General features: G+C 56.2%; 57 protein-coding genes, 3 tRNA genes and 2 pseudogenes (2 of these 62 running past the window's edge). 39 read left to right on the top strand and 23 right to left on the bottom strand.

Annotation, left to right across the window (positions count from 1 at the left end; all coding sequences use genetic code 11):
• On the bottom strand, positions 1–471 hold the 5' end (the start) of the coding sequence (gene sltY / locus L384_RS12140; protein ID WP_023324129.1) for a murein transglycosylase. Its footprint begins 1,467 nt before the window's first position; 471 of the gene's 1,938 nt are visible here — the first part of the coding sequence; its start codon is at positions 469–471; its stop codon lies beyond the left edge, outside the window.
• Between the two features lie 225 nt (positions 472–696).
• Here sltY and ettA point away from each other — a divergent pair, with 225 nt between their 5' ends.
• Entirely contained in the window at positions 697–2,364 is a 1,668-nt protein-coding gene (gene ettA / locus L384_RS12145) for an energy-dependent translational throttle protein EttA (protein ID WP_003856515.1), read from the top strand.
• A gap of 91 nt (positions 2,365–2,455) precedes the next feature.
• On the opposite strand, the gene L384_RS12150 is transcribed toward ettA, so the two are convergent.
• Entirely contained in the window at positions 2,456–3,355 is a 900-nt protein-coding gene (locus tag L384_RS12150) for a LysR family transcriptional regulator (protein WP_022650376.1), read from the bottom strand.
• Positions 3,356–3,463: 108 nt separating this feature from the next.
• Here L384_RS12150 and L384_RS12155 point away from each other — a divergent pair, with 108 nt between their 5' ends.
• Complete coding sequence (locus tag L384_RS12155; protein WP_022650375.1) at positions 3,464–4,465, top strand: zinc-binding alcohol dehydrogenase family protein; 1,002 nt, start codon at positions 3,464–3,466, stop codon at positions 4,463–4,465.
• Positions 4,466–4,562: 97 nt separating this feature from the next.
• Here L384_RS12155 and nadR read toward each other — a convergent pair whose 3' ends face one another.
• The 3 genes from nadR to serB are packed head-to-tail and all read right to left on the bottom strand — an operon-like array spanning position 4,563 to position 8,196.
• Positions 4,563–5,795 (bottom strand): multifunctional transcriptional regulator/nicotinamide-nucleotide adenylyltransferase/ribosylnicotinamide kinase NadR, encoded by a 1,233-nt coding sequence (gene nadR, locus L384_RS12160; protein WP_003856522.1) that lies wholly within the window; start codon positions 5,793–5,795, stop codon positions 4,563–4,565.
• Positions 5,796–5,830: 35 nt separating this feature from the next.
• The gene (gene radA, locus L384_RS12165) at positions 5,831–7,216 is read right to left on the bottom strand and encodes a DNA repair protein RadA (protein WP_003856523.1); all 1,386 of its coding nucleotides are present in this window, start codon (positions 7,214–7,216) and stop codon (positions 5,831–5,833) included.
• Between the two features lie 11 nt (positions 7,217–7,227).
• Positions 7,228–8,196, bottom strand: a complete 969-nt coding sequence (gene serB / locus L384_RS12170) for a phosphoserine phosphatase (protein WP_003856524.1) — start codon at positions 8,194–8,196, stop codon at positions 7,228–7,230.
• 117 nt (positions 8,197–8,313) lie between these two features.
• Here serB and L384_RS12175 point away from each other — a divergent pair, with 117 nt between their 5' ends.
• The 7 genes and pseudogenes from L384_RS12175 to L384_RS22755 all read left to right on the top strand — a co-directional run.
• On the top strand, positions 8,314–8,958 hold the full coding sequence (locus L384_RS12175) for a YtjB family periplasmic protein (protein ID WP_022650374.1): 645 nt from the start codon (positions 8,314–8,316) through the stop codon (positions 8,956–8,958).
• A 39-nt stretch (positions 8,959–8,997) separates the two neighbouring features.
• The gene (gene lplA / locus L384_RS12180; RefSeq protein WP_023324128.1) at positions 8,998–10,014 is read left to right on the top strand and encodes a lipoate--protein ligase LplA; all 1,017 of its coding nucleotides are present in this window, start codon (positions 8,998–9,000) and stop codon (positions 10,012–10,014) included.
• A 238-nt stretch (positions 10,015–10,252) separates the two neighbouring features.
• Positions 10,253–10,939: a DUF1120 domain-containing protein gene (locus L384_RS12185; RefSeq protein WP_022650372.1), complete on the top strand. Its 687-nt coding sequence runs from the start codon at positions 10,253–10,255 to the stop codon at positions 10,937–10,939.
• A gap of 57 nt (positions 10,940–10,996) precedes the next feature.
• Positions 10,997–11,686, top strand: coding sequence for a DUF1120 domain-containing protein (locus tag L384_RS12190; protein WP_003856531.1), 690 nt, complete (start codon positions 10,997–10,999; stop codon positions 11,684–11,686).
• Between the two features lie 77 nt (positions 11,687–11,763).
• A complete protein-coding gene (locus tag L384_RS21535; protein WP_022650371.1) occupies positions 11,764–11,997 on the top strand; it encodes a hypothetical protein in 234 nt (77 codons plus the stop codon).
• Positions 11,998–12,056: 59 nt separating this feature from the next.
• Positions 12,057–12,395, top strand: a pseudogene (locus L384_RS22615) (FimD/PapC C-terminal domain-containing protein); the annotation flags it as partial.
• Positions 12,396–12,481: 86 nt separating this feature from the next.
• Positions 12,482–12,580, top strand: a pseudogene (locus L384_RS22755) (hypothetical protein); the annotation flags it as partial.
• A 41-nt stretch (positions 12,581–12,621) separates the two neighbouring features.
• Here L384_RS22755 and deoD read toward each other — a convergent pair.
• From deoD to deoC, 4 genes are all read right to left on the bottom strand, one after another.
• On the bottom strand, positions 12,622–13,341 hold the full coding sequence (deoD, locus tag L384_RS12195; RefSeq protein ID WP_022650368.1) for a purine-nucleoside phosphorylase: 720 nt from the start codon (positions 13,339–13,341) through the stop codon (positions 12,622–12,624).
• A gap of 125 nt (positions 13,342–13,466) precedes the next feature.
• Entirely contained in the window at positions 13,467–14,690 is a 1,224-nt protein-coding gene (deoB, locus tag L384_RS12200; RefSeq protein ID WP_003856540.1) for a phosphopentomutase, read from the bottom strand.
• 53 nt (positions 14,691–14,743) lie between these two features.
• Positions 14,744–16,066, bottom strand: coding sequence for a thymidine phosphorylase (gene deoA, locus L384_RS12205; RefSeq protein ID WP_023324126.1), 1,323 nt, complete (start codon positions 16,064–16,066; stop codon positions 14,744–14,746).
• Between the two features lie 99 nt (positions 16,067–16,165).
• Positions 16,166–16,945: a deoxyribose-phosphate aldolase gene (gene deoC / locus L384_RS12210; protein WP_003856543.1), complete on the bottom strand. Its 780-nt coding sequence runs from the start codon at positions 16,943–16,945 to the stop codon at positions 16,166–16,168.
• 262 nt (positions 16,946–17,207) lie between these two features.
• Between deoC and L384_RS12215 the strand changes: the two genes are divergently transcribed.
• Complete coding sequence (locus L384_RS12215; protein WP_023324125.1) at positions 17,208–18,743, top strand: YjjI family glycine radical enzyme; 1,536 nt, start codon at positions 17,208–17,210, stop codon at positions 18,741–18,743.
• Positions 18,718–19,578: a YjjW family glycine radical enzyme activase gene (locus L384_RS12220; RefSeq protein WP_023324124.1), complete on the top strand. Its 861-nt coding sequence runs from the start codon at positions 18,718–18,720 to the stop codon at positions 19,576–19,578. Before L384_RS12215 ends, L384_RS12220 begins: the two co-directional genes overlap by 26 nt.
• On the opposite strand, the gene L384_RS12225 is transcribed toward L384_RS12220, so the two are convergent.
• The 8 genes from L384_RS12225 to L384_RS12260 all read right to left on the bottom strand — a co-directional run bounded on the left by L384_RS12225 (position 19,573) and on the right by L384_RS12260 (position 25,940).
• Positions 19,573–20,355, bottom strand: a complete 783-nt coding sequence (locus L384_RS12225; protein WP_023324123.1) for a TatD family hydrolase — start codon at positions 20,353–20,355, stop codon at positions 19,573–19,575. The two genes, L384_RS12220 and L384_RS12225, sit on opposite strands and share 6 nt — an antisense overlap.
• Entirely contained in the window at positions 20,352–21,404 is a 1,053-nt protein-coding gene (locus L384_RS12230; RefSeq protein ID WP_003856550.1) for a patatin-like phospholipase family protein, read from the bottom strand. Before L384_RS12230 ends, L384_RS12225 begins: the two co-directional genes overlap by 4 nt.
• Positions 21,405–21,526: 122 nt before the next feature.
• Positions 21,527–21,688: a DUF1328 domain-containing protein gene (locus tag L384_RS12235; RefSeq protein ID WP_003856556.1), complete on the bottom strand. Its 162-nt coding sequence runs from the start codon at positions 21,686–21,688 to the stop codon at positions 21,527–21,529.
• Between the two features lie 125 nt (positions 21,689–21,813).
• A complete protein-coding gene (osmY, locus tag L384_RS12240) occupies positions 21,814–22,431 on the bottom strand; it encodes a molecular chaperone OsmY (protein WP_003856559.1) in 618 nt (205 codons plus the stop codon).
• Between the two features lie 304 nt (positions 22,432–22,735).
• Positions 22,736–24,325, bottom strand: a complete 1,590-nt coding sequence (gene prfC, locus L384_RS12245) for a peptide chain release factor 3 (RefSeq protein ID WP_003856562.1) — start codon at positions 24,323–24,325, stop codon at positions 22,736–22,738.
• Positions 24,326–24,417: 92 nt separating this feature from the next.
• Entirely contained in the window at positions 24,418–25,095 is a 678-nt protein-coding gene (gene yjjG / locus L384_RS12250) for a pyrimidine 5'-nucleotidase (protein WP_003856564.1), read from the bottom strand.
• A 19-nt stretch (positions 25,096–25,114) separates the two neighbouring features.
• A complete protein-coding gene (gene rimI / locus L384_RS12255) occupies positions 25,115–25,558 on the bottom strand; it encodes a ribosomal protein S18-alanine N-acetyltransferase (protein ID WP_023324122.1) in 444 nt (147 codons plus the stop codon).
• Positions 25,527–25,940, bottom strand: a complete 414-nt coding sequence (locus L384_RS12260) for a DNA polymerase III subunit psi (protein ID WP_003856566.1) — start codon at positions 25,938–25,940, stop codon at positions 25,527–25,529. The genes rimI and L384_RS12260 overlap by 32 nt, the downstream gene beginning before the upstream one ends.
• Before the next feature lie 102 nt (positions 25,941–26,042).
• On the opposite strand from L384_RS12260, the gene rsmC reads away from it, so the two are divergent.
• From rsmC to L384_RS12280, 4 genes are all read left to right on the top strand, one after another.
• Positions 26,043–27,071 (top strand): 16S rRNA (guanine(1207)-N(2))-methyltransferase RsmC, encoded by a 1,029-nt coding sequence (rsmC, locus tag L384_RS12265; protein WP_023324121.1) that lies wholly within the window; start codon positions 26,043–26,045, stop codon positions 27,069–27,071.
• A 145-nt stretch (positions 27,072–27,216) separates the two neighbouring features.
• Positions 27,217–27,303 (top strand) — tRNA-Leu (locus tag L384_RS12270).
• A gap of 28 nt (positions 27,304–27,331) precedes the next feature.
• Positions 27,332–27,417 (top strand) — tRNA-Leu (locus tag L384_RS12275).
• A 32-nt stretch (positions 27,418–27,449) separates the two neighbouring features.
• Positions 27,450–27,536 (top strand) — tRNA-Leu (locus tag L384_RS12280).
• Positions 27,537–27,578: 42 nt separating this feature from the next.
• Here L384_RS12280 and L384_RS12285 read toward each other — a convergent pair.
• Complete coding sequence (locus L384_RS12285; RefSeq protein ID WP_032628028.1) at positions 27,579–27,848, bottom strand: DUF1435 domain-containing protein; 270 nt, start codon at positions 27,846–27,848, stop codon at positions 27,579–27,581.
• A gap of 216 nt (positions 27,849–28,064) precedes the next feature.
• Here L384_RS12285 and L384_RS12290 point away from each other — a divergent pair, with 216 nt between their 5' ends.
• Positions 28,065–29,129 carry a GGDEF domain-containing protein gene (locus tag L384_RS12290; RefSeq protein ID WP_023324120.1) on the top strand — a complete coding sequence of 355 codons (1,065 nt, stop codon included), beginning with the start codon at positions 28,065–28,067 and terminating at the stop codon, positions 29,127–29,129.
• A 95-nt stretch (positions 29,130–29,224) separates the two neighbouring features.
• A complete protein-coding gene (gene fhuF, locus L384_RS12295) occupies positions 29,225–30,013 on the top strand; it encodes a siderophore-iron reductase FhuF (protein ID WP_003856570.1) in 789 nt (262 codons plus the stop codon).
• 77 nt (positions 30,014–30,090) lie between these two features.
• Here the strand turns inward: fhuF and L384_RS12300 are convergent, their stop codons facing one another.
• Entirely contained in the window at positions 30,091–31,437 is a 1,347-nt protein-coding gene (locus L384_RS12300) for a PTS sugar transporter subunit IIC (protein ID WP_023324119.1), read from the bottom strand.
• 328 nt (positions 31,438–31,765) lie between these two features.
• Between L384_RS12300 and L384_RS12305 the strand changes: the two genes are divergently transcribed.
• Positions 31,766–32,224 (top strand): YbaK/EbsC family protein, encoded by a 459-nt coding sequence (locus L384_RS12305; protein WP_003856572.1) that lies wholly within the window; start codon positions 31,766–31,768, stop codon positions 32,222–32,224.
• A gap of 37 nt (positions 32,225–32,261) precedes the next feature.
• Here L384_RS12305 and bglJ read toward each other — a convergent pair whose 3' ends face one another.
• Together bglJ and L384_RS12315 are read right to left on the bottom strand one after the other, a co-directional pair.
• Positions 32,262–32,894 carry a DNA-binding transcriptional activator BglJ gene (gene bglJ, locus L384_RS12310; protein ID WP_003856573.1) on the bottom strand — a complete coding sequence of 211 codons (633 nt, stop codon included), beginning with the start codon at positions 32,892–32,894 and terminating at the stop codon, positions 32,262–32,264.
• The gene (locus L384_RS12315) at positions 32,891–33,628 is read right to left on the bottom strand and encodes a helix-turn-helix transcriptional regulator (protein WP_003856574.1); all 738 of its coding nucleotides are present in this window, start codon (positions 33,626–33,628) and stop codon (positions 32,891–32,893) included. Before L384_RS12315 ends, bglJ begins: the two co-directional genes overlap by 4 nt.
• A 389-nt stretch (positions 33,629–34,017) precedes the next feature.
• Between L384_RS12315 and L384_RS12320 the strand changes: the two genes are divergently transcribed.
• From L384_RS12320 to L384_RS12360, 9 genes are all read left to right on the top strand, one after another.
• Complete coding sequence (locus L384_RS12320) at positions 34,018–34,794, top strand: threonine/serine exporter family protein (RefSeq protein ID WP_003856575.1); 777 nt, start codon at positions 34,018–34,020, stop codon at positions 34,792–34,794.
• Positions 34,785–35,258 carry a threonine/serine exporter gene (locus tag L384_RS12325; protein ID WP_003856576.1) on the top strand — a complete coding sequence of 158 codons (474 nt, stop codon included), beginning with the start codon at positions 34,785–34,787 and terminating at the stop codon, positions 35,256–35,258. The genes L384_RS12320 and L384_RS12325 overlap by 10 nt, the downstream gene beginning before the upstream one ends.
• A gap of 44 nt (positions 35,259–35,302) precedes the next feature.
• Positions 35,303–35,755 (top strand): MarR family winged helix-turn-helix transcriptional regulator, encoded by a 453-nt coding sequence (locus L384_RS12330; RefSeq protein WP_032608457.1) that lies wholly within the window; start codon positions 35,303–35,305, stop codon positions 35,753–35,755.
• 84 nt (positions 35,756–35,839) lie between these two features.
• Positions 35,840–36,268 (top strand): organic hydroperoxide resistance protein, encoded by a 429-nt coding sequence (locus L384_RS12335; RefSeq protein ID WP_003856578.1) that lies wholly within the window; start codon positions 35,840–35,842, stop codon positions 36,266–36,268.
• A gap of 124 nt (positions 36,269–36,392) precedes the next feature.
• The gene (gene dnaT / locus L384_RS12340) at positions 36,393–36,938 is read left to right on the top strand and encodes a primosomal protein DnaT (protein WP_003856579.1); all 546 of its coding nucleotides are present in this window, start codon (positions 36,393–36,395) and stop codon (positions 36,936–36,938) included.
• On the top strand, positions 36,935–37,672 hold the full coding sequence (gene dnaC, locus L384_RS12345; RefSeq protein WP_003856580.1) for a DNA replication protein DnaC: 738 nt from the start codon (positions 36,935–36,937) through the stop codon (positions 37,670–37,672). The genes dnaT and dnaC overlap by 4 nt, the downstream gene beginning before the upstream one ends.
• An 84-nt stretch (positions 37,673–37,756) precedes the next feature.
• A complete protein-coding gene (locus tag L384_RS12350) occupies positions 37,757–38,239 on the top strand; it encodes a YjjA family protein (protein ID WP_003856582.1) in 483 nt (160 codons plus the stop codon).
• 271 nt (positions 38,240–38,510) lie between these two features.
• Positions 38,511–40,802: a phosphatidylglycerol--membrane-oligosaccharide glycerophosphotransferase gene (gene opgB / locus L384_RS12355; RefSeq protein WP_022650356.1), complete on the top strand. Its 2,292-nt coding sequence runs from the start codon at positions 38,511–38,513 to the stop codon at positions 40,800–40,802.
• Positions 40,802–41,311: a GNAT family N-acetyltransferase gene (locus tag L384_RS12360; protein WP_023324118.1), complete on the top strand. Its 510-nt coding sequence runs from the start codon at positions 40,802–40,804 to the stop codon at positions 41,309–41,311. The genes opgB and L384_RS12360 overlap by 1 nt, the downstream gene beginning before the upstream one ends.
• Positions 41,312–41,403: 92 nt before the next feature.
• Here L384_RS12360 and tsr read toward each other — a convergent pair whose 3' ends face one another.
• Together tsr and hpaR are read right to left on the bottom strand one after the other, a co-directional pair.
• Positions 41,404–43,068, bottom strand: coding sequence for a methyl-accepting chemotaxis protein (gene tsr, locus L384_RS12365; RefSeq protein WP_023324117.1), 1,665 nt, complete (start codon positions 43,066–43,068; stop codon positions 41,404–41,406).
• A gap of 83 nt (positions 43,069–43,151) precedes the next feature.
• Positions 43,152–43,592, bottom strand: a complete 441-nt coding sequence (hpaR, locus tag L384_RS12370; RefSeq protein ID WP_003856591.1) for a homoprotocatechuate degradation operon regulator HpaR — start codon at positions 43,590–43,592, stop codon at positions 43,152–43,154.
• Between the two features lie 268 nt (positions 43,593–43,860).
• On the opposite strand from hpaR, the gene hpaG reads away from it, so the two are divergent.
• The 12 genes from hpaG to L384_RS12430 form a co-directional block, all read left to right on the top strand.
• Positions 43,861–45,138, top strand: a complete 1,278-nt coding sequence (gene hpaG, locus L384_RS12375) for a 4-hydroxyphenylacetate degradation bifunctional isomerase/decarboxylase (protein ID WP_023324116.1) — start codon at positions 43,861–43,863, stop codon at positions 45,136–45,138.
• On the top strand, positions 45,135–46,601 hold the full coding sequence (hpaE, locus tag L384_RS12380; RefSeq protein ID WP_003856594.1) for a 5-carboxymethyl-2-hydroxymuconate semialdehyde dehydrogenase: 1,467 nt from the start codon (positions 45,135–45,137) through the stop codon (positions 46,599–46,601). Before hpaG ends, hpaE begins: the two co-directional genes overlap by 4 nt.
• 2 nt (positions 46,602–46,603) lie before the next feature.
• On the top strand, positions 46,604–47,455 hold the full coding sequence (hpaD, locus tag L384_RS12385; RefSeq protein WP_003856598.1) for a 3,4-dihydroxyphenylacetate 2,3-dioxygenase: 852 nt from the start codon (positions 46,604–46,606) through the stop codon (positions 47,453–47,455).
• Positions 47,456–47,464: 9 nt separating this feature from the next.
• Positions 47,465–47,845 carry a 5-carboxymethyl-2-hydroxymuconate Delta-isomerase gene (locus L384_RS12390; protein ID WP_003856599.1) on the top strand — a complete coding sequence of 127 codons (381 nt, stop codon included), beginning with the start codon at positions 47,465–47,467 and terminating at the stop codon, positions 47,843–47,845.
• 65 nt (positions 47,846–47,910) lie between these two features.
• Complete coding sequence (gene hpaH, locus L384_RS12395) at positions 47,911–48,714, top strand: 2-oxo-hept-4-ene-1,7-dioate hydratase (protein WP_023324115.1); 804 nt, start codon at positions 47,911–47,913, stop codon at positions 48,712–48,714.
• 9 nt (positions 48,715–48,723) lie between these two features.
• Positions 48,724–49,518 carry a 4-hydroxy-2-oxoheptanedioate aldolase gene (gene hpaI, locus L384_RS12400; protein ID WP_023324114.1) on the top strand — a complete coding sequence of 265 codons (795 nt, stop codon included), beginning with the start codon at positions 48,724–48,726 and terminating at the stop codon, positions 49,516–49,518.
• 21 nt (positions 49,519–49,539) lie between these two features.
• Positions 49,540–50,883: a 4-hydroxyphenylacetate permease gene (gene hpaX, locus L384_RS12405; protein ID WP_023324113.1), complete on the top strand. Its 1,344-nt coding sequence runs from the start codon at positions 49,540–49,542 to the stop codon at positions 50,881–50,883.
• A 9-nt stretch (positions 50,884–50,892) separates the two neighbouring features.
• Entirely contained in the window at positions 50,893–51,819 is a 927-nt protein-coding gene (gene hpaA / locus L384_RS12410) for a 4-hydroxyphenylacetate catabolism regulatory protein HpaA (protein ID WP_023315338.1), read from the top strand.
• 171 nt (positions 51,820–51,990) lie between these two features.
• Positions 51,991–53,553, top strand: a complete 1,563-nt coding sequence (gene hpaB, locus L384_RS12415; RefSeq protein WP_023324112.1) for a 4-hydroxyphenylacetate 3-monooxygenase, oxygenase component — start codon at positions 51,991–51,993, stop codon at positions 53,551–53,553.
• Between the two features lie 17 nt (positions 53,554–53,570).
• Positions 53,571–54,080 carry a 4-hydroxyphenylacetate 3-monooxygenase reductase subunit gene (locus tag L384_RS12420; protein WP_017383854.1) on the top strand — a complete coding sequence of 170 codons (510 nt, stop codon included), beginning with the start codon at positions 53,571–53,573 and terminating at the stop codon, positions 54,078–54,080.
• A 119-nt stretch (positions 54,081–54,199) separates the two neighbouring features.
• Complete coding sequence (locus L384_RS12425) at positions 54,200–54,457, top strand: HTH domain-containing protein (RefSeq protein ID WP_003856607.1); 258 nt, start codon at positions 54,200–54,202, stop codon at positions 54,455–54,457.
• Between the two features lie 219 nt (positions 54,458–54,676).
• On the top strand, positions 54,677–56,394 hold the 5' portion of the coding sequence (locus L384_RS12430) for a carbon starvation CstA family protein (RefSeq protein ID WP_023324111.1). It continues 436 nt past the right edge of the window; 1,718 of the gene's 2,154 nt are visible here — the first part of the coding sequence; it begins with the start codon at positions 54,677–54,679; its stop codon lies off the right edge, out of view.

Raw genomic sequence — 56,394 nt, 5'->3', positions numbered from 1 at the left:
CAACCACAGCTCTTTCGCACCGACCCAGGCTTCCTCCTGCTGACCGGTCGCCCATTTCGCATAATAGTAATTACACTGCGCTTCCGTCGCGCCCGGTTTATCCGGGCTGAAAGCCAGCAGGCCGCGCCAGTCTTCGCGACGGGCCAGCTCGTTCACAAACCGGGACTTCAGGGTGCGCGCAGGCGGCAGGGTCGGGTTCGCCTGAATGAAGTTATTCACGGTGACGGTCGGTTGATTCATGAGATCGTCCGTGATCTGGCGATACTCCAGATACGGATACAGCGGATAATCCTTGAGCGTCGGCATCAGCGCCTGCACGGTATCCATCTGCTTGTTGTCCCATGCCTGTTTAATCTGGGCATAGCGGTTACGTTGTTCATCCAGTGAATCGGCATGCACCGCCTGGCTTACCGCCATTACGCATACGCTGGCAGCCAGCAGACGCCAGACCACCCGTTTGGCTTTTTCCACAAGCTCTTCCTCATTGTTTTCGTCAGTTGCAGCGTCTTGCCACGTCAAAGTTACATCAACTTATGCTAACCAGGCATCCCACAACGCGCCACGTCATGGACACTTTTTTACCTTTCTTGCGCGTTTTAACACTCCCGACGTTCCTGGCTGGGATTAGGGCGTGAAAAAGGCTACACTTCGAGGCTGAAATTCATTCTCATCACGATAAAAGAGGCGAAGTCCAACGTGGCTCAATTCGTTTATACCATGCATCGTGTCGGCAAAGTTGTCCCGCCGAAACGTCATATTCTTAAAAATATCTCGCTGAGCTTCTTCCCGGGCGCAAAAATCGGTGTTCTGGGTCTCAACGGTGCCGGTAAGTCCACCCTGCTGCGCATCATGGCCGGCATCGATACAGACATCGAAGGTGAAGCCCGTCCGCAGCCTGGCATTAAGATCGGCTACCTGCCGCAGGAACCTCAGCTGAACCCGGAGCACACCGTGCGTGAATCCGTTGAAGAAGCGGTATCCGAGGTGGTTAACGCCCTGAAAGGTCTGGATGAAGTGTATGCCAAATACGCCGAGCCGGATGCGGACTTCGACAAACTGGCCGCTCAGCAGGGCAAATATGAGGAAATTATCCAGGCGCACGATGGTCACAACCTGAACGTGCAGCTGGAGCGCGCGGCTGATGCCCTGCGTCTGCCAGACTGGGATGCGAAAATCGCAAACCTGTCCGGTGGTGAACGCCGCCGCGTGGCGCTGTGCCGCCTGCTGCTGGAAAAACCAGACATGCTGCTGCTCGACGAACCGACCAACCACCTGGATGCCGAATCCGTGGCGTGGCTGGAGCGCTTCCTGCATGACTTCGAAGGCACCGTGGTAGCGATTACCCACGACCGTTACTTCCTCGACAACGTTGCGGGCTGGATCCTGGAGCTGGACCGCGGCGAAGGTATTCCGTGGGAAGGCAACTACTCCTCCTGGCTGGAGCAGAAAGACCAGCGTCTGGCGCAGGAAGCGTCTCAGGAAGCCGCCCGCCGTAAGTCTATTGAGAAAGAGCTGGAGTGGGTGCGTCAGGGCGCGAAAGGCCGTCAGTCTAAGGGCAAAGCCCGTCTGGCACGCTTCGAAGAGCTGAACAACACCGAATACCAGAAACGTAACGAAACCAACGAACTGTTTATTCCACCTGGAGCTCGTCTGGGGGATAAAGTGGTTGAAGTGACTAACCTGCGTAAGTCCTACGGCGACCGCGTGCTGATCGACGATCTGACCTTCTCCGTTCCGAAAGGCGCTATCGTCGGCATCATCGGTCCGAACGGCGCGGGTAAATCCACCCTGTTCCGCATGATGTCTGGTCAGGAACAGCCTGACAGCGGCTCTATCACCCTGGGTGAGACCGTGAAGCTGGCCTCCGTTGACCAGTTCCGCGACGCGATGGACAACAGCAAAACCGTGTGGGAAGAAGTCTCCGGCGGTCTGGATATCATGCGTATCGGCAACACCGAGATGCCAAGCCGCGCCTATGTTGGCCGCTTTAACTTCAAGGGCACCGACCAGGGCAAACGCGTGGGCGAGCTGTCCGGCGGTGAGCGCGGTCGTCTGCACCTGGCAAAACTGCTCCAGGTTGGCGGCAACGTTCTGCTGCTCGATGAACCCACCAACGACCTGGACATCGAAACCCTGCGCGCACTGGAAAACGCCCTGCTGGAGTTCCCGGGCTGCGCGATGGTTATCTCGCACGACCGCTGGTTCCTGGACCGTATCGCGACCCACATCCTGGACTACCAGGACGAAGGTAAGGTGGAGTTCTTCGAAGGTAACTTCACCGAATACGAAGAGTACAAGAAACGCACGCTGGGCGCAGACGCGCTGGAGCCGAAGCGTATTAAGTACAAGCGTATTGCGAAATAAAAGCAAAACGGCAACTTCGGTTGCCGTTTTTTATGTTTGTTCCCTCTCCCCATGGGAGAGGGCCAGGGTGAGGGCATCAGGCCGCACAAAATCACCCGCCCACGTAATACCGCTTCACCTCATCAAACTGCATCGCAAAGTCGATATAGCTCATCAGCGCAGGCGAATTGAGCTTACGGCTCGGGTAGGCCAGCCAGAGATCGTTTCCCTCAACGCTCCACGCCGACAGCACCTTCACCAGCGCGCCCTTTTCGATCTTATCTTCCAGCAGGAATGCGGGTAACAGCGTGATCCCCGCCCCGGCAATGGCGCATTCCCTGGCGTACACCAGATTATCCGTCATATGAGCGTTATCCGGCAGGTAGCGGTAATCCTCATTCTCGCTTCGCAGAAGCCACTCCGACCATGCCCGGTGCGTAATGCAGCGATGCTCCACCAGCTGTCGGGGATGAATTAACGGCTCCCGGCGTGCCAGGTAGTCGGGCGAGGCCAGCATGTAGCGCGGACAGTGCCCAATCATGCGGCCAATCAGGGAAGAATCCTGCGGTTTGCCGGTGCGCAGCGCCACGTCAAAGCCAGACTCGACCAGATCCACCACGTCGTCTGAGATCGACACATCCAGTGACACGTCCGGATAGCGTAGCTGGAACTCGGCATTCATATGCGCCAGCAGCGTCGCGCCAATTCCTGCCGGACAGGTGATCCGCAGCCGCCCGCTGGGGTTTTCTCGCAGCCGCTGAATGGCATACTCCGCGCGCTCGCTGGCCGCCAGCATCTCGCGACAGTGCACCAGATAGTGCTCGCCCGCAAACGTCAGGCTTATTCTGCGCGTCGTGCGATTCAACAGACGGATCCCCACCTGCTGCTCCAGCTGGCTAATACGCTGGCTGACGCTGGATTTTGGCAGTTCCGCCTTCTGCGCCGCCGCGGTAAAGCTGCCCATCTCGGCCACCAGCGCAAACAGTGCCATATCCTGAAGCTGTTTAAACATGATTGTTCACTCTGTACGAACGCTGAGTTCTGGATTGTCCATCTTATCATGCGGCTGACCACTTAATAGACTAGCCTCAACAAAACGAATGCCATTGAGGAGCACACCATGTCAGTGAAAGCCATTGCCGTTAACCCAGAAAATCCCTCCACCTTCGTTGAAATCACCCCGCCGATGCCGCAGCCCGGCGAACACGATCTGCTGGTGGAGGTGAAAGCCGTCTCCGTAAACCCGGTGGACACCAAGGTACATGCAGGCATTGCTAAAAGCGGGCTGAAGGAGCCGCGCATTCTCGGGTGGGATGCCAGCGGGATCGTAAAAGCCGTTGGGGCTGGCGTCACCGGATTCAAACCGGGTGACGAAGTGTGGTACGCGGGGGATATCACCCGACCGGGCAGCAATACCACACATCAGCTGATCGATGCGCGCATTGTCGGGCACAAGCCTGCAAGCCTTGACTGGGCCGCCGCGGCTGCACTGCCGCTGACGGCGCTCACCGCGTGGGAAGGCCTGTTTGAACGGCTGAAGATTCAGGATGCCGACGCAGATAAAACGCTGCTGATTATTGGCGGCGCGGGCGGGGTGGGATCGCTGGCGATCCCGTTTGCGAAGCACAACAGCAAGGTAAAGGTGATCGCAACGGCGTCCCGTGAAGATTCCGCCCGGTGGTGCCGCGATCGCGGTGCAGATGTGGTGGTGAACTACCGCGATCTGAAAGGCGAACTGGCGAAGCACGGGCTGACCTTTGTGGATTACATTTTCATCCTCAACGACACCGACGGGCACTGGGATGCGGTCAGCGACCTGATTGCACCGCAGGGGCATATCTGTTCCATCGTTGAGAATGAACATCCGCTGAACCAGGACAAGCTGAAGTCCAAATCCGCCGCGCTGCACTGGGAATTTATGTACACCCGCAGCATGTATCAGACGGCGGATATGGCGCGTCAGGGAGAGATCCTGGACGAAGTCGCGAAGCTGGTGGATAACGGCGTAGTGGAAAGTTCGCTCAGCGAAACGCTGCACGGGCTAAGCGTGGAAAGCATTACCGAAGCGCACCGCAAGGTGCTGGAGGGGCATATGCGTGGGAAGGTGGTGGTTGAGTATTGATTGGACTGATTCCCTTACCCTGGCCCTCTCCTAAAGGGAGAGGGTGATTAAAGTCCCCTCTCCCTTTGGGAGAGGGTTAGGGTGAGGGGTAAATCTTTTACCCCTGCTCCCCCATCATCTCCTTCACCAGCTCGACGCAGCGCAGGAAACGGGTGTCGTAGTCCGACTCTTCCACATGGACAAACTCAACGTTGTTCTCGTTAAGCATCTCTACCAGCATGGTCTGGAACTCACGCCTGTCCACGGAGCTGCCCAGGCTGCGCATGCCGTCGGCCACCCATGGGGTGTTGTTTTCCAGCAGGATCACCAGGTCAAAGCGGTATTCGTCAATCAGCGCCTGCACAAACGGGTGCTCGCGCCCCTCGTACTTTTTGCAGAACGCCTGCGTGGTGACGAAATCGGTATCAATAAAGGCGACTTTATTGGCGTATTTCACCGCGAAATCAATGTACTGGGCATGACCGAGCGCGATTTTATCGTAGTCGGAATACTGCAACGCCATCTCGTCGCCGCCAAGGTGTGAAAAGACATAATCGCGGCCATACTCCCACGCGCTGGTGGTGTTGAAGATGTTCGCCAGCTTATTGACCAGCGTCGATTTCCCGCTCGACTCGCCGCCGAGGATCGCCACCGTACGCACGAAGAACGGCTTCACCTCGGTCGGGATGTAGTCCCAGTAACGGAACGGGTTCTCGCGAATCTGCGCCCCGCTGATGTTCATGAAGGTGCGTTTAGGATCGATCAGCACCGTCTCGATACCCAGATGCTCGCGGAACTGCGGCGCGTCGGACTCTTCAGAGGTGTAGATCCAGTTAGGCGCAATGCCCTTCTCTTCCATAAACGCTTTGATGCCGTTGCTCCACACGTCCCAGCCGTGCGGATACGGCTCCATGCCCTCTTCGTTAAAGGCATGAATACGAATATTTTTCTGATATTTAAAGGTCTGAAGCAGCCAGCGCAGGCGGTCCGGCACGGTGGGCTGCTGCGACATGGCGCTGTCTTCAAACAGCTGGCGATCGCGGGTTTCATCATAACCCATGATGATATGCAGCTCGTCGACCTGGCTACAGGCGCGCTGGATCAGATAGATATGCCCGGTATGCAGCGGGTAGAACTTACCGAACACCACGCCAATGTTCTTTTGCATCCGCGGAAATTCAAGCCCCAGAAAACGGTGCAGCGCTTCCAGCTTCTGCGCGCTGGGGCTTTTGATTTTGGCGTTCAGCAGTTGGCTCAGGTAGCCCTTGGTCATGCCGCTGGCGTCCGCCACCTGCTGCAACGTGCAGCCCTTCTGGCGGATAGCGGTCTTGATGTAGTCAAATGATGACATAAATTACGGTGCCTCCTGCAAAATCGAATACGTAATTATAAGTCGTCAAAGACATTTAACGCATCTGCGAGTTTTTTAACGCCGAAAACCTGCATCCCTTCCGGAATTTTTTTCGGCACGTTGGCGGCCGGAACAATCGCGCGGCGGAAGCCATGTTTTGCCGCTTCGGAGATACGCTCCTGACCGCTCGGCACCGGGCGGATCTCGCCGGCCAGCCCTACCTCACCAAATACCACCAGATCCTGCGGCAACGGTCTGTCGCGCAGGCTGGAGACCATTGCCAGCAGCAGCGCCAGGTCCGCGCTGGTTTCCGTAACCTTCACCCCACCAACCACGTTGACGAACACATCCTGATCCGCCATTTGCAGACCGCCGTGACGGTGCAGCACCGCCAGCAGGATCGCCAGGCGGTTCTGTTCCAGACCGACCGCCACGCGCCGCGGGTTGCCCATCATTGAGTGATCCACCAGCGCCTGAATTTCAACCAGCAGCGGACGCGTTCCTTCCCACAGCACCATCACCGAACTCCCGGACGTGATCTCGTCGCCACGGCTCAGGAAGATGGCCGACGGGTTGCTGACTTCGCGAAGCCCCTGCTCGGTCATGGCAAACACGCCAAGTTCATTCACCGCGCCGAAGCGGTTTTTATGGCTGCGCAGGGTACGAAAACGGGAATCCGCATCGCCATCGAGCATTACCGAGCAGTCGATACAGTGTTCAAGCACTTTCGGTCCCGCCAGCGAGCCGTCTTTGGTCACATGACCAACCATCACAATCGCCACGCCGCGCGTTTTGGCAAAGCGCGTCAGGTAGGCCGCGGTTTCACGCACCTGCGCCACGCTTCCCGGTGACGACTGAATGTCAGCCATATGCATCACCTGAATGGAGTCGATCACCATCAGCTTCGGCTGCTCTTCTTCGGCGATCATGCAGATCTGCTCGATGCTGGTTTCCGACAGCATATTCAGATTGCCGGTCGGCAGGCCGAGGCGGTGCGCGCGCATCGCCACCTGCTGGAGTGATTCTTCCCCCGTGACGTACAGGGTTTTCATCTGTTCGGCGAGCTTGCAGAGCGTTTGCAGCAGCAGGGTCGATTTACCCGCGCCCGGGTTACCGCCGATGAGTATAGCGCTGCCCGGCACTACGCCACCGCCGAGCACGCGGTCAAATTCTTTGAATCCGGTTGAGAAGCGCGGCAGCGCCTCAAGGCTGATATCCGAAAGTTTTTGTACCTTCGACACGCCTGCATTACCCGCATAGCCGCTCAGCCGTTCATTGCGGGCCACGCTCGGCGAAGCCGCCACACCACGCACTTCGGTGATGGTGTTCCAGGCATGACAGGCGCTGCATTGCCCCTGCCAGCGCGGATAATCCGCACCACATTCATTACAGACAAATGCGCGTTTTGGAGCTTTCGCCACGGTTTACCTCGTTATTTTTGATTAATGCTGCCGGAGAGAATACAGAACACCCCCATCAGATCAGCATGACGGATAGTGACTTCCGTCTTTTCATTCACTTTCGGTTTGGCATGGTAGGCAATACCCAGCCCGGCAACTTTGATCATCGGCAGATCGTTCGCGCCATCGCCGATGGCGACGGTCTGCTCGACCGGGATGGCATATTTCTCTGCCAGACGCGTCAGCGTATTGGCTTTGTACTGCGCATCCACGATGTCGCCGATGACCTGTCCGGTGAGTTTGCCGTCCATGATCTCCAGCTCGTTTGCCACCACGGTGGTCAGACGCAGCTTGTCACGCAGGTAGTCGGCAAAGAAGGTGAACCCGCCGGAGGCAATCGCCACTTTCCAGCCGAGCGTCTCCAGCTTGAGTACCAGCTGCGTAAGCCCAGGCATCAGGGGCAGTTCATCGCGCACCTGACGCAAAATGTTAGCATCGGCCCCCTTCAGGGTCGCCACGCGCTGTCTCAGGCTGGCGGTGAAATCCAGCTCGCCGCGCATCGCGCGCTCGGTGACTTCCGCCACCAGCTCTCCGCTGCCCGCCAGTTTAGCAATCTCGTCAATACACTCGATCTGAATGGCGGTGGAGTCCATGTCCATTACCAGCAGGCCGGGCGTTTTCAGGTGCGGAATTTTGCCGAGGGGAGCAACGTCCAGCCCGGCGTCGTGCGCCAGACGCGTGGCGCGCTGCGTCAGGGAACCCGCCAGGCGAATGACCTGATAATCTTCCACACACCAGGCCGCAACGATGACCATCGCTGCGCCCAGTTTGGTTTGATACTGGGTGAGGCGTTGCTTATCCAGGCCGCGTCCGTACAGCAGCCAGCCGCTACGGCCAGCGTGGTAATCGAGAGGCATCACCTCATCGCCACTTAAAGAGAGCGGCAATCCTGGCCATAAAGAGACATCCGTTGGCAGGTCGCACCAGGTAATGTTCGGCATTGAAGCTCCTGTAATTTCGTTCGCGCCGGAAGGTTCCAGAGGGAAAATAACGCATGAGGCTACCCTGTAACCATCACTTCTGGCAACATTAAGCCGTAAATTTTAAGCAGGTGGAATATGGCTCGCGCAAAACTGAAATTCCGGCTTCATCGCGCCGTGATTGTCCTGATCTGTCTCGCACTATTAGTGGCGCTGATGCAGGGGGCATCCTGGTTTAGCCAGAATCACCAACGACAGCGTAACCCGCAGTTTGAGGAGCTGGCCCGGACGCTGGCGCACCAGGTGACGCTCAACGTTGCGCCGTCTATGCGCACCGAAACGCCGGATGATAAGCGAATAGCCCAGGTATTGCGCCAGCTTACGGAAAACAGCCGCATTCTGGATGCGGGCGTGTACGATGAACAGGGCGACCTGATTGCCCGCGCGGGTGAGCATGTCGACGTGCGCGACAGGCTGGCGCTGGACGGCAAAAAAGCCGGTGGTTATTTCAACCAACAAATCGTCGAACCCATTCAGGGCAAGAATGGTCCGCTCGGCTATTTACGTCTGACACTCGACACCCACACCCTGCCAACCGAAGCCAAACAGGTGGATAACACCACCAATATTTTGCGCCTGATGCTGCTGCTCTCACTGGCGATTGGCGTGGTACTGGCACGTACGTTGCTCCAGGGCAAGCGCACCCGCTGGCAGCAGTCACCGTTCCTGTTAACCGCCAGCAAGTCGGTTCCCGAAGAGGAAGAGAGCGAGAAGAAAGAATAGTGATAAAGTAGGCGGATGATTCGGAAAAGGAACTCTGCCATGTCGACGTTACGCCTGCTAATCTCTGACTCTTACGATCCCTGGTTTAACCTGGCGGTAGAAGAGTGCATCTTCCGCCAGATGCCTGCCACCCAGCGCGTCCTGTTTCTCTGGCGCAACGCTGATACGGTCGTTATTGGCCGCGCGCAAAATCCGTGGAAAGAGTGTAACACCCGCCGTATGGAAGAGGACAACGTCCGCCTGGCGCGCCGCAGCAGCGGCGGCGGTGCGGTATTCCACGATCTGGGCAATACCTGCTTTACCTTTATGGCGGGCAAGCCGGAATACGACAAAACCATCTCGACCTCCATTGTGCTTAATGCGCTCAATTCGCTTGGCGTGACGGCTGAAGCCTCGGGACGTAACGATCTGGTGGTCAAAACGCCCGATGGCGACCGCAAGGTATCCGGCTCTGCCTATCGCGAAACGATGGATCGGGGATTCCACCACGGCACATTATTGCTGAATGCCGATCTGAGCCGTCTGGCTAACTACCTTAATCCAGATAAGAAAAAGCTACAGGCTAAGGGTATTACCTCCGTGCGCGGGCGCGTGGCGAATCTGGTGGAACTGCTGCCCGGGATTACTCATGAGCAGATTTGCGATGCGATCCGTGAAGCCTTCTTCGAACATTACGGTGAGCGGGTAGAAGCTGAAGTGATCTCCCCTGACAAAACACCGGACCTGCCCAACTTCGCGGAAACCTTTGCGCGCCAGAGCAGCTGGGAGTGGAACTTCGGCCAGGCACCGGCCTTTTCACACCTGCTGGACGAACGGTTTACCTGGGGCGGCGTGGAACTGCACTTTGACGTGGAGAAGGGCCATATTACCCGCACGCAGGTCTTTACGGATAGTCTCAATCCTGCACCGCTGGAGGCGCTGGCCGCACGTTTACAGGGCTGTCTGTACCATGCAGACAGTCTGCAACAGGCGTGCGAAGCGCTTTGGGTGGATTTCCCGGACCACGAGCGGGAGCTACGGGATCTCTCCCAATGGATCGCTGGCGCGGTGCGTTAATAAAAACACATAAGGGAAGTGAATACGCTTCCCTTATTCCTGAAAATTAACACACGTATATAAATAAACAGGGAACATACACAAAATATATATTTATAGCTTATATATTAAGGGGAATTACATTCAAAAATTAACACTCCTTAATGTAAAGTTAGCTTTTCCTCTAGAATAATAGACAGCAAGAAATAGTTTTTCTATTTCTTCTCCACACGTCTGTTTCGAACGTTAAGGATTAACGATGAAAAAAATCATTATTGCAACCGCTGTTGCAATGACCCTCTCTGCGACTGCACATGCCGACTCTACTGCGGTATTAAAATTAAAAGGCGTATTAACCAACAACGCCTGTACCCCAACGCTGAGCGATGGCGCTGTCGTTGATTTCGGCACTAAATATATCAGCTCGCTCTCCGCAACGGCAGATAACCAGCTGGGTTATAAAGATATTTCTCTGACTATCAACTGCTCTGCCGCAACGAAAGTAGCGTGGTCCATTACCGATGATCACGCAGATTCAATGAAGAAAATGACCATCGATAACGCCACTTTCGCGGGCGATCAGGCATGGAGTTCAACTAACCAGTACGGCGTAGGTAAAACGGCTGGCGGCGTCAATATCGGCGCTTACTCCGTGGGTATGAATTCGAATGTAACCGTAGATGGAAACGTCAAAGCATTAGGTTATTCTGCGATAGCAGATGATCCAATGTGGTTACTTGCGAATACGGGTTCGCAGCTCGTCACTCATAGTGACGGTTCTATCCAGTATAGCGCACTAAATAGCAGTGATCGGACGTTGGTTCCCTTTATGAATGCCGTATTCCCGCTGCGCGTTGCGCTGGCGGTGCAGAAAACTGACACCCTGGCAATTACCGACGATACCCCGATCGACGGCCAGGCCACCATCACTTTGCATTATCTGTAACTGGCTCATTTCGCTTGTGAACTGAGCGTGATGGCCTGCATTTGTTAAGGAACAACAATGAAAAAGATTTTAGTTGCCACTGCCGTTGCGCTGGCCCTCTCCGCGACTGCCGCTAACGCCGCCTCTACCGCCGTACTGAAAGTGACCGGTTTACTCTCCGTTGCCGCCTGCACCCCGCAGTTAAGCGGCGGCGGCGAGGTGGATTATGGTCTTATCCACCTGGCGGATCTCTCCGCGACCAGCGTTAACCAGTTGGGTCAGAAAGATATCTCCCTGACCATCACCTGCCCGGTAGCCACTAAAGCTGGCTGGACCATCAGCGATGACCGCGCAGACACCCATCCGGGTGCTTCTGTGATCACCATTAACACCGCAGACGCGGCGGGCGGCAACGTTTCCGACACCACCCAGTCCTACGGCGTGGGCAAAACCGCGGGCGGCGTGAAAATTGGCGCTTACTCCATCTTTGCTGATGTGGCGAACGTCACCGCCGACGGCGTGAAATCAGACGTTATCTCCGGTACCGTGGACAGCCCGTCCTGGCAGAAAACCGCTACCGGTATCATCAAAAACGCCAACATGGAAATGATGACCGTGGCCGCTTCCGGCACCACTGCGCCGCTGCCTTTCACGACCGCAGTATTTCCGCTGAAAACCTCCCTGGCGATTCAGAATACCGCGGCCCTCGCGATTACCGATGATACCAACCTGGATGGTCAGGCCACGATTACCGTTAAATATCTCTGATTATCAACCCGATAAAGTGTGAACTATGCCTCCTCTTAACAGAGGAGGTATTTTGTCAGGTTAAAGGATTAATCTTGATGTCAGTTGAATCCACGATCGCTCAGTGCGCCATTGCCGCACCGTTATTATTCTCTGCTCTCTTTGCTCAGGCGTATGCCGCCGGAATGGTGCCAGAAACCACGCTGCTGGTTATTGAAGAGTCGACTCACAGCGGCACCATGAACGTAAAAAATACCGACACCTTCCCGGCCCTGATCTATACCATCATTGTCGATCTTCCTGACGATACAGGCGTGACGTTAAACGCGTGACCCTTGAGGCTATCCCGCCGAAAAACACCGATAAACATATGTGGATCGGCTTTAACCTGAGTCAGGATCTGCCCAACGGCATCAAGAACATTTCTGTCGCCCATACAGCCTTCAGGGAGCTGGATTTCAAAGTACTGAATACCCGTCGCGTAATGCTCGAAGTGAAACGTGCAGACGGCTCGTGACTGTCAAAAGGGACCAGTATCGTGGATGAGAAAAACAACTACCTGGTCAGCGCGGTGGACAGCGGGCGTGTTTTTGTCACTGATATGTCCAATAGCCCGGCACTTTATGCCGTTGACGATAATATGCAGCGCATCTGCCGCATCGATTAATCCCTGAGTGAGACTCAGGACAAAGAATCGTTTTATGAAACTGCTAAAGGAGTCTGTAAATGAAACACCTGGGTAAACATTTACTGATGACTTTTTCGCTAATGGCTACGCTTTTTACGCCCGCCTCGTGGTCCGCCGATGAGTGCCAGCTCACCCTCACCCCGGTGCTGAATGACCGCCAGTTTAATCACGTAGGTGATACGGTGACGCTGGAAAGCAATTTGATGTGGGAAGTGTTGACGAAGTAAGCACCATAGGGGGCAAACCTGCCCCCCTGAAGAAAACGAAATTACTCTTGATCGCCCAGCAGAACGGATTCCAGCGCGATTTTGATCATGTCGTTGAAGGTGGTCTGACGCTCGGCAGCGGTGGTCTGCTCGTGAGTACGGATATGGTCAGACACGGTGCAAATGGTCAGCGCTTTCGCACCGAATTCAGCCGCCACGCCGTAGATACCGGCCGCTTCCATTTCCACACCCAGAATGCCGTATTTTTCCATCACGTCGAACATGTCGCCTTCTGGCGAGTAGAACAGATCGGCAGAGAACAGGTTGCCCACGCGCGCGTCAACGCCCAGCGCTTTTGCCGCGTCAACCGCGTTACGCACCATGTCAAAGTCAGCAATGGCCGCAAAGTCATGATCTTTAAAGCGAATGCGGTTGACTTTAGAGTCGGTGCACGCGCCCATGCCGATCACCACGTCACGCAGCTTAACGTCCATGCGAACCGCGCCGCAGGAGCCGACACGGATGATTTTCTTCACGCCGAAATCGGTGATCAGCTCTTTGGTGTAGATGGAGCAGGATGGGATACCCATGCCGTGACCCATCACGGAGATTTTGCGGCCTTTATAGGTACCGGTGAAGCCCAGCATGCCGCGCACGTTGTTCACTTCACGCACGTCTTCGAGGAAGGTTTCTGCAATGTGCTTCGCGCGCAGCGGGTCGCCCGGCATCAATACGACGTCAGCGAAATCACCCATTTCTGCATTAATGTGAGGAGTTGCCATCTTCAGTTCCTTTTACATTGTTGTTTTTTCCGGGTGGCGGCTGCGCCTTACCCGGCCTACATTCTGTTTTCCCTCTCCCACAGGGAGAGGGTCGGGGTGAGGGCATCAGGCCTCACCCAATCCGTTTAGAACATAGCCTTGCCATATTCCATGTCAGACGTACCAAAGTATTTCGCAATCGTCTGGCCGATGTCCGCGAAGGTTTCACGGTGACCCAGCGAGCCCGGTTTGACTTTCGGGCCGTACACCAGCACCGGAATGTGCTCACGGGTGTGGTCGGTACCGGTCCAGGTCGGGTCACAGCCATGGTCAGCGGTCAGGATCAGAATGTCATCTTCTCCCACCAGCTCCATCAGCTCTGGCAGACGGCGGTCAAACAGCTCCAGACCCGCAGCATAACCGGCGACGTCGCGACGGTGGCCCCAGGAGGAGTCGAAGTCCACGAAGTTGGTGAAGACAATGGTCTTATCGCCCGCTTCTTTCATCTCTTTGATGGTGGCGTCGAACAGCGCATCCAGACCGGTCGCTTTGACCTTTTTGGTAATGCCGCAGTTGGCGTAAATGTCCGCGATTTTACCCACGGAAACCACGTGACCGTCTTTCTCGTCGACGAGTTTTTGCAGCACGGTCGGCGCCGGTGGCTCCACAGCCAGATCGTGACGGTTGCCGGTACGCTGGAAGTTACCCGCTTTGTCGCCGATAAACGGACGCGCGATAACGCGGCCAATGTTGTAGCCGCCTTCGGTCAGCTCTTCACGGGCGATTTCGCACAACTCGTACAGTTTATCCAGGCCAAACGTCTCTTCATGGCAGGCGATCTGGAACACGGAGTCAGCAGAGGTATAGAAAATCGGCTTGCCGGTTTTCATGTGCTCTTCGCCGAGCTGGTCCAGAATCACGGTACCGGAAGAGTGGCAGTTACCGAGGTAGCCCGGCAGGTTGGCGCGCTTCACCAGCTTATCAAGCAGCTCTTGCGGGAAGCTGTTCTCGTGATCGGAGAAGTACCCCCAGTCGAACAGCACCGGCACGCCGGCGATTTCCCAGTGGCCGGACGGAGTATCTTTACCGGAAGAGAGCTCGTGCGCCCACGCGTAGGCGCCCACCACTTCCGCGTTACCGTCCATACCGGCTGCGATCTTACCGGTAGAGCCTTCATGCGCTTTTACCAGCCCCAGACGGGTCAGGTTTGGCAGGTTCAGAGGGCCTTTACGACCGTTGTCCGCTTCGCCTTTTGCACAGGCTTCCGCGATGTGACCCAGGGTATCGGAACCCACGTCACCAAATCGTTCTGCATCTTCGGTTGCGCCGATGCCGAATGAGTCCAGCACCATAATAAATGCACGTTTCATAATTGTTCTCCGTACTTAGTGCTTCATAAAAATGCGATCAGATCAGTATACCGCTATTCAGTGATACGACGATAGACCGTCGGTGTGGTTTCCGGTGCTTTATCGTCAAGAGATATTGCCGCCTTCACCGCTTTCGCCGCGTCCTGCCAGCTGACTTCATCTTTCGCGTGGATCACCGCCAGCGGACGTTGGCCGTCAACGCAGTCACCCAGACGGGCCATATCGGTAAAGCCGACGCTGTAATCAATGGTGTCCGATGCCTGACGACGACCGCCGCCCATAGACACGACAGCCATGCCGAGCGCGCGGGTATCCATAGCCGAGACAAAGCCTTCGCTGTCCGCATAGACCGCTTTGCTGAGCATCGCGGTGGGCAGGTATTTCGCGTAGTTTTCCACGAAGTCGGTCGGGCCTTTCTGCGCCGCCACCATCCGACCAAAGATCTCCGCCGCTTTGCCGTTGTCCAGCACCGCCTGAAGCTTCGCGCGCGCGTCAGCGTCGTCTTTGGCCAGCTTGCCGGAGATTAACATCTCAACGCACAGCGCCATGGTGACATCGAACAGGCGCGGGTTACGGTATTCGCCTGTGAGGAACTGCACAGCCTCGCGGACTTCAACCGCGTTACCGGCGCTGGAGGCCAGCACCTGGTTCATGTCCGTCAGCAGTGCGGTGGTGCGCACGCCCGCGCCGTTGGAAACGCCAACGATCGCTTCGGCCAGCGCCTCAGAGAGTTCATAGGTTGGCATAAACGCGCCGCTGCCCACTTTCACATCCATCACCAGCGCATCCAGACCTTCCGCCAGTTTTTTGGCAAGGATAGAGGCGGTGATCAGCGGGATGGAGTCTACAGTCGCGGTAATGTCACGCGTCGCGTAGAAACGCTTGTCAGCCGGAGCAAGAGAGCTGGTCTGGCCGATAATCGCCACGCCAACGTCTTTAATAATGTCGCGGAAGCGGTTGTCATCCGGGAAGATATCGAAGCCCGGAATGGCTTCCAGTTTGTCGAGCGTACCGCCGGTGTGGCCCAGGCCGCGCCCGGAAATCATCGGGATGTAACCCCCGCAGGCTGCCACCATCGGGCCAAGCATCAGGGAGGTCACGTCGCCCACGCCGCCGGTGGAGTGTTTGTCCACAATCGGGCCGTTGAGGTTGAGGCTTTTCCAGTCCAGAACGGTTCCTGAATCTCGCATCGCCATGGTCAGCGACACGCGCTCAGGCATCGACATATCGTGGAAGAAAATGGTCATCGCCAGAGCCGCAATCTGCCCTTCAGAGATGGTGTTATCACGAATGCCATTGATAAAGAAGCGGATTTCTTCGTCGCTTAATGCATGACCATCACGTTTTTTACGAATAATTTCTTGTGCGAGAAACACGGTAACCTCCATGCGGAATCGGGTGAATGGCGGCGGGTATGTTGACCCGCCCCACGATCCTTTAGGCCGGGTTAGCGTAGCGCCACCCGGCAATTCAACTTAGTAGCTGCTTGCGCTCTTACCGTCGCCGTGACCCAGCGCTTTCAGCAGGCTGGCCAGCAGGCTGGACGCGCCGAAGCGGTAGTGGCGGGAGTCCGCCCAGTCGGCGCCGAACAGCTCGTCGGCAATCGCCAGGAACTGCTGCGCGTCTTCTGCGGTACGCACGCCGCCTGCCGGTTTGAAGCCAACGGTTTTGGACACGCCCATATCACGGATGACTTCCATCATGATGCGTGCGCTTTCCGGGGTAGCGTTGACCGGCACTTTACCGGTAGAGGTTTTAATGAAATCCGCGCCCGCTTTGATGGAGATTTCAGACGCCTTACGAATCAGCGCCTCTTCTTTCAGCTCGCCGGTTTCAATGATCACTTTAAGCAGCACGTTTGCCGCCGCACACGCGTCTTTACAGGCTTTCACCAGGTCAAAACCGACCTGCTCGTTGCCGGCGATCAGCGCGCGGTACGGGAATACCACGTCAACTTCGTCTGCGCCGTACGCAATCGCTGCGCGGGTTTCTGCCAGCGCGATCTCGATATCGTCATTGCCGTGCGGGAAGTTAGTTACGGTGGCAATGCGCACGTCCGGCGTGCCCTGCTCTTTCAGAGTTTTGCGGGCAATCGGGATGAAGCGCGGATAGATACAGACGGCGGCGGTGTTACCCACTGGCGTTTTCGCCTGATGGCACAGGGCGATGACTTTTTCATTGGTGTCGTCATCGTTCAGGGTGGTCAGGTCCATCAGTTTCAACGCGCGCAGGCTGCTTGCAGTTAAATCGGTCATAACATTCTCCAACGGCAGTGCCGTATAAATTTTACCTTGCGGGTCTGTGAGTATTCTAACATTCACCCGCATCCACACTTCGACATTCATCACAGTTAATGAAAACTGTGTGCAAATTTGCATTACTGTAATGAGATCTGCTTCAAATTTTAGTGCGTTAATTGCTGACTAAATCGGCGATATCCCCTTTCTGATCAAAAGCGCCACCAGGCTGGCTTCCTACAATTCGTTCACTATCCGCAGAACAACCAAGGAAGTGAACATGCCCGACGCCCTGCAACAACGTTGCCAGCACATTGTGACCAGCCCGGTGTTAACCCCAGAACAAAAACGTCATTTTCTGGCGCTGGAAGCGGAGAACAATCTGCCCTATCCCGCTCTGCCAGAGGCGGCCCGCGCCGCGCTGGACGAGGGATTCATCTGCGACATGTTCGAAGGCCATGCGCCTTACAAACCGCGCTACGTGCTGCCGGACTACGCTAAATTTCTGGCTAACGGCTCAGAATGGCTGGAGCTGGAAGGGGCGAAAGATCTGGATGATGCCCTCTCGCTGCTCACTATCCTTTATCACCATGTTCCGTCCGTCACATCGATGCCGGTCTATCTGGGCCAGCTCGATGAAATACTCAGCCCCTATGTTAAAATTCTAACACAGGATGAAATCGATAGCCGAATAAAACGTTTCTGGCGTTACCTGGACAGAACCCTGCCCGATGCGTTTATGCATGCCAATATCGGCCCGGCGGATACGCCTGTCACCCGAGCCATCCTTCGCGCGGATGCAGAACTAAAGCAGGTTGCGCCGAACCTGACCTTTATCTACGACCCGGATGTAACCCCCAGCGATCTGCTGCTGAGCGTGGCGAAAAACATTTGTGAATGTAGTAAGCCGCATATTTCTAATGGCCCGGTGAATGATAAAATTTTCACAAAAGGTCGCTATGGCGTGGTGAGCTGTTACAACTCCCTGCCGCTGGCGGGCGGCGGCAGCACGCTGGTGCGCCTAAACCTGAAAGCGATTGCGGAACACAGCCGCTCACCGGAAGACTTTTTCACCCGTACCCTTCCTCACTACTGCCAGCAACAAATCGCGATCATTAATGCGCGCTGCGATTTTTTATATGAACAATCCGGCTTCTTTGAGAATAGCTTCCTGGTGAAAGAGGGGCTGATTGATGCCGATCGCTTTGTGCCGATGTTTGGCATGTACGGTCTGGCCGAAGCGGTGAACGTGCTGTGCGAGAAAGCAGGCATTACGGGACGTTACGGTAAGAACGAACAGGCCAATGCGCTGGGCTACCGCATCAGTGAACAGCTTGCGGCGTTTGTCGAAAACACGCCGGTGAAATACGGCTGGAAGCAGCGCGCGATGCTTCATGCGCAGTCGGGGATCAGCTCTGACTCGGGCACCACGCCGGGCGCGCGCCTGCCCTACGGCGACGAGCCGGATCCCATCAGCCACCTGCTGGCCGTTGCGCCGCACCACAAGCACTACGCTTCCGGGATCAGCGACATTCTGACGCTGGATGAAACGGTAAAACGTAACCCGCAGGCAGTGGTCCAGCTCTGTCTCGGCGCGTTCAGGGCGGGGATGCGCGAGTTTACCGCCAACGTTGCGGGTAACGATCTCGTGCGCGTTACCGGCTATATGGTGCGGTTATCGGATCTGGAGAAGTACCGGGAAGCCGGATCGCGCACCAACACCACCTGGCTCGGCGAGGAGGCCGCGCGCAATACCCGTATTCTGGAACGTCAGCCGCGCGTGATAAGTCATGAACAGCAGATGCGCTTTAGTTAGTCAGGTCATACCCTTCTCCTGCGTGGACGGGCCGGGCAGCCGCCTGGCGTTGTTCCTCCAGGGCTGTAACCTGCGCTGCAAAACCTGCCACAACCCGTGGACGATAGGGCGCTGCAACGACTGCGGCGACTGTGTACCCCACTGTCCGCATGATGCGCTGACGATTCAGGCCGGGCGCGTCTGGTGGCAGGAGAGTCACTGTCAGCAGTGCGACACCTGTCTGCACCTGTGTCAGCAGCAGGCGACGCCGATGGCGCAGCGCTATAGCGTCGAGGAGATCCTCTCCCGGGTGCTCACGTCCGCGCCGTTTATTGAGGGCGTGACCGTCAGCGGGGGTGAGGCCACCACGCAGCTGCCGTTTTTGGTTGCGCTTTTCACCGCGATCAAAGCCGATCCGTCCCTGCGCCATCTGACGTGCCTGGTGGACAGCAACGGCCTGTTAAGCGAAACCGGCTGGCAAAAGCTGTTTCCGGTGTTTGACGGCGCGATGGTGGATCTGAAAGCCTGGGGCAATGAACATCACCGTTTTCTGACCGGGCGCGAAAACACGCTGATCAAGCAGAGCATCCGCTGGCTGGCCGATCGTCATCGCCTGACGGAGCTGCGCCTGCTGGTGATCCCCGATCGGTGTGATTATCTGCAACATCTGCCATCGCTGACCGCTTTTATCCACACGTTGGGGAACGTTCCGGTGCGGATCAACGCGTTTCATGCCCATGGGGTTTACGGGGAGGCGGCGAGATGGCGGAGCGCCACGCCGGAGGACATCGAGCCGCTGGCGCAGGCCCTGGAACGGCAGCAGATCACGGTGATCCGCCCGGCCCTTTATCTATAGCGTGATGCCGAAGACCGCTCGGGTATTTTCCAGCAGCGCGCTGGCAATCACATCTTCAGGCTCCTGACGCAACTCACACAGCACATCAAAAACGCGCGCCGCCTGCTCCGGACGGTTAGGCTGGCCCTGAAAACCATTCAGCGGCATGTCAGGCGCATCCGTTTCCAGCAGGAGCGAGGTCAGCGGGAGCTGTGCCATCACATCACGGGTTTTGCTGGCACGCGGATAGGTAATGGTGCCACCGACGCCAATTTTATAGCCCAGCTCGATAAAACGCTGCGCCTGCTGAAGGCTTCCAGCGAAACCATGGACCACGCCCCTGCGCGGCACGTCGATGCGCTTCAGGTGCATCGCCAGTTTGTCATGGGTACGTCTGGAGTGGAGGATCACCGGCAGATCGTGGCGCTTTGCCAACCGGAGCTGCGCGTCCAGAATCGTCTGCTGGCGTTCAAACTGCGGATCTTCACGATAGAGATCGAGGCCGATCTCACCGATGGCAACCAGCTTCATATCCGCGTTTTGCAGCGTGGCATTCAGCCTGTCGAGATGGTCATCAAGATGGTGCTCAATAACGATCGGATGCAAACCCAACGCGGCATACAGCGCATCGTGCCCCCGGGCAAGCGCCAGAACTTTGTCGAATCTCGCCGCTTCAATAGCGGGCACAATAATGGCTCTCACACCGGCCTCAGCCGCACGCGCAAGACTGGATGTTTCCTCCCCGCTAAACGGCGGGAAATCAAAGTGGCAATGGGTATCGATAAAGCAGTGCGTCATGCCAGATCCTCGTTATCGAGTAAGCCATCGTTGGCCTGCGGCGCGTCCACCAGCGGCATCGCCACCGCGTCATTGGCCACAACGGCAGGCGGCAAAATGATGCTTTTATGCCGATGAAGAGGCGGTTGCTCGGCCAGCATTTTCCCGACGGTCGCCAGGAAGTAACGCCCGCACAGCCGCCCCGTTTTGTAATCCATACGCAACGCAGGCAGCCGACTGCCCAGCGCCATGCTCAACAGCGGCTTCGGCGGATAAATTTCAAAGATGCGCAGCTTGCCCGGTGGTTTTTCAATAAAACGCTGCATCGCGCCGTAGGTGGTTTCATGCTGCTTCGCGATATTCACCAGCGGTTGCAGGCTGCTGTCGCCCAGCCAGCGTTCCATCCGCTTAAACCACTGTGGGGTGTAATACATCTGCGAAGGCACCGTGCGGATCACCACAATGGTTTTTGCCCCGCGCCGCGCCGCCTCCTGTACCGGCACTGCGTCGCTGATACCACCGTCAAGATAGCTTATCCCCTCCAGCAACGCGCCGGTGCGGTAGAATCCCGGGATCGCGCTGGATGCGCGGATGATATCCAGCCAGTTCTCTTTCTGCGGCGAAAAGTAACCCGGCGAATAGTCATCGCCACGGCTGGCGCACATCCAGAACTCTTTGCCGGTATCGAACAGTCGTGACGCGGTATCCATGGCCAGCGGCATCTGGCTGGAGGTGGCATCCAGTAACCAGTCGAGATCGATCAGGTTCCCGCCGCGCACGAAGCGTACCGGATTGAAGAATTCTTTCGAGGTGGTATAGCGCATAATCACTTTGCGCGCATAGCCGGGCTGGTTGCAGACATAGGCGGAGAGGTTCTGCGCCCCGGCAGAGGTACCGAAATAGAGATCGAACGGGTTGAATTGCGCGCGCATAAATTCGTCGAGCACGCCGGCGGTAAAAATACCGCGCTGCCCGCCCCCTTCACAGACCAGCGCAAGCTGGCCTGCATGAAACGGTTTTAACGTCAGCGGCGCAATATTGCCGAGCGTAACGGGAATTCGTTGCCCCACCTCTGCCTTCCTGTTTTCATTATTGTGATGAGACACAGTAACGCACTTCCCCGGTGGTTCTCAAACGAGAAAAAGCCAGTCACGAGGACTGGCTTGAGTTTGTTTAGTAAATATTGCGTTTGCTACGGGCGACGTCGACCAGTAAACAGGCTGACCAGGAACAGAATAATACCGACGACGAAGACAATTTTCGCTGCCCATGCCGCGGTACCCGCCAGTCCACCAAAGCCCAATGCGGCGGCAATTAACGCGATAACCAGAAATATAATGCCCCAACGAAACATAAGCCTCTCCTTTACCATAGTTAATGTCGGCCGCTAAACGTGAGCGCTCAGGTCACTCACCGGCTTTTCCAGAATCGTTTTTATTTCGCCCGCGGTTTTCAGCCTGACGGGCGAATGGTACTGCTTTACTTCGTTTTCAGATCGTTTTTGACGCTTTTCACACCATCAATCGCTTTCGCAATTGACTCGGCACGATCGCTTTGTGCCTGATTCTCAACCGTACCGGACAGCTGGACCACACCATCGGTGGTTTCAACTTTCACCATACGGGATGGCACGATGTCGTCAGCTAACAGTTTAGCTTTGATTTCGCTGGTAGTTGCTGCATCTCCGGCATAGCCCTTCACGGACGATTCTTTGCTGTCACGTACGTGCAGTTTGTCGCTGACGGAGCTTACGCCCTCAACGCCTTTCGCCACTTTAACGGCTTCTTCGGCCTGGGTCTGGCTTTCAACGAAACCGCTCAGGGTAACAACCTTGTTGTCGGTTTTTACAGAAATATCGGTGCTCTTAATGGAGTCGTGATCCACCAATGCGGCTTTCACTTTTGCTGTGATTGAGCTGTCATCCATGAAATTACCGACTTTATTCATAGAGCTATCGATTTTTTCCCCTGCAGTATTGGCGGAACTTTGCGCTTTATCCATAGTGCTGGATTCCGCCAGAGCAGAACCGCTTACCAGGACACTACCCAACGTTACAGCCAGCAGAGTTTTAGAAATCTTCAGTCTTGTCATATTCATCGATTTATTCCTGTGTTTTGCCCGTTATTTGGGCGACATACTTCCCTAAATCTTGGTTTTATATATTGCGAATTAACACCGGGGCAAAATGGAGAACCAATGGACATGCATTGAACAGTTAATTCATCCACGCCCGGTGCTAAACACTGAGTTAAATATAGATCACAATCAGAGGGGTGCATTCAGAATTGGGGAAAAAACGAACGAATAGCGAAAAATTGCGGTGAATTAAGAACATTCCGCAAGGGTTTAATAACACAGGAATTAAAGAAGAGCACGGCGGCTGCCGTGCTCTGAGAGGGAATTAATGCTCGCGCGTTTTGCGGAACTGAACATCAGGATAACGTTCCTGCGTCAGGTTCAGGTTAACCATGGTCGGGGCGATATAGGTCAGGTTATCGCCACCGTCCAGCGCCAGCTGAACTTCGTTCTTACGTTTAAATTCTTCGAATTTCTTCACGTCTGAACATTCAACCCAGCGGGCGGTCGCCACGTTCACCGATTCGTAAATCGCTTCCACGTTGTACTCGCTCTTAAGACGGGCAACCACCACGTCAAACTGGAGCACACCCACCGCGCCCACGATCAGATCGTTGTTAGCAATAGGGCGGAACACCTGTACAGCCCCCTCTTCGGAAAGCTGGACCAGGCCTTTCAGCAGTTGCTTCTGCTTCAGCGGATCGCGCAGGCGAATGCGGCGGAACAGTTCTGGCGCGAAGTTCGGGATACCGGTGAACTTCATCATCTCGCCCTGCGTGAAGGTATCGCCAATCTGAATGGTACCGTGGTTGTGTAAACCAATGATGTCACCCGGATAGGCTTCTTCTACATGCGAACGGTCGCCTGCCATGAAGGTCAGCGCGTCGGAGATCACCACGTCTTTACCGATACGGACCTGACGCAGCTTCATGCCCTTCTCGTACTTACCGGAGACCACGCGCATAAAGGCAACGCGGTCGCGGTGTTTCGGGTCCATGTTGGCCTGAATTTTAAAGACGAAGCCGGAGAACTTCTCTTCCTTTGCTTCTACTTCGCGGGTGTCGGTTTTACGCGGCATTGGCTGCGGGGCCCACTCCACCAGACCGTCGAGCATATGGTCAACGCCGAAGTTGCCGAGGGCGGTACCGAAGAAGACCGGGGTAATTTCACCGCTCAGGAACAGCTCTCGGTCGAACTCGTGCGACGCGCCTTTAACCAGCTCCAGCTCATCGCGCAGCTGCGCGGCCAGCTCTTCACCGACCGCTGCGTCCAGATCCGGGTTGTCCAGACCTTTCACGATGCGCACTTCCTGAATGGTGTGACCCTTACCGGTCTGGTACAGGTAGGTTTCGTCTTTATAGAGGTGGTAAACCCCTTTGAACAGCTTGCCGCAGCCAATCGGCCAGGTGATTGGCGCGCAGGCAATCTTCAGCTCGTTTTCCACTTCATCCATCAGCTCCATCGGATCACGGATGTCACGGTCGAGTTTGTTCATAAAGGTGAGGATCGGCGTATCGCGCAGACGGGTGACTTCCATCAGCTTGCGGGTACGATCTTCAACACCTTTCGCGGCGTCGATCACCATCAGGCAGCAGTCCACCGCCGTCAGGGTACGGTAGGTATCTTCGGAGAAGTCTTCGTGCCCCGGGGTGTCCAGCAGGTTCACCAGACAGTCGTGATACGGGAACTGCATCACGGAGGTGGTAATCGAAATACCACGCTGCTTTTCCATCTCCATCCAGTCGGATTTAGCATGCTGGCTGGAGCCACGGCCTTTAACGGTACCCGCGGTCTGGATCGCCTGTCCGAACAGCAACACCTTCTCGGTGATGGTCGTTTTACCGGCATCCGGGTGCGAGATAATGGCAAAAGTGCGGCGTTTGGCCACCTCTTGCAGATAAGGAGACAACGTCATAATCAATTCTTCTTAGGTAAGCGCGGCAGCAGGCCGCGCATCATGGAATACGAAAAATGCGGCTATTTTACCCATCAACAGGGGGCAGGCAATCATTGTTTACACAGGAGCTGCTCCAGTTCGTTCAATGACGTAACGGTCCAGGTCGGCTCGATGCCTTCCGGCAGCATGCGGCCATGCGCATTCAGCCAGACGGTCGACAGGCCCGATCTCATACCTCCCAGAATATCAGATTCTGCCGTATCCCCCACCATCAGCACGCGATCGCGGTCAGGATTGCCCGCTTGCGCCAACGCATAATCGAAAATACGCGGATCCGGCTTCGGTACGCCCACCTCTTCGGAGATCACCAGCGCGTCGAAATGATCGCGCAGGCCGGTGCGTTCAAGGCGAATCTGCTGAAGCGCGGTAAAGCCGTTGGTAATGATCCCAAGCTTCACCTTCCCTTTCAGCGAATCCAGCAAAGAAACGGCGCCGGGCAGCGGCGCGCAGATATCCGCCATCGCATTCAGGAAGGCCTCGTTCAGCACCCCAGGACTCACGTTTAACCGTTCAGCCCACACGTCAAAACGCTGATGCTGAAGCTGTAACGCGGTGATGGCTCCGTTCTGGTAATCCACCCACAGCGGTTTGTTCACCGCCTGATAGTCCTGAAAATCTTCCGCGGTGAACGTCACGCTATAGTCGAGAAACATCCGCTGTAGGCCGCCGAACGAGTCAAACGTAAACAGCGTTTCGTCGGCATCAAAGAAAATCCAGTCCCATTTCATCGTTACAACCTTATTTTCGTTATCCAATCGGCAGAGCCATGATAATGGCGTCTTCACGTCCCTCTGCGGTGGGGTAGTAGTTACGGCGGATAGTCGCCTCGTTGAAGCCTAAGCTTTCATAGAGCGCGATGGCGGCGACATTGGACGCGCGCACCTCCAGCCACAGGGTGAAAACGTCACGGGTTTCCAGCTCATGAATGAGGTGCTCAAGCAGTTCCCTGCCCAGCCCGCGGCGCTGGTATGCGGGATCGACCGCGATATTAAACAGTGTCGCCTCGTCCAGAACGACCTGCGTGATGGCGAACGCAGCCATCGCACCGTCAACGTCCAGGCGGAGATTTAAATAGCGTTCGCCCTGATTGCTGGCAAACGTCTTTTCGCTCCACGGAAAGGCATGGGCGCGGGTTTCAATCGCGAACGCGGTGGTCAGGTCAGCCGTCGTGAGGGAAGAAATCGTGTTCATATTCGCAAATTTGTTGCCATAGCGCGCTACGCGCTTTTGGGTTGGCTTTCAGTTCGTCCAGCGCTGGAGAACTGATCTGGCTTCCTTCAAGGGGTAGCTCATCCACCGCCCCGATTCGCCAGCTGTTACAGCGGCTGTCAGAGGGAAGCATCGCGACGCTTTCGGGCGCCAGCTGTAATACCTGATCGTGGGTCACCTTCAGGCTGCGAAGGACATCCTCAATCAGGGGCTCGTTCAGGGCAGGCGGCGCTTCTGCCACCATCACCAGGCGGACATGCGCAGGGATGGAGATGGCTATTTCGCCCCGCAACGCCGTCGGGCGACGCAAAGCCCACTGGGTGATGCCCAGTTGCTGCAACTGCCAGTCTCGTCGGGATGTCATAGCGAAAACTCCTGTCTCTCAGGCGCGCAAATATAGCAAATGTGTCGAAACTGCGCCATCTACCTACTATAATCCCCGCCTGAGTTTATTGAGGAACAATTCATGTCTGCATTTACCCCGGCAAGTGAAGTCTTGCTGCGTCACAGTGATGATTTCGAAGAGAGCCGTATTCTGTTTGCCGGAGATATGCAGGATGACCTGCCCGCACGTTTCGACTGTGCTGAAAGCCGTGCCCACACCCAGTACTATCACCACTGGCAGGTGCTGAGCCGCCAGATGGGCGAGCGCGCGCGCTTTAGCCTGGCGGCGGAGCAGAGCGATATTGCTGACTGCGATACGCTCATTTACTACTGGCCGAAAAACAAGCCGGAAGCCCAGTTCCAGCTGATGAACCTGCTTTCTCTGCTGCCGGTCGGCTGCGATATTTTTGTTGTCGGTGAAAACCGCAGCGGGGTGCGTAGCGCAGAGCAGATGCTCGAAGCCTGGGCGCCGCTGACGAAAATCGACAGCGCCCGTCGCTGCGGCCTGTACCATGGTCGTCTGGAAAAACAGACCACCTTCGATGCCGACGCCTTCTGGGACGAGTACCAGCTTGAAGGCCTGACCATTAAAACCCTGCCGGGCGTGTTCAGCCGTGATGCGCTCGATACGGGCAGTAAGCTGCTGCTGTCCACCCTGACGCCTCATACCAAGGGCAAAGTGCTGGACGTCGGCTGTGGCGCGGGCGTGCTGTCAACGGTTCTCGCCAGTCACTCACCAAAAGTGCGTTTAACCCTGTGTGACGTGAGCGCTCCGGCGGTAGAAGCCAGCCGCGCCACGCTTGCTGCGAATGGCATTGAAGGCGACGTGATTGCCAGCAACGTCTTCTCCGACGTGACCGGTCGCTTTGACATGATCATCTCTAACCCGCCGTTCCACGACGGAATGGAGACCAGCCTTGAAGCGGCGCAAACGCTGATCCGTGGCGCAACCCGTCACCTCAACAGCGGCGGTGAGCTGCGTATTGTGGCGAACGCCTTCCTCGCATACCCGAAAGTACTGGATGAAACCTTTGGCTTCCACGAAGTGATCGCCCAGACGGGTCGCTTTAAGGTCTATCGCACCGTGATGACGCGCCAGGCGAAAAAGTAACCCCCCCGGTCCGGCGATGGCTGACGCTGCCATCGCCCAATTTTGCAGCAATCAAAACAACGTGCGCAATTTTCTGTTGACGTAAAGCTGAAAACATCTAGAATGCGCCTCCGTGGTTACGATACTTTTACAGTGTCGATGGTATGCGAAGGTGGCGGAATTGGTAGACGCGCTAGCTTCAGGTGTTAGTGTCCTTACGGACGTGGGGGTTCAAGTCCCCCCCCTCGCACCATAAATCACGTTGATATTGCTCGCACTGGGCGAAGGTGGCGGAATTGGTAGACGCGCTAGCTTCAGGTGTTAGTGTCCTTAGGATGTGGGGGTTCGAGTCCCCCCCCTCGCACCAACGAGGCGATATCAAACCAGTAAGATGACTGTGCGAAGGTGGCGGAATTGGTAGACGCGCTAGCTTCAGGTGTTAGTGTCCTTACGGACGTGGGGGTTCAAGTCCCCCCCCTCGCACCAATTATCTTACATCCTCTCAGCAGTGCCTCTTCTTTTTCCCTTTTATTTCAAACTCATCAGAATCACCAGCAGTCCACTGATTAGCGCCACGCATGAAGGCAGCAGGACATAATGCCGTAACTGTTTGTGCCAGATCATCGCGGATGTCACCAGCAAGCCTGAAACAATCATTGCTTTCCAGACATCAATGGGGAGATCGGTAAACATCAGCCCACCGATAATGGAACCAGGCAGTAATATTCCCCACCCACTTCCCAGCGCTTTGCTCAACATGGTTTCACCTCTCGCACTGATAATGATAACCAGTATCATATGATAGTAATTATCACTTGTCAGCAGGCGACGTAAGAAATTGCGCCAGCAATTGCTTTCCCATAATGACAGAGAATGTGTAAGGTGATAAATTGCCCACCTGTTAACTTCCGATAAAGTTTTTCTGATAATAAAAATTCAATTTTGTAGCGACCAATATTACACGACAACACCTTGCTCATTGTTTTAATTGAGTTTTAATAAAAACGCACGCATATGACATCACAATCCTGGCTGTCTTTAGTCAACAAGAAATATCAGCTATCTTTACGTTTGTTTTTATTTCTGAACGCCGCATCAGCATTGTTCTCGGTAACAAATCCTCTCTATTCCGTGCGTGTGTTATCAGTCCCGCTCTTTGCCGTACTGACTATCAGCACAGGCTTACTTATCTGGCACTGGAAAAACAGCACGCGAAAAATAAATATCCCTGTTGTTTCAGCTATTTTTGGTCTTTTATGGGCCTGGCAGATCGTCTCTAAATTTCTGTTAATCACGCACGATCACGCGACCTATTTAATGATGGCGCTATTAACAGTGCTTTTTATAGGGTCTCTGGCGTTCGCGAGTAATATTAAAGCCTTTACGTTACATTCATTTCCCGCCTTTATATCCTGCCTGTGGCTTAGCCCGTCCGAAAACTGGCTGAGAATGGCCTATTTTTTCGCGCTGCCGGTGGTCGCCATTGGTATCCATCATGTTCTTCAGCGGCGCAATGACCGTTTCGCCCAGGAGCTGCTTTCCGAACTGCTGGAGGAGCGCGAAACCCTGACCGATCTTAGCATGATGGACCCGCTCACCGGCCTGTATAACCGTCGCGGGCTGCAAAGCCGGCTGGAGAACCTTCCCAGGCCTGACGCTGGCGAGCACTTCGTGCTGCTGATGGATATCGACCACTTCAAAGCCTACAACGACCATTACGGCCATATGATGGGCGATCAGGCCTTGATCAGGGTCTCGGCTGCGATACGCGACGCCGTGCGCTCACGCGATGTTGTCGCCCGGTTTGGCGGGGAAGAATTTATGGTGCTGTTGAGTAACATCCCGCTGGAGCAAGCGCGCCAGACGGCTGAACGCATACGTCAGAAGGTTTACGATCTTAAAATCCCCCATATGTTTAACGAAAGCGTCGCCACTAACGTGACCATCAGCATCGGCATCGCCATGTTCGAAGGTGAAGACGTTGAGGGCGCGCTGGCGAAAGCGGATAAAGCCCTCTATGAAGCCAAGCATATGGGACGTAACAGCATTCTGCTGAGCGAAGAGCTTCATAATGCCTGAAACCGCCTTCACAGCGCCAGGATAAAACGCTTGCGCTTGGTTTTATCTATAGTTAGGATTGGCAATCATTATCATTTAGATTTGTAATCCACACTATGGCGACTCGTACCGCACACATCGTTGAGCCCCTGCTCTGGCGAGCTCCACTCTCCGCCGGGGAAACGACGCTTGCGGATGCCATTCGGGAAAAAATTGCCGTAACGCGCGCCCATCTGCTGGATTTCATCAAACTGGATGAAGCACCGCCGCATCATGCGCTGACGCTGACTGAGTGGCAACGTCCTGCCGAGCTGCGGTCGCTGCTGGCAACCTATTCCGACCATATTTATCGTAACCAACCTACCCTGACGCGGGAAAATAAACCGCTGTTATCCCTCTGGGCACAGTGGTATATCGGGCTGATGGTGCCGCCCGTCATGCTAGCCCTGCTGACCCAGGAAACGATGCTCGATCTCTCGTCGGAACATTTCCATGTTGAATTTCATGAAACCGGGCGCGCTGCCTGTTTCTGGATTGATGTACATGAAGATCCGAGCGCGAGACACCTGTCAGCGCAGGCGCGTATGGAACGGCTGATTACAAGAGCGCTGGTTCCGGTCATTGATGCGCTGGAAGCGACGGGAGAGATTAACGGCAAACTGATCTGGAGTAATACCGGGTATCTTATCCACTGGTATTTAACGGAAATGAAGCCGCTGCTCGGCGACGAGAAAGTGGATGCACTGCGTCAGAGCTGTTTCTTTGCCAGACAGCTATCGGATGGACGGGATAACCCTCTTTACCGCACCGTGGTTCCGCGTGAGGGACTTCTGGTACGTCGTACCTGCTGTCAGCGCTACCGTCTGCCGGACGTCCAGCAGTGCGGCGATTGCACGCTTAAGTAGTCTGGCCCGGCCTGATACCCGCAGTGAGAGAGAACAAACACTAAAAACGGCAATCTGCGTTGCCGTTTTGCTTTTACCTAAGCGACCTGCTCATTTTCCTCTTCTCCATTACGCTGTGCTTCTTCCGCTTCCTGCTGAAGCAACTGTTTCTCGTACACCTTGAAGAACGGGAAATAGATAATCGCGGAAACGCAGGCCAAAACCAGCACCAGAATGGCTGCACGGAAATCCCAGCCCAGCGCCCAGGCGGCACCAACCGGAGCCGGTGCCGTCCACGGCACGACGGAAATCACGCGGCCAATCAGATCAAACTTCATCGCTGCCCATGCCAGCACGGCATTAACCATCGGCGCCAGCAGGAAAGGAATAAAGAACACCGGGTTCATCACAATCGGCGTACCGAAAATCACCGGCTCATTGATATTGAAAATGCTTGGCACCACGCTCAGACGTCCAATAGAGCGCAGGTGCGCGGAGCGGCTACGCAGATAGCAGAACACCAGACCCATCGTCGCCCCCGATCCGCCGATAACGATAAAGAACGTCCAGAAGGCTTCCATAAAGATGTGTGGCAAAGGCTGGCTTGCCGCCAGCGCGGTCTGGTTCGCCCCCAGGTTCGTCAGCCAGAACATTTGCAGCATCCCGGAGACAATCGCCGCGCCGTGGATCCCGGCAAACCACAGCAGGTGGCCAATCAGCACCGCCAGCAGGATCGCAGGCAGCGAGTCAGCTGCAGAGACCAGCGGTTTGAATATCGACATGATGGCCTGTGGGATCAGCATACCGAACTGCGACTGGATCAGCAGACTCAGCGGATAGAGCGTCAGCACCACCACCAGCACCGGGATCAGCAGATCAAACGAGTTTTTGATCATCGGCGGAACCTGGTCTGGCAGGCGGATCCCGATATTGTGTGCTTTCAGGAAACGCATCATCTCAACGCAATAGATCGCCACCAGAATCGCGGTGAAAATACCGGTCCCTCCCAGGCTATCGACCGGCAAAGCGCCTTTGGTTTTAGGGGCGGCGACCAGCAGGAACGCCATCAGCGACAGCATCGCGCACATGAACGGATCCAGCTGATGGGTTTTAACGTAATGTTTGCCCAGGTTGTAGGCAATAGCCGCACAGATATAAAGGGACATCACCCCCATTGTCATATCAAACGGCGTCAGAATTTGGCCTTCAAACTGCTTCGCCATATCCAGCCAGGCGCGAGCAAAACCCCAGGTGGTATCAGGCGAAAAAGGTGGGTAAGCGAACACTAACAGAAACGAGCCCACAATCATAAACGGCATCGCTGAGATAAACCCGTCACGAATAGCCATAACGTGACGCTGGGAAGAGATGCGCCCGGCAATAGGGCTAACATAATTTTCAACGAAGCGGAAAATCAGATTAAATGCAGCATGGTTGGCAGACATAGCAGATCTCCTGTCATACGTTCGTTTCGGACGTTCTCACGTCACACGTTGTTCCATACATCAGCGTCACAACCTTGCCGGATCGTGTACCTGCGGTACTGCTCAAACGGAATGGTTTCATAATTAGCTCTTATTATTAGATACAGGGGAAGTTACACACTCAGTATTAATCTCTGCATCACGCTCTGCAACCGGTTACTGTAACCGGTTTCTGTGAATGTGAAGGCGATCCAGAAATCGCCCCTGACGGATATTTGTTACTTAAGGGATATTTACAGCGACTAAATTCTTATGACAGATTACGCAGGATATTTGTCAGGAGGAATCAATGAGTTTGCAGTCTGTACAACAGTTTTTTGCCGAACACGCTCCGGATATAGAGATCATTGAGCTTAACCAAAGCACAGCGACTGTTGCCCTTGCTGCTGCCGCGCACAACGTTGAACCCGGCCAAATTGCCAAAACGCTGTCACTAAAAATTAAAAATGACGTGATTCTGGTGGTTGCAAAAGGCGATGCGCGTCTGGATAACAAAAAGCTTAAAGAGACATTCGGCGCAAAAGCCCGCATGCTCAGCAGCGATGAGGTAGTCACCCTGACAGGTCATCCTGTTGGCGGCGTCTGCCCTTTCGGACTGGAAAACCCGCTTTCTGTTTACTGTGACATCACATTAAAACAATACGCGGAAGTGTTACCCGCAGCGGGCGCCATCCACAGTGCGGTGCGTATATCGCCCGACAGAATGGCGGAACTGACCGCAGCAAAATGGGTAGATGTGTGCATTTGAACGATGCGCCAGAAGCACTCTGGCGCATCATTTAACGCTAAGAGAATGAAGGAACGGTGAGAGCGGAACGACGAACTTCCCGGGCAGGGAGATGCGCCAGGATATCCGCCGCATCCAGTAATCCCACGTCAGAATTGACGCCCAGCTTTACCATGGCGTTAAACTTATGCGCCCGGATAGTTTTAATATTGCGTTCAAGCTGTGCTGCAATTTCAGGGATCGAAAAACCCGATGACATATAACGCAGAATCGCCCTCTCGGTTGGGCTTAACATACGATTGCTAACACACCAGTGATTGTACATGTTGTCGTTCACCTGATGCGTTTCGCTGAGTAATGTCTTCAGGCCCTCCATTAGCTGCTTTAGCGGAACCGATTTACTGATGATTCCATGCAAGCGAGAAGGCGAAAGATGGCTGACCAGCCTCGCCTCCATTTCGTCAGAGGCCAGCACAATACGCTGGACGTCGCTGTGGGTGAAGGTGAGATCCCGTAAACAGGCAAGACAGTTTCTCCGCTCCTCACGCTCATCAGACAGTGAATAGATAACCGCATAGAATGAGATATCCGAGAGCGCCGCTTTAAAGCTGGCGAATCTGCTAAACAGGTGCACCTGGTAATGGCTCAGGCTGGGCATCGCAAAGAGATGCTTCAGCCCCACAGCGCTCATTGAGCAGCTTTCGATGACGGCGATATGTCTTGTTGCAGTGGTCTTTTCCATTCCTCAAACTCTCCATAAGCCGACATTAAACTGAGTTCTCGCATTCCCTGGGTACTGCTTATCCACGCGTACATATCGGCATTACTGCGAAGTGATAAGCGACGCATTGCACTGTTTTTCTGTGCGCTGATCGTTTTATTACTTTTATTCAGTAGTGTGGCAATTTGGTTGATTCCCCAACCTTTACCGAGTAAACGCAACACCTTGCGTTCAGAGTGAGTGAGTGCAATCATTTGCTCACTCTCCTCTTCAATATCGGGCGTTTCCGGTATTAATAACGTCTGGCTTATTCGCTCGGCACGTTCACTGCCCGCGCGAATAGCGTTAATGACGCCTTCAATAGGCTCCATATCTGAAAGCAGCGTGCTTTCCGGACGCATAAGAAGCTCTACTGCAAGCGGATAAAGAGGACGCGAGACAAGGAATATCCAGTGAATATCCCGATACTGATTCATTAATCCATAATACTGCTCAAGCGTGCCGCGAGGATTACGATACTCACCCGAAATATCGGCAATAACGACCCCGGCGCGACGCAACTGAAGTAGCGTCAACTCCTGCATCGAACGGCAGTACGTTATCTCAAAATCGGGAAAATGACGCGACATGACGCCACCTAACCCATTTTGCATAACCGGCACTCTGCTAATCACAACTCCGTGTTTACCATTCAATGGCAACATAGACCCTCCATGTCATGAATTCATTATTTAAGAACGAACTAACCCTACGAGGTTAAACACGTTTGTATTCCTTAGTACAAAACGGCTTAATATTCGTAAACCAGAAGAAATGTCACATGGGTTATGAAACGCCCAATACAGTCTTAATATCGCATAAAGACTACAAGAATTTAATTCTGGTTGTGTGAAAAGATCGAAAATATGAAATTAGAAATACTTAATATATTTTTTTATAAATTCTCGTCACATATTCATTAAATAAATAAAGATATGGCCTCTTCGCCATGCTGGACACGCAACTGATCGCACAAATGTTGATCTGGCCCAGCGCAAAGGGCCCTGCCCTTTGTGTTAAAAGTAAGCAATCTCTCTTCTCTTCAGGGCGTTTCATGCAGGCAGATCGGTCTACGCAACGTGCTACCACGCGGCTATGTATTCAGTGCGGACTTTTTCTTTTACAACACGGGGCAGAAAGCGCCCTCGTCGAAGAACTTTCCACACGCCTTGGTCTGGCGCTGGGGATGGACAGCGTTGAGAGCTCCATCTCGTCAAATGCCATTGTACTGACCACCATTAAAGACGGACAGTGCCTCACCTCCACTCGTAAAAATCATGACCGCGGCATTAACATGCACGTCGTGACGGAAGTGCAGCACATTGTGATCCTTGCTGAACACAGGCTGCTCGATCTGCGGGAAATAGAGAAACGCTTCAACCAGATCAAACCTCTCCGGTATCCACGCTGGCTGGTTGTGCTGATGGTGGGACTCTCCTGCGCCTGCTTCTGCAAGCTCAACGCGGGCGGCTGGGACGGCGCTGTCGTGACCTTCTTTGCCAGCAGCATCGCGATGTATGTCCGCCAGTTGTTGACGCACAGGCAACTGCATCCGCAAATTAACTTCTGCATCACGGCATTTGTGGCGACAACCGTATCCGGCCTGCTTTTGCGCCAGCCTTACTTCGCCAGCACGCCTACTGTTGCGATGGCCGCCAGCGTATTGCTGCTGGTGCCGGGTTTTCCCTTAATCAATGCCGTCGCTGATATGTTCAAAGGCCACATCAACACCGGTCTGGCGCGCTGGGCGATAGCCAGCCTGCTGACGCTGGCGACCTGTATCGGGGTGGTAATGGCCATGACACTCTGGGGGTTACGCGGATGGGCGTGATCGATTTTCTGCTCGCACTGGCGCAGGACATGCTCCTGGCAGCCCTTCCCGCCGTTGGCTTTGCGATGGTGTTTAACGTCCCGCAACGTGCATTACCCTGGTGTGCGCTGCTGGGTGCCATTGGCCACGGGTCACGTATGATCATGATGACCGCGGGCTTTAATATCGAATGGTCGACGTTTATCGCCTCCATGCTGGTCGGCAGCATCGGTATTCAGTGGTCCCGCTGGTATCTGGCGCATCCGAAGGTGTTCACCGTGGCGGCAGTCATTCCTATGTTCCCGGGTATTTCAGCCTATACGGCGATGATTTCCGCCGTCAAAATCAGCCACTTTGGCTACAGCGAACCGCAGATGATCCTGCTTCTGAGCAACTTCCTTAAAGCCTCGTCGATTGTGGGCGCGCTCTCCATCGGCCTGTCGATCCCCGGCTTATGGCTTTACCGCAAACGTCCACGCGTATAATAAAATAGCTTGCAATTGTATCGCGCACTATCTATATTCATTTCATGGATGCAAAAATGAACGACACCACTAACGCGCTTCTGCTGGATAACCAGCTCTGTTTTGCCCTCTATTCGGCAAATCTGGCGCTTAACAAGCTCTACCGGCAACTGCTGGCGCCGCTTAACCTGACCTACCCGCAATACCTGGTGATGCTGGTACTGTGGGAGCAGGATGATATTACGGTATCAGACATTGGCGAGCGGCTGTTCCTGGATTCCGCCACCCTGACGCCCCTGCTGAAACGCCTGGAAAGTGCAGGATTAATCTTCCGCCAGCGTTCCCGTCAGGATGAGCGTCAGGTCGCCGTCACCCTGAGCGACGCGGGTCGGGCGCTGCAACAGCAGGCCGTGACGATACCCCACGCCGTGGGCTGTGCAGCGCAGTGTGATACCGACACCATGCTGGCGCTCAAGCACCAGCTCGAACTTTTGCGCCAACAGCTTCATCGCGCGTAAGGCTATACTTTACGCGCATGATTTTAACTTAATACATCGCGCGCTATTTAATAGCGCATATAAACGTAAGATGAGGAACCTGCCATGTCTTTAGAAAAAGTTGTCTACACTGCCAAAGCCAAAGCAACCGGAGGCCGTGATGGCCGCGCAACGTCTTCCGATGGCGTTCTGGATGTCAAACTGGGTGTCCCCAAAGAGATGGGTGGCATGGGGGGTGAAGTAACCAACCCTGAACAGCTGTTCGCTGCGGGTTACTCCGCCTGCTTCCTGGGCGCAATGAAGTTCGTTGCGGCACGCGACAAATTCGCTCTGCCAAAAGATGCCTTTATTGAAGGCGAAGTGGGGATTGGCCCGCTGCCAACCGGTTTTGGTATCGAAGCGAAGCTGAACATCCACGTTGAAGGGATGGACGCAGCGGAAGCCAAAAAACTGGTGGATGCGGCGCATATTGTCTGTCCGTACTCTAACGCGACGCGCGGCAATATCGACGTGACGCTGAACATCATCGCGTAATCAGCTCCTGTGATTTTAGCCCCGGTAAGCGTAACGCCGCCGGGGAAATCCTCTCCTTTCCTCTCCTCTCTCTGTGCTACCATAACCCTCAATCACGCCCGTAGTAATCAGTTGAGAAAGTGTTATGTCCTCCAGAATCCTGACCACCAGCATTGCTGGCATTGATGCCTTTATGCGCGATCCTCGCGGTGTGTTGACGCACGCCGAAGGCGGCACGCTCGCGGTATTTGCCGACAACGCCCCGGCGTTTTATGCGGTCACGCCGGAACGTCTGGCGCAGCTTCTGGAAATTGAAGCGAAGCTGTCGCGCCCGGCGAGCGATGTCATGCTGGATAATCAGTTTTTTGACGAACCCGCCAGCGCTCCGGTGGCCGTTCCAATGGGGAAATTTCCCATGTACGCCGGTTGGCAGCCGGACGCCGATTTTCAGCGGCAGGCGGCCTTATGGGGAATAGCCCTCGCGCAGCCCGCGACGCCAGAAGAGCTGGCGGCCTTTACCGCTTACTGGCAGGCTGAAGGAAAAGTCTTCCACCATGTTCAGTGGCAGCAAAAGTTCGCGCGCAGTCTGCAAATCAACCGCGCCAGCAACAATGGCCAGCCAAAACGTGATATCAATGCCTTTTCAGAACCGGACAAAAAAATCCCTGATGGATTCCGAGGTGCGAAATGAAAAACGTCGGCGACCTGATGAAACGTTTGCAGAAGATGATGCCCGCCAACGTGAAGCCCGCCTTCACCACCGGTGAAGAGCTGCTGGCGTGGCAAAAAGAGCAGGGTAAAATTCGCGCGGCTGCCCTCGCCCGCGAAAACCGCGCGATGAAAATGCAGCGCACCTTTAACCGCTCTGGCATTCGCCCTCTGCACCAGAACTGCTCCTTCGAGAATTATAAGGTCGAGTCGCAGGGGCAGATGAACGCCCTCAACCAGGCGCGCCAGTATGTGGATGAATTTGACGGCAACATTGCCAGTTTCATCTTTAGCGGAAAACCCGGCACGGGGAAAAATCACCTTGCGGCCGCTATCTGCAACGAGCTGCTGCTGCGCGGGAAGTCAGTGCTGATTATCACCGTGGCCGATATTATGTCCGCCATGAAGGACACCTTCAGCAACCGCGAAACCAGCGAAGAACAGCTGCTGAATGATTTAAGTAACGTGGATTTGCTGGTCATCGACGAGATCGGCGTCCAGACGGAGTCCCGCTACGAAAAAGTGATCATCAACCAGATTGTCGATCGCCGTTCGTCGTCAAAACGCCCAACCGGTATGCTGACGAACCACAATATCGACGAGATGACCCGACTTCTTGGCGAGCGGGTGATGGATCGCATGAAGCTGGGTAACAGCCTGTACGTCATCTTCGACTGGGACAGCTACCGCAGCCGCGTCACCGGCAAAGAGTATTAAGATATTTCCAGGGAGCGCCGGAAGAGCAGAGGTATATACTGAACCCACTTCTGGCCCAAAACGGACCTTGTTGAGTAAATCATTATGAAAAAACAGTTTCTTATCAGCATCCTTACTGGCACCCTGCTGGTGACTGGCGCAGCGCAGGCCGCATCATGGCAGGAGTCGCTCTCCAGCGCAGCAAGTGAGTTAACCAAAGAGAGCGGCACTTCCCAGGGAGGGCTGTCAGCCTCGTCCCTCACCGGCCTGCTGAGTAACAGCTCCCAAAGCCTGAGCGCCGGCACGATGAACAATGCGGCGGGCATTCTGGAATACTGCGCGAAGCAGAAACTGGCTTCCGTCACCGATACCGAAAACATTAAAAACCAGGTGCTGGGTAAACTGGGTCTGGACACCCAGGAGCAGAAAGCGGACACCAACTATATGGACGGTATTCAGGGCCTGCTGAACGCGCAAAATGGCCAGCAGCTGAACCTCAGCACCCTTGGAAATTCATCTCTGGCGAAACAGGTGAAAACGAAAGCCTGCGATCTGGTGCTGAAACAAGGCGTTAATTTCCTCTCCTGATCGTCTCCCATTTTCTGCCACAACACGCCGGGTTTATTACGTTAGTCTTACACCGCGGCGTGAAGTGCGTTTTTTTATCCCCTGCCACCACCTCAGCCTCCGTGTACCACGATGCGACTGTATTCAAAAATCCGATTTTATAAACCAAATCCTAACAACAGCACACTTTCGTGACACTAAAATTGCAGCTAAGCGACATCGCAATTACATTGTATTACCCAAAAAATAAGCAATTAGCCGGCTAAGCGTCCGGCATGATGAGGATCTGCTGTTGTCAGAGTTAATGTCCCTTGTCCTTTTCCTGGCTTCCATCGGCGTTTATGCCTGGAAAGCCGGTCGTCACACCTGGTGGTTTGTGGCCACCCTGGTGGTGCTCGGCATTTTTATTGTTTTAAACATTACGTTATATGCCAGCGATTATTTTACCGGCGACGGTATTAACGACGCGGTGCTCTACACGTTGACCAACAGCCTGACCGGCGCTGGTGTAGGTAAGTATATCCTTCCGGGTCTGGGGCTGGTGGTCGCCCTGGTGGGCATCTTCGCCGCGCTGGCCTGGGTTCTGCGCCGTCGCCGTCACCGTCCGCATCATCATGGCTACAGCCTGCTGGCGCTGTGCCTGGCGCTGGCCTCCGTGGATGCCAGCCCCGCATTCCATCAAATTACCGAGCTGGTAAAATCCCAGTCGCGCGATGGCGACCCGGACTTTGCGGCCTATTACAAAGAACCCTCGAAGAAGATCGACAATCCCAGACTCAACCTGGTCTATATCTACGGCGAAAGTCTGGAGCGCACCTATTTTGATAACGATGCTTTCCCGAACCTGACGCCAGAGCTTGGCGCGCTGAAAAACCAGGGCCTCGACTTCAGCCACACCATGCAGCTCCCTGGCACGGATTACACCATCGCCGGGATGGTGGCCTCCCAGTGCGGCATTCCGCTGTTCGCTCCGTTTGAAGGCAACGCCTCCGCCTCGATGTCGAGCTTCTTCCCGCAGAACATTTGCCTCGGCGATATCCTGAAAAACTCGGGCTATGAAAACTACTTTATGCAGGGCGCTAACCTGCGCTTTGCCGGGAAAGATGTGTTCCTGAAATCCCACGGTTTCGATCACTTGTATGGTTCCGAAGAGCTGAAAACCACAGTGGCCGATCCGGCCTACCGCAACGACTGGGGCTTTTACGACGATACCGTTCTGGATGAAACCTGGAAGAAATTCGAGGAGCTTTCCCGCGCCGGTAAACGCTTCTCGCTGTTTGCGTTGACCGTCGACACGCATCATCCGGATGGTTTTGTCTCACGCACCTGTAAACGTCAGGGCTACGACATTGACGGTAAAAACAACAAGTCGTTCAGCGCCGTGACCTGTAGCCAGGAGCATATCGCGGCGTTAATCGAGAAAATCAAAGCGTCGCCGTATTTCAAAAATACGGTCATCGTCGTCTCATCTGACCATCTGGCGATGAAAAACAGCGCCTGGGATGAGCTGAATAAGCTGGATCGCAGCAACCTGTTCTTTGTGCTGCGCGGCGATAAACCGCAGCAGGAGATCATTGCCGCTAAACGTAACTCGATGGATAACGGCGCTACCGTGCTGGATATTCTGGGTGGCGATAACTTCATTGGACTGGGCCGCAGTACGCTGTCGGGCCAGTCCCTGTCGGAAATCTTCCTCAACATGAAGGAAAAAATCCTCGCCTGGAAGCCGGATATCATTCGTCTGTGGAACTTCCCGAAAGAGATAAAAGACTTCACCATCGATCAGGATAAAAAAATGATCGCGTTCTCCGGCAGCCATTTCCGCCTGCCACTGCTGCTGCGCGTGTCGGATAACCGCGTCGAGCCGCTGCCGGAAAGCGAATACTCCGCGCCACTGCGCTTCCAGCTGGCGGAATTCGCCCCGCGCGATAATTTCGTCTGGGTCGACAAATGCTACAAAATGGGCCAGCTCTGGTCGCAACAGCTGTCGCTGTCCACCGACTGGTGCGTCTCTCAGGGGCAACTCGGCGGCGAGCAGACCGTGCAACACGTTGACAAACCGCAGTGGCAGGGAAAAACCGCGTTTAAAGATACGGTTATTGATACCGCACGCTATCAGCGCAACGTTGACCTGCTGAAAATCGTCGACAACGACATTCGTTATAAAGCAGACAGCTTCATCTTTAATGTTGCCGGCGCGCCGGAAGAGGTGAAGCAGTTCAGCGGTATTTCGCGGCCGGAATCATGGGGGCGCTGGTCTAACGCCCAGTTAGGCGATGAGGTGAAAATTGAATATACCCATCCGCTGCCGGAGAAATTCGATCTGGTGATCACCGCCAGGGCATTTGGTCCCAACGCGAATCGCCCTATACCGGTGCGCGTCGGCGATAAAGAACAGACGCTGACGCTGAGCAATGATGTCACCACCAGCACGCTGCACTTCGATAACCCAACGCGCAGCAATACGCTGGTCATTGTGCCGCCCGATCCGCAGTCCACTAACGAAGGGAATATTCTCGGTCACGCTCCGCGCAAGCTGGGGATCGGCATGGTGGAGATTAAAATTGTGAGCAGCGCTGGCTGATGACGGCGTTCACCCTTCGCCCGACGCGCATCGACGACGTCGCTGCCCTGCCCGCCATCGAACGTGCGGCGGGGCAGCGGTTTCGCGACGTTCCTGAGCTGGCCTGGCTGGCAGACAATGAGGTTATTTGTGTTGAAGATCACCTCGGTTACGCCGGACGCGGATTAAGCTGGCTGGCGCTGGCTGACGACAGGCCTGTGGGCTTTATTCTCGCCGAAGCTCATCCATCGTCGCTGTTTATTGTGGAACTGTCGGTTCACCTGGACCGGCAGGGACGAGGTCTCGGACGCCAGTTAATCGCCCGTGCCGCCGCGCATGCCCGCAGTCTGGGGCTGAACTCGCTGACGTTAACGACGTTTCGTGATGTCCCGTGGAATGCGCCCTTCTACAGGCGATTAGGGTTTGAAATGCTGACGACGCTGACGCCGGAACTGCGCCAGAAACGCGAGGAAGAGACGGCGCACGGTTTAGCGTATGGTTCCCGCTGCGCCATGCGCCTGCCTCTGTAAGATCGCCCGGTGGCGTTGCGCTTACCGGGCCTACAAAACCCATTTCCGCAGGCCGGGTAAGGCGCAGCCGCCACCCGGCAAAACGCACAGCGTCAGAACGTTTCCCAGTTATCGCCCGCATCTGCGGTCGCCGGTTTACGCGCCATTACCGGAGCGGCAACGCTTTTCGCGGAGGCGAACTCGCGCGCCTTCATCTGTTCCTGCTGAATACGGAACACCGCAACGGCCTGCGTCAGACGGCTCGCCTGCTCTTCCAGTGCCGCGGCCGCCGCCGCAGACTCTTCCACCAGCGAGGCGTTCTGCTGGGTCACGCGATCCATCTCAGCCACCGCCAGCCCAACCTGGTCGATACCGCGGCTCTGCTCGTCAGACGCAGACGCGATTTCGCCCATGATGTCCGTCACGCGCGTTACCGCATTCACGATCTCACCCATGGTTTCACCCGCGCTTTCCACCAGCGTTGAACCAATTTCCACGCGCCCCACGGAGTCTTCAATCAGACTCTTGATCTCACGGGCCGCCTGGGCGCTGCGCTGCGCCAGGTTTCGGACTTCACCTGCAACCACCGCAAAGCCGCGGCCCTGCTCGCCCGCACGCGCCGCTTCTACCGCCGCGTTCAGCGCCAGAATATTGGTCTGGAAGGCAATCCCGTCGATCACGCTGATGATATCGGCGATTTTCTGCGAACTGCCGGCGATATCGCGCATGGTCTGCACCACGTTATCCACCACCTTGCCGCCTTTCTGCGCGGTTTCAGACGCGCTCAGGGCCAGGTTGCTCGCCTGACGGGCGTTCTCGGCGTTCTGCTTCACGGTGGCAGTCAGCTGTTCCATGCTGGCGGCGGTCTCTTCCAGAGAGGCAGCCTGCTGTTCGGTACGGGATGATAGATCGTTATTACCCATCGAGATTTCGCTCGCACCGCTGTAAATGGCGTTTGCGCCGTTACGCACGTCACCCACGGTACGCACCAGCTCGCCCTGCATGTGGCGCAGGGAGTCAGCCAGTTCCCCCATCTCGTTGGAGCCTTCCACGTCGATGCGCTTCACCAGGTCGCCGCTGGCGATATGACGAATGCTGTCAATCAGACGGTTCAGCGGCGAAATCAGCGCCTGACGAATACCCAGCCAGACGGCAACAATCACCACCAGCACCGCAGCCAGCACGCTAATCAGCACCCAGATAGCCTGGCGGTAAGAACTGTTGCTGTCTTCAACCGCGGTCTGATACAGCGCGTCGTTCTGTTGCAGATAGGTGACGTACTGCTTCTCAAAGCCATCCTGATAGCTCTGGGTCGGCTGGTCGAAGAACTCATTGATCTTGCCCGCCCCCAGCAGCTGGATCAGCTCGGCCAGCGCGCCGTGGTAGATATCGTAATTACGTTTGATTTCCAGTGCCGCAGCGTCGCTCTGACGCGGGTCGCGCGGCAGCGCTTCGTAATCCGCCCAGTTTTTTTCCGCCTGTTTCAGAGACGCAGAGGCAATCTGCATCAGCTCGGCGACGGTTGAGCCGCTACCGATATTGTTCTGATCCATCATATAGCGGATACCCGCGCGGTTCAGAGTGTTACGGGTTTGCAGCAGCGCCACCCAGCTACCGTTCAGGGTGGATTGTTGCTGGCGAATGGTTTGCAGGATGGTGAAATTCTCTTTGTCATGCTTCAGGGCATTGAAGAAAAGACCACCGGATGTGAGTTGTAAAAGGCCAAATATCGCTAAAACCAGCAGTAAGCTGGTGACAATCTTGATACGATTTAACATGTTTTCTCTTTCCTCAGACAGATACAGAATTTTCGGCCTGGAAAGGGAAAACTTTACGAAAATCATCCTGGAATTTAGGGTTTTTACTCTTCGTCCCGCGCGGCAATATGTCGGTTTCCAAGTTCAATAAATTCTTCCAGCAGCGCCGTGAGCTGCGTCATCTTCTCCGGGGTATATTCCGCCTCAATCTGCTGGTACGCCTCTTCCACCTGAGCCTGAGCACGCTGGTACAGCGCGTTGCCTTCTTTCGTCAGCGATACGTACAGCTTGCGCTGGTCATTCACCGGCTTTAAGCGCAGCACCAGACCGTCGCGCTCCATCCGCGTCAGAATGCCGGTCAGGCTTGGGCGCAAAATGCAGGTGCGGAACGCCAGATCGTGAAAATCCATGGAGGGATGCTCGGCCAGCACGCGGACGATACGCCACTGCTGCTCGGTCAGATTATGCCGCTTCACTATCGGGCGGAAGTAGCCCATCGCCGCTTCACGCGCCTGCAAAAGCGCGATGGTTAATGAGTCATGCATCACCTTCCCCTTACATCATTAACAAGTAAACAATTTAAAACAGATGCTTTTATAGACAACACGTTGTAACCCAAAAAGTCTAACAGAAACAACGCCATTTTTTTAATCCATTGAATTAAAAGATAATTAACTCATTTATGTAAATTTATTGTTATTCATATCACAAATTATTCACTTCTGATTGCGAAACGAACAGCAAAAGCATAAAACCAGATTATTAACATATTAATGAAATCAAAACCGGACAGCCGGTTTGAGGAGTATGGGAATGAAAGGTACTGTTTTTGCCGTAGCGCTAAACCACCAAAGCCAGCGTGCAGCCTGGGCTGAGGCGTTTGAAAAAGCCCCCTATAACGCGCCGCCAAAAACGGCGGTGTGGTTTATCAAGCCACATAACACCGTTATTCGCGCAGGCCGGCCGATTCCCTTCCCACAGGGAGAAACCGTGTTAAGCGGCGCAACGGTGGCGCTGGTGGTAGGCAAAACCGCCAGCAAAGTCCGCGTTGAAGAGGCGGCGGCGTACATCGCTGGCTACGCGCTGGCCAACGAAATCAGCCTGCCGGAAGAGAGCTTCTACCGTCCGGCGATCAAGGCCAAATGTCGGGATGGATTTTGCCCGCTCGGCGAACCTGTCGCCGTTGATAACGTGGACAACCTGACCATCATCACCGAGATCAACGGTCGCGAAGCGGACCACTGGAACACGGCCGATCTGCACCGCAACGCCGCCGAACTGCTGAGCGCGCTGAGCGAATTTGCCACCCTGAACCCCGGCGATGCGATATTGCTCGGTACCCCACAAAGCCGTGTCGAAATTCGCCCGGGCGATCGGGTACGCATTCTGGCAGAGGGATTTCCGCCGCTGGAAAACCCGGTGGTGGTGGAACGCGACGTTACCATTGCTTCGCGCACGCCGCCGCACGCCACGCTGTTCGCACTCGGCCTGAACTACGCCGATCACGCCAGCGAGCTGGACTTCAAACCGCCTACCGAGCCGCTGGTGTTTATCAAAGCGCCGAACACCTTTAATGGCGATAACCAGACCTCGGTGCGCCCAAACAACATTGAATACATGCATTACGAAGCCGAGCTGGTGGTGGTCATCGGTAAAACCGCGCGTAAGGTCAGCGAAGCCGAGGCGATGGACTATGTTGCGGGCTACACGGTGTGCAACGACTACGCCATCCGCGATTATCTCGAAAACTACTATCGCCCAAACCTGCGGGTGAAAAGCCGCGACGGGCTGACCCCCATCAACCCGAACGTGGTACCAAAAGAAGCCATCCCTGACCCGCACAACCTTCGTCTTCGCACCTACGTTAACGGTGAATTGCGTCAGGAAGGCACCACCGCCGATCTCATTTTCAGCATCCCATTCCTGATTGCGTATCTGAGCGATTTCATGACCCTGCAACCGGGCGACATGATTGCCACCGGCACGCCAAAGGGGCTGTCCGACGTGGTACCGGGCGATGAAGTGGTGGTGGAAGTGGAAGGCGTAGGCCGTCTGGTAAACCGAATTGTCAGTGAGGAGACTGCAAAATGAAAAAGATTAACCACTGGATCAACGGGAAAAACGTCGCCGGAAGTGAGTACTTCCAAACCACTAACCCGGCCTCCGGCGAGGTGCTGGCTGAAGTAGCCTCCGGGGGCGAAGCCGAAATCCATCAGGCCGTTGCCGCCGCCAAAGAGGCGTTCCCGAAATGGGCCAACCTGCCGATGAAGGAGCGTGCGCGCCTGATGCGTCGCCTGGGGGATCTGATTGACCAGAACGTGCCGGACATTGCCGCGATGGAGACCGCCGACACCGGCCTGCCGATCCACCAGACCAAAAACGTGCTCATTCCGCGCGCCTCGCACAACTTCGAGTTCTTCGCCGAGGTGTGCCAGCAGATGAACGGCAAAACCTACCCGGTCGACGACAAGATGCTCAACTACACCCTGGTGCAGCCGGTGGGTGTCTGCGCGCTGGTGTCGCCGTGGAACGTGCCGTTTATGACCGCCACCTGGAAGGTCGCGCCCTGTCTCGCGCTGGGTAACACCGCGGTGCTGAAGATGTCTGAACTCTCCCCGCTGACCGCCGACCGTCTGGGCGAGCTGGCCCTCGAAGCGGGCATTCCGGCGGGCGTGCTCAACGTGGTGCAGGGCTATGGCGCCACGGCGGGCGACGCGCTGGTGCGTCATCATGACGTGCGCGCCGTCTCCTTCACCGGCGGCACCGCCACCGGGCGTAACATCATGAAAAACGCCGGGCTGAAGAAGTATTCTATGGAACTGGGCGGCAAATCTCCGGTGCTGATTTTTGAAGACGCGGACATCGAGCGCGCGCTGGACGCCGCCCTGTTCACCATCTTCTCCATCAACGGCGAACGCTGCACCGCCGGCTCGCGCATCTTCATCCAGCAGAGCATCTACCCGGAGTTCGTCAAACGCTTTGCCGAGCGCGCCAACCGCCTGCGCGTGGGCGACCCGACCGATCCGAACACCCAGATTGGCGCGCTCATCAGCCAGCAGCACTGGGAAAAAGTCTCCGGCTATATCCGCCTCGGCATTGAAGAGGGGGCAACCCTGCTGGCGGGCGGCCCGGACAAACCGACCGATCTGCCTGCGCACCTGAAAGGCGGCAACTTCCTGCGCCCGACCGTGCTGGCGGATGTCGATAACCGCATGCGCGTGGCGCAGGAAGAGATCTTCGGGCCGGTGGCCTGCCTGCTGCCGTTTAAGGACGAAGCGGAAGGGCTGCGCCTGGCGAACGACGTGGAGTATGGCCTGGCGTCGTACATCTGGACCCAGGACGTCAGCAAAGTGCTGCGTCTGGCGCGCAACATCGAAGCGGGCATGGTGTTCGTCAACACCCAGAACGTGCGCGACCTGCGCCAGCCGTTTGGCGGCGTGAAGGCCTCCGGCACCGGCCGCGAGGGGGGCGAGTACAGCTTCGAGGTCTTCGCGGAGATGAAGAACGTCTGCATCTCCATGGGCGACCATCCGATTCCAAAGTGGGGGATCTGAAAATGGGCAAATTAGCGTTAGCGGCAAAAATCACCCACGTGCCGTCGATGTATCTCTCCGAACTGCCGGGCAAAAACCACGGCTGCCGCCAGGGCGCCATCGATGGGCATAAAGAAATTAGCAAGCGCTGCCGGGAGCTGGGCGTCGACACCATTATCGTCTTCGACACCCACTGGCTGGTGAACAGCGCGTATCACATCAACTGTGCGGACCATTTCTCAGGCGTCTACACCAGCAACGAGCTGCCGCATTTTATTCGCGACATGACCTACGACTACGACGGCAACCCGGAACTCGGCCAGCTGATTGCCGACGAAGCGGTGAAGCTTGGCGTTCGCGCCAAGGCGCACAACATCCCGAGCCTCAAGCTGGAGTACGGCACGCTGGTGCCGATGCGCTACATGAACGCGGATAAGCACTTCAAAGTGGTCTCCATCTCGGCGTTCTGCACGGTTCACGACTTCGCCGACAGCCGCAGGCTGGGCGAGGCCATCATCAGCGCCATCGAAAAATACGACGGCACCGTGGCGGTGCTCGCCAGCGGCTCGCTGTCGCACCGCTTTATCGACGACCAGCGCGCGGAGGAAGGGATGAACAGCTACACCCGCGAGTTTGATCGCCAGATGGACGAGCGCGTGGTGAAGCTGTGGCGCGAGGGGCAGTTCAAGGAGTTTTGCAGCATGCTGCCGGAGTACGCCGACTACTGCTACGGCGAGGGCAACATGCACGACACGGTGATGCTGCTGGGGATGCTCGGCTGGGACAAATACGACGGTAAGGTGGAGTTTCTCACCGAGCTGTTCGCCAGCTCCGGCACCGGCCAGGTCAACGCCGTTTTCCCGCTGCCCGCCTAAGGAGTCGTTATGCCGCACTTTATTGCTGAATGTACCAACAACATCCGCGAGCAGGCCGACCTGCCGGGTCTGTTCGCCAAAGTGAACGAGGCGCTCGCCGCCACGGGGATCTTCCCGCTCGGGGGCATCCGCAGCCGCGCCCACTGGCTGGATACCTGGCAGATGGCCGACGGTAAGCACGATTACGCCTTTGTGCATATGACGCTGAAGATCGGCGCGGGGCGCAGCCTGGAAAGCCGGGAAGAGGTCGGTGAAATGCTGTTTGCGCTGATCAAAACGCACTTCGCAGAGCTAATGGCGGGCCGATATCTGGCGCTCTCGTTCGAGCTGGACGAGCTGCACCCGACGCTTAATTACAAGCAAAACAACGTGCACGCGTTGTTTAAATAACACCGCACGGTCTGTCCCCTCTCCCACAGGGAGAGGGAGAAAACAAATAAAAACAGGATATCGCCATGCTCGACAAACACACCCATACCCTGATCGCCCACCGTCTGCATCAGGCGGAACAATCCCGGGAGCAGATCCGCGCGATCTCGCTGGAGTACCCGGAGATCACCATTGAAGACGCCTACGCCGTCCAGCGCGAATGGGTGAGCCTGAAAATTGCCGAAGGCCGCGTGCTGAAAGGCCACAAGATCGGCCTTACCTCCAAAGCGATGCAGGCCAGCTCGCAGATCAGCGAGCCGGACTACGGCGCGCTGCTGGACGATATGTTCTTCCACGACGGCAGCGACATCCCCGTGGATCGCTTTATCGTCCCGCGCATCGAAGTGGAGCTGGCCTTCGTGCTGGCAAAACCGCTGCGCGGCCCGAACTGCACGATCTTCGACGTCTACAACGCCACGGATTTCATCATCCCCGCCCTGGAGCTGATCGACGCCCGCTGCCATAACGTTGACCCGGAAACCCAGCGCCCGCGCAAGGTGTTCGACACCATCTCCGATAACGCCGCCAACGCGGGCGTGATCCTCGGCGGCCGCCCGATTAAACCCGACGAGCTGGATCTGCGCTGGATCTCCGCCCTGCTTTACCGCAACGGCGTGATCGAAGAGACCGGGGTCGCCGCAGGCGTGCTTAACCACCCGGCGAACGGCGTGGCGTGGCTGGCGAACAAACTCGCGCCATACGACGTGCAGCTTGAGCCAGGGCAAATCATCCTCGGCGGCTCGTTTACCCGCCCGGTTGCCGCCAGCAGAGGCGACACCTTCCACGTCGACTACGGCCACATGGGCTCGATTAGCTGCCGCTTTGTGTAGGAGTGCACCATGGAAAACGCATTTAAGACCGCGCTGAAAGCCGGAAAGCCGCAAATCGGCCTGTGGCTGGGGCTGACCAGCAGCTACAGCGCTGAGCTACTGGCCGGGGCCGGTTTTGACTGGCTGCTGATCGACGGAGAGCACGCGCCGAACAGCGTGCAAACCATCCTGACTCAGCTCCAGGCCATCGCCCCTTATCCCAGCCAGCCGGTGGTGCGCCCGTCGTGGAACGATCCGGTGCAGATCAAGCAGCTGCTGGACGTGGGGGCGCAAACCCTGCTGGTGCCGATGGTGCAAAACGCCGACGAAGCCCGTCTGGCTGTCAGCGCCACCCGCTACCCGCCTGCCGGTATTCGCGGCGTCGGCAGCGCGCTGGCGCGGGCGTCGCGCTGGAACCGCATCCCGGAGTATCTGCATCAGGCTAACGACACCATGTGCGTGCTGGTGCAAATCGAAACTCGCGAGGCGCTGAAAAACCTGCCGCAGATCCTGGACGTGGAAGGGGTGGACGGCGTGTTTATCGGCCCTGCGGATCTGAGCGCCGACATGGGCTTCGCCGGTAATCCGCAGCACCCGGAGGTGCAGGCCGCCATAGAGCAGGCGATCGCGCAGATCCTCAGCGCGGGCAAAGCGCCCGGCATCCTGATGGCGAACGAGCAACTGGCAAAACGTTATCTTGAACTCGGCGCGCTGTTTGTCGCGGTCGGCGTGGATACCACCCTGCTCGCCCGCAGCGCCGAAGCGCTGGCGGCCCGCTTTACCGACGTCACCACAGCAGTTGATAACAATAAATCCGTCTACTAAACGTACGATGTGGAGCGCACCATGACGACCTCAACCCTGCATAATAAAGCTGTTGAACATCGCGTTATTAATAAGCTGTTCCGTCGTTTGATCGTGTTTCTTTTTATCCTGTTTGTCTTCTCGTTTCTCGATCGCATCAACATCGGCTTTGCCGGGCTGACGATGGGCAAAGATCTGGGCCTCACGTCGACCATGTTTGGCCTGGCCGCGACCCTGTTTTATGTGACCTACGTGCTGTGCGGGATCCCCAGCAACATCATGCTGGCGAAGATCGGCGCCCGCCGCTGGATCGCCGGGATCATGGTGGTGTGGGGCATCGCCTCTACCTGCACCATGTTCGCCACCAGCCCCGAAACGCTCTACGTCCTGCGCATGCTGGTGGGCATTGCCGAAGCCGGTTTCCTGCCGGGCATTCTGGTCTATCTCACCTGGTGGTTCCCGGCGTATCACCGCGCCCGCGCCAACGCGTTGTTTATGATCGCCATGCCGGTGACCATGATGCTCGGTTCGATCCTCTCCGGGTACATTCTGGCGATGGACGGACTGTGGAACCTTAAGGGCTGGCAGTGGCTGTTCCTGCTGGAGGGGCTGCCGTCGGTGGTGCTCGGCGTGGTGACCTGGTTCTACCTTAACGACACCCCGGATCAGGCCACCTGGCTGGATGATGACGAAAAGCAGGCACTCAAAACGATGATCGCCCGCGAGCAGGAGCTGGCCATTGCGCATGCCGCCACGCCGCGATCGACGCTGCGCGAGGTGCTAACGCCCGCCGTGCTGCTCTACACGCTGGCCTACTTCTGCCTGACGAATACGCTGAGCGCGATCAACATCTGGACGCCGCAGATCCTGCAAAGCTTCAACACCGGCAGCAGCAATATCGTGATTGGCCTGCTGGCGGCGATCCCGCAGTTTTGCACCATCCTCGGGATGATCTGGTGGAGCCGCCGCTCCGACAGGCTGAAAGAGCGAAAAAAGCACACTATCCTGCCGTATCTTTTTGCAGCGGCGGGATGGATGCTGGCCTCGGCGACCGATCACAATCTGATCCAGCTGCTTGGCATCATCATGGCCTCAACCGGATCGTTTACCGCCATGGCGATATTCTGGACCACGCCGGATCAGGTTATTAGCCTGCAATCCCGCGCGGTGGCGCTGGCGGTGATCAACGCCATCGGCAACGTCGGGTCTGCCGTCAGCCCATTGCTGATAGGTATTTTGCGCGACGCGACCGGCAGCTTCAGCTCGGGACTGTGGTTCGTGGCAGGTCTGCTGGTGGTGGGCGCGCTGGTGCTGACGCGCATTCCGATGACGCGCCGGGAAAGCCTTGAGCGTGAGCCGGACATCGCGGCGCAAAAGATCCACTGAGGAGCCGCTATGTGTCAGAGCCCCATCACCAACATCGATATCAGCAAGGAGTACGACGAAAGTCTGGGCACCGACGATGTGCACTACCAGTCGTTCGCCCGCATGGCGGCCTTTTTTGGCCGCGACATGCAGGCGCACCGCCACGACCAGTATTTTCAGATGCATTTTCTCGACACCGGGCAGATTGAGCTCCAGCTCGACGACCACCGTTACTCGGTGCAGGCGCCGCTGTTTGTGCTGACGCCGCCGTCGGTACCGCATGCGTTTATCACCGAATCCGACAGCGACGGCCACGTGCTGACGGTGCGCGAGGATCTCATCTGGCCGCTGTTAGAAGTACTCTACCCCGGTACGCGGGAAGCGTTCGGCCTGCCGGGGATCTGCCTGTCGCTTGCCGACAAGCCTGATGAGCTGGCGGCGCTGAAGCACTACTGGCAGCTGATTGCCCGGGAATCCACGGAACAGCTGCCCGGTCGCGAGCATACGCTGGTCCTGCTGGCGCAGGCCGTTTTTACCCTGCTGCTGCGCAACGCGAAGCTCGACGACCACGCGTCCGGCGGCATGCGAGGTGAGCTGAAGCTGTTTCAGCGCTTTAACCAGCTGACAGATGCTCATTACCACGAGCACTGGACGGTGCCGGAATACGCCAGCGAACTGCATCTCACCGAATCCCGCCTGACCGATATCTGTCGCCGCTTCGCCAACCGCTCGCCGAAACGGCTGATCTTCGACCGCCAGCTGCGGGAAGCCAGACGCCTGCTGCTGTTTTCCGACAGCACAGTGAGCGAAATTGCCTGGCAGCTGGGTTTTAAAGATCCGGCCTATTTCGCCCGTTTTTTTAACCGACTGACGGGGTGCTCACCCAGCGCGTACCGGGCGCAGAAAGTACCGGTGTCGCCTGTTCCCCTCACCCCTGCCCTCTCCCAGAGGGAGTAACCGTCCCCTCTTCCAGAGGGAGAGGGTGAGGGAAATCACACTCTGTGATCTCTCGCGAAAAGTACCTGCCGTTGTCCCAATCGTCCCTTCACGTTCCGCCCCTCTCACGCTTCAATTAAACAACAAAAACAAAACATAAATTTAACAACCATCTTCCGATACGAGGTCCCTATGAAGCCTGAAGATTTCCGCGCTGATGCCAAACGTCCGTTAACCGGTGAAGAGTATTTAAAAAGCCTGCAAGATGGCCGTGAGATTTATATCTACGGCGAGCGCGTTAAGGACGTCACTACCCACCCGGCATTTCGCAATGCGGCGGCGTCCATCGCCCAGATGTACGATGCCCTGCACAAGCCAGACATGCAGGATACCCTCTGCTGGGGCACGGACACCGGCAGCGGCGGCTACACCCATAAATTCTTCCGCGTGGCAAAAAGCGCCGACGATCTGCGCCAGCAGCGTGACGCCATCGCCGAGTGGTCGCGCCTGAGCTACGGCTGGATGGGGCGTACGCCGGACTACAAAGCCGCGTTCGGCTGCGCGCTGGGGGCGAACCCTGCCTTCTACGGTCAGTTCGAGCAGAACGCCCGCAACTGGTACACACGTATTCAGGAAACCGGCATGTACTTTAACCACGCCATCGTCAACCCGCCGATCGACCGCCATAAACCGGCAGACGAGGTGAAAGACGTTTACATCAAGCTGGAGAAAGAGACCGACGCCGGGATCATCGTCAGCGGCGCGAAAGTAGTGGCCACCAACTCCGCCCTGACCCATTACAACATGATCGGCTTCGGCTCTGCGCAGGTGATGGGCGAAAACCCGGACTTCGCGCTGATGTTCGTCGCGCCGATGGATGCCGAAGGGGTGAAGCTGATCTCCCGCGCCTCTTACGAGATGGTGGCAGGGGCGACCGGTTCCCCGTACGACTACCCGCTCTCCAGCCGTTTTGACGAGAACGACGCCATTCTGGTGATGGATCATGTGTTGATCCCGTGGGAAAACGTGCTGATCTACCGCGATTTCGACCGCTGCCGTCGCTGGACGATGGAAGGTGGCTTCGCCCGCATGTACCCGCTTCAGGCCTGCGTGCGTCTGGCAGTGAAGCTCGACTTCATCACCGCTCTGCTGAAGAAGTCGCTGGAGTGTACCGGCACCCTCGAGTTCCGCGGCGTGCAGGCGGATCTCGGCGAAGTGGTGGCGTGGCGCAACATGTTCTGGGCGCTGAGCGACTCCATGTGCTCCGAAGCCACGCCGTGGGTAAACGGCGCGTATCTGCCTGACCACGCGGCGTTACAGACCTACCGCGTGATGGCGCCAATGGCCTATGCGAAGATCAAGAACATCATCGAACGTAACGTGACCTCCGGGCTGATCTACCTGCCGTCCAGCGCGCGGGACCTGAACAACCCGCAGATCGACCAGTATCTGGCGAAGTACGTGCGCGGCTCCAACGGGATGGATCATGTCGAACGCATCAAGATTCTGAAACTGATGTGGGATGCCATCGGCAGCGAGTTTGGCGGACGTCACGAGCTGTACGAAATCAACTACTCCGGTAGCCAGGATGAGATCCGCCTGCAATGCCTGCGTCAGGCGCAAAGCTCCGGCAACATGGACAAGATGATGGCGATGGTTGACCGCTGCATGTCCGAGTACGACCAGCACGGCTGGACCGTACCGCACCTGCACAACAACACTGATATCAACATGCTGGATAAGCTGCTGAAATAACGCAGCGGGAGGTTTCAATGCAATCTGAAGAACGCCTGCGTTTTCGCGACGCGATGGCCAGCCTGTCGGCGGCGGTGAATGTGGTCACCACCGAGGGCGATGCGGGTCGCTGCGGCATTACCGCCACCGCCGTCTGTTCGGTCACGGACACCCCGCCTTCGGTCATGGTCTGCATCAACGCCAACAGCGCCATGAACCCGGTCTTCCAGGGCAACGGCAAACTGTGTGTCAACGTGCTGAACCACGAGCAGGAGATCATGGCCCGCCACTTTGCCGGGATGACCGGCATGGCAATGGAGGAGCGCTTTGCTCTCTCCTGCTGGCAGAAAGGACCGCTGGCGCAGCCGGTGCTGAAAGGCGCTCTGGCAAGCCTGGAAGGTGAGATAACCCAGGTGCAAACCATCGGTACCCATCTGGTCTACCTTGTGGAGATTAAGAACATCATCCTCAGCAGCGAGGGGCACGGCCTGATCTACTTCAAACGCCGTTTCCACCCGGTGATGATGGAGATGGAAGCCGCGATTTGATCCCGTTGCACAAAAAACGCTAAGGTTTCCGCAAAGGTGCGCCGTTAACTATCCATAAGATAAATTTTCCGGGGCGGCTGGCGACGTCGTCAGGCGCCCCCTTAACGCTGGAAAGTCTTATGGCCCCTTCACCCCGAAGCCGCTCGGCTGAACGTCTGGTTGACATCATTATTGCCCTGCACCGCAACGGAAGCGTTAATCGACGCGATCTGATGCAAAAATTTGGCATTACCGAACGCACGGTGTACCGCGATTTGCAGGCGCTTTCCCCTATTATTGAACACGACGGCAAAGGGCGCTATCAGCTGCTGCCTGCGTATCAGACCTGCCGCTGCGTGCACTGCCCTGAAGCGAACGACGAAACCCCGCAGGGGTAGATTATTCTCAGTGATCTCAATCGCATATTTTCTTCCACCGTGGGTGAGCCTTAACCACTCACCCTCGCTTTTGACCGCTCACGCATCGCTTTCAACCACTCACCTATTTACCGTGCTTTATACGCGCGAGGATCTGGCACGATCGCTCCAGCATTAATCAATACCTCCTCACAACGAACCCTGACCCTTTTTTCTTTACATAAAAAACCAGGTCTTACTATGGATACTAAAAAACTACTTAAGCACGTGCCCTGGGCCATCCTCGGGATCATCGGTGCTTTCTGTCTGGCGGTTGTCGCATTACGCCGGGGCGAGCACGTCAGCGCCCTGTGGATCGTGGTCGCGTCAGTTTCCGTCTATCTTGTGGCTTATCGCTACTACAGCTTGTACATCGCGCAGAAGGTCATGAAGCTCGACCCGACGCGCGCCACCCCGGCGGTCATTAACAATGACGGCCTGAACTACGTGCCAACCAACCGTTACGTGCTGTTTGGTCACCACTTCGCCGCCATTGCAGGCGCGGGTCCGCTGGTCGGTCCGGTGCTGGCTGCGCAGATGGGCTACCTGCCGGGTACGCTCTGGCTGCTGGCGGGCGTGGTGCTGGCGGGGGCGGTGCAGGACTTTATGGTGCTGTTTATCTCCTCGCGCCGTAACGGTTCGTCGCTGGGTGAGATGATCAAAGAGGAGATGGGCCGCGTGCCAGGCACCATCGCCCTGTTCGGCTGCTTCCTGATCATGATCATCATCCTGGCGGTGCTGGCCCTGATCGTGGTGAAAGCGCTGGCCGAAAGTCCGTGGGGCGTCTTCACCGTCTGCTCTACCGTACCGATTGCGCTGTTCATGGGCATCTACATGCGCTTCCTGCGCCCTGGCCGCGTTGGCGAGGTGTCGGTCATCGGTATCGTGCTGCTGGTCGCCTCCATCTACTTCGGCGGCGTGATTGCGCACGACCCGTACTGGGGCCCGGCGCTGACCTTTAAAGACACCACCATCACCTTCGCGCTGATCGGTTACGCGTTCATCTCAGCGCTGTTGCCGGTGTGGCTGATTCTGGCTCCGCGCGACTACCTGGCGACCTTCCTGAAAATCGGCGTGATCGTCGGGCTGGCAATCGGGATTGTGATCATCAATCCTGAGCTGAAAATGCCAGCGGTGACGCAGTACATTGACGGTACCGGTCCGCTGTGGAAAGGCGCTCTGTTCCCGTTCCTGTTTATCACCATCGCCTGCGGTGCCGTGTCTGGCTTCCACGCGCTGATCGCCTCGGGCACCACGCCGAAGCTGATGGCCAACGAAACCGACGCGCGCTTCATCGGTTACGGCGCGATGCTGATGGAGTCCTTCGTGGCGATCATGGCGCTGGTTGCAGCGTCGATTATCGAGCCAGGTCTGTACTTTGCGATGAACACCCCACCAGCGGGTCTCGGCATCACCATGCCAAACCTGCATGAGATGGGCGGCGAAAATACCGCGCTGATCATGGCGCAGCTGAAAGACGCCAGCGCACACGCGGCGGCGACCGTCAGCTCCTGGGGCTTCGTAATTTCGCCTGAGCAGATCATGCAGACCGCGAAAGACATCGGCGAACCGTCCGTGCTGAACCGCGCAGGTGGCGCGCCAACGCTGGCGGTGGGTATCGCACACGTGTTCCACAAAGTGCTGCCGTGGGCGGACATGGGCTTCTGGTACCACTTCGGTATTCTGTTTGAAGCGCTATTCATCCTCACCGCGCTGGATGCCGGTACGCGTGCAGGCCGCTTCATGTTGCAGGATCTGCTGGGTAACTTCGTGCCATTCCTGAAGAAAACCGACTCTCTGGTGGCCGGTGTTCTGGGTACCGCGGGCTGCGTAGGCCTGTGGGGTTATCTGCTGTATCAGGGCGTTGTTGACCCGCTGGGCGGCGTTAAGAGCCTGTGGCCGCTGTTCGGCATCTCTAA

Source organism: Enterobacter sp. MGH 38 (assembly GCF_000492855.1).
GTDB classification, from domain to species: domain Bacteria; phylum Pseudomonadota; class Gammaproteobacteria; order Enterobacterales; family Enterobacteriaceae; genus Enterobacter; species Enterobacter hormaechei_C.
The sequence above is the reverse complement of the archived record's forward strand: the minus strand, read 5'-3'. Positions and strand labels throughout refer to the sequence as shown.

Bases quoted from the DNA above. Each gene is read 5' to 3' on its own strand.
- hpaR (WP_003856591.1), bottom strand. From the start codon at position 43,592: ATGCATGACTCATTAACCATCGCGCTTTTGCAGGCGCGTGAAGCGGCG.
- bglJ (WP_003856573.1), bottom strand. From the start codon at position 32,894: ATGAGCGCTGTGGGGCTGAAGCATCTCTTTGCGATGCCCAGCCTGAGC.
- hpaX (WP_023324113.1), top strand. From the start codon at position 49,540: ATGACGACCTCAACCCTGCATAATAAAGCTGTTGAACATCGCGTTATT.
- deoD (WP_022650368.1), bottom strand. From the start codon at position 13,341: ATGGCAACTCCTCACATTAATGCAGAAATGGGTGATTTCGCTGACGTC.
- L384_RS12215 (WP_023324125.1), top strand. From the start codon at position 17,208: ATGCCCGACGCCCTGCAACAACGTTGCCAGCACATTGTGACCAGCCCG.
- dnaC (WP_003856580.1), top strand. From the start codon at position 36,935: ATGAAAAACGTCGGCGACCTGATGAAACGTTTGCAGAAGATGATGCCC.
- deoB (WP_003856540.1), bottom strand. From the start codon at position 14,690: ATGAAACGTGCATTTATTATGGTGCTGGACTCATTCGGCATCGGCGCA.
- hpaG (WP_023324116.1), top strand. From the start codon at position 43,861: ATGAAAGGTACTGTTTTTGCCGTAGCGCTAAACCACCAAAGCCAGCGT.
- osmY (WP_003856559.1), bottom strand. From the start codon at position 22,431: ATGAATATGACAAGACTGAAGATTTCTAAAACTCTGCTGGCTGTAACG.
- L384_RS12190 (WP_003856531.1), top strand. From the start codon at position 10,997: ATGAAAAAGATTTTAGTTGCCACTGCCGTTGCGCTGGCCCTCTCCGCG.
- fhuF (WP_003856570.1), top strand. From the start codon at position 29,225: ATGGCGACTCGTACCGCACACATCGTTGAGCCCCTGCTCTGGCGAGCT.
- L384_RS12350 (WP_003856582.1), top strand. From the start codon at position 37,757: ATGAAAAAACAGTTTCTTATCAGCATCCTTACTGGCACCCTGCTGGTG.
- prfC (WP_003856562.1), bottom strand. From the start codon at position 24,325: ATGACGTTGTCTCCTTATCTGCAAGAGGTGGCCAAACGCCGCACTTTT.
- L384_RS12235 (WP_003856556.1), bottom strand. From the start codon at position 21,688: ATGTTTCGTTGGGGCATTATATTTCTGGTTATCGCGTTAATTGCCGCC.
- L384_RS12300 (WP_023324119.1), bottom strand. From the start codon at position 31,437: ATGTCTGCCAACCATGCTGCATTTAATCTGATTTTCCGCTTCGTTGAA.
- rimI (WP_023324122.1), bottom strand. From the start codon at position 25,558: ATGAACACGATTTCTTCCCTCACGACGGCTGACCTGACCACCGCGTTC.
- hpaA (WP_023315338.1), top strand. From the start codon at position 50,893: ATGTGTCAGAGCCCCATCACCAACATCGATATCAGCAAGGAGTACGAC.
- L384_RS12360 (WP_023324118.1), top strand. From the start codon at position 40,802: ATGACGGCGTTCACCCTTCGCCCGACGCGCATCGACGACGTCGCTGCC.
- L384_RS12325 (WP_003856576.1), top strand. From the start codon at position 34,785: ATGGGCGTGATCGATTTTCTGCTCGCACTGGCGCAGGACATGCTCCTG.
- L384_RS12320 (WP_003856575.1), top strand. From the start codon at position 34,018: ATGCAGGCAGATCGGTCTACGCAACGTGCTACCACGCGGCTATGTATT.
- hpaH (WP_023324115.1), top strand. From the start codon at position 47,911: ATGCTCGACAAACACACCCATACCCTGATCGCCCACCGTCTGCATCAG.
- L384_RS12175 (WP_022650374.1), top strand. From the start codon at position 8,314: ATGGCTCGCGCAAAACTGAAATTCCGGCTTCATCGCGCCGTGATTGTC.
- L384_RS12185 (WP_022650372.1), top strand. From the start codon at position 10,253: ATGAAAAAAATCATTATTGCAACCGCTGTTGCAATGACCCTCTCTGCG.
- dnaT (WP_003856579.1), top strand. From the start codon at position 36,393: ATGTCCTCCAGAATCCTGACCACCAGCATTGCTGGCATTGATGCCTTT.
- L384_RS12420 (WP_017383854.1), top strand. From the start codon at position 53,571: ATGCAATCTGAAGAACGCCTGCGTTTTCGCGACGCGATGGCCAGCCTG.
- L384_RS12315 (WP_003856574.1), bottom strand. From the start codon at position 33,628: ATGTTGCCATTGAATGGTAAACACGGAGTTGTGATTAGCAGAGTGCCG.
- deoC (WP_003856543.1), bottom strand. From the start codon at position 16,945: ATGACCGATTTAACTGCAAGCAGCCTGCGCGCGTTGAAACTGATGGAC.
- rsmC (WP_023324121.1), top strand. From the start codon at position 26,043: ATGTCTGCATTTACCCCGGCAAGTGAAGTCTTGCTGCGTCACAGTGAT.
- L384_RS12150 (WP_022650376.1), bottom strand. From the start codon at position 3,355: ATGTTTAAACAGCTTCAGGATATGGCACTGTTTGCGCTGGTGGCCGAG.
- L384_RS12225 (WP_023324123.1), bottom strand. From the start codon at position 20,355: ATGACGCACTGCTTTATCGATACCCATTGCCACTTTGATTTCCCGCCG.
- hpaB (WP_023324112.1), top strand. From the start codon at position 51,991: ATGAAGCCTGAAGATTTCCGCGCTGATGCCAAACGTCCGTTAACCGGT.
- L384_RS12330 (WP_032608457.1), top strand. From the start codon at position 35,303: ATGGATGCAAAAATGAACGACACCACTAACGCGCTTCTGCTGGATAAC.
- L384_RS12390 (WP_003856599.1), top strand. From the start codon at position 47,465: ATGCCGCACTTTATTGCTGAATGTACCAACAACATCCGCGAGCAGGCC.
- yjjG (WP_003856564.1), bottom strand. From the start codon at position 25,095: ATGAAATGGGACTGGATTTTCTTTGATGCCGACGAAACGCTGTTTACG.
- L384_RS12335 (WP_003856578.1), top strand. From the start codon at position 35,840: ATGTCTTTAGAAAAAGTTGTCTACACTGCCAAAGCCAAAGCAACCGGA.
- L384_RS12260 (WP_003856566.1), bottom strand. From the start codon at position 25,940: ATGACATCCCGACGAGACTGGCAGTTGCAGCAACTGGGCATCACCCAG.
- lplA (WP_023324128.1), top strand. From the start codon at position 8,998: ATGTCGACGTTACGCCTGCTAATCTCTGACTCTTACGATCCCTGGTTT.
- tsr (WP_023324117.1), bottom strand. From the start codon at position 43,068: ATGTTAAATCGTATCAAGATTGTCACCAGCTTACTGCTGGTTTTAGCG.
- nadR (WP_003856522.1), bottom strand. From the start codon at position 5,795: ATGTCATCATTTGACTACATCAAGACCGCTATCCGCCAGAAGGGCTGC.
- hpaI (WP_023324114.1), top strand. From the start codon at position 48,724: ATGGAAAACGCATTTAAGACCGCGCTGAAAGCCGGAAAGCCGCAAATC.
- L384_RS12305 (WP_003856572.1), top strand. From the start codon at position 31,766: ATGAGTTTGCAGTCTGTACAACAGTTTTTTGCCGAACACGCTCCGGAT.
- L384_RS12285 (WP_032628028.1), bottom strand. From the start codon at position 27,848: ATGATACTGGTTATCATTATCAGTGCGAGAGGTGAAACCATGTTGAGC.
- L384_RS12220 (WP_023324124.1), top strand. From the start codon at position 18,718: ATGAACAGCAGATGCGCTTTAGTTAGTCAGGTCATACCCTTCTCCTGC.
- hpaE (WP_003856594.1), top strand. From the start codon at position 45,135: ATGAAAAAGATTAACCACTGGATCAACGGGAAAAACGTCGCCGGAAGT.
- L384_RS21535 (WP_022650371.1), top strand. From the start codon at position 11,764: ATGTCAGTTGAATCCACGATCGCTCAGTGCGCCATTGCCGCACCGTTA.
- hpaD (WP_003856598.1), top strand. From the start codon at position 46,604: ATGGGCAAATTAGCGTTAGCGGCAAAAATCACCCACGTGCCGTCGATG.
- serB (WP_003856524.1), bottom strand. From the start codon at position 8,196: ATGCCGAACATTACCTGGTGCGACCTGCCAACGGATGTCTCTTTATGG.
- L384_RS12155 (WP_022650375.1), top strand. From the start codon at position 3,464: ATGTCAGTGAAAGCCATTGCCGTTAACCCAGAAAATCCCTCCACCTTC.
- L384_RS12425 (WP_003856607.1), top strand. From the start codon at position 54,200: ATGGCCCCTTCACCCCGAAGCCGCTCGGCTGAACGTCTGGTTGACATC.
- L384_RS12290 (WP_023324120.1), top strand. From the start codon at position 28,065: ATGACATCACAATCCTGGCTGTCTTTAGTCAACAAGAAATATCAGCTA.